The sequence below is a fragment of the Streptomyces sp. NPDC093065 genome (assembly GCF_044754585.1).
Classification (GTDB): domain Bacteria; phylum Actinomycetota; class Actinomycetes; order Streptomycetales; family Streptomycetaceae; genus Streptomyces.
Genome location: NZ_JBIVPJ010000004.1, coordinates 237,354 through 293,172, shown reverse-complemented (window position 1 = coordinate 293,172; position 55,819 = coordinate 237,354). Strand labels below are relative to the sequence as shown.

52 protein-coding genes and 1 pseudogene (2 of these 53 only partly in view) are annotated in these 55,819 nt (G+C 72.2%); 29 read left to right on the top strand and 24 right to left on the bottom strand.

The window, feature by feature from the left end; all coding sequences use genetic code 11:
• Positions 1-602, bottom strand: partial view of a class I SAM-dependent methyltransferase gene (locus tag ACIQFU_RS09810; RefSeq protein ID WP_402550538.1) — the 5' portion only. 241 nt of this gene lie to the left of the window's left edge; the window shows 602 of its 843 coding nt (coding positions 1-602); it begins with the start codon at positions 600-602; its stop codon lies off the left edge, out of view.
• 57 nt (positions 603-659) lie between these two features.
• Here ACIQFU_RS09810 and ACIQFU_RS09805 point away from each other — a divergent pair, with 57 nt between their 5' ends.
• Both ACIQFU_RS09805 and ACIQFU_RS09800 read left to right on the top strand, forming a co-directional pair.
• The gene (locus ACIQFU_RS09805; protein ID WP_402550340.1) at positions 660-785 is read left to right on the top strand and encodes a hypothetical protein; all 126 of its coding nucleotides are present in this window, start codon (positions 660-662) and stop codon (positions 783-785) included.
• 57 nt (positions 786-842) lie between these two features.
• Positions 843-1,052, top strand: a complete 210-nt coding sequence (locus ACIQFU_RS09800; protein WP_402550339.1) for a hypothetical protein — start codon at positions 843-845, stop codon at positions 1,050-1,052.
• Positions 1,053-1,113: 61 nt separating this feature from the next.
• Here the strand turns inward: ACIQFU_RS09800 and ACIQFU_RS09795 are convergent, their stop codons facing one another.
• Positions 1,114-2,127 carry a LacI family DNA-binding transcriptional regulator gene (locus ACIQFU_RS09795; RefSeq protein ID WP_402550338.1) on the bottom strand — a complete coding sequence of 338 codons (1,014 nt, stop codon included), beginning with the start codon at positions 2,125-2,127 and terminating at the stop codon, positions 1,114-1,116.
• A gap of 327 nt (positions 2,128-2,454) precedes the next feature.
• Here ACIQFU_RS09795 and ACIQFU_RS09790 point away from each other — a divergent pair, with 327 nt between their 5' ends.
• The 4 genes from ACIQFU_RS09790 to ACIQFU_RS09775 all read left to right on the top strand — a co-directional run bounded on the left by ACIQFU_RS09790 (position 2,455) and on the right by ACIQFU_RS09775 (position 7,402).
• Complete coding sequence (locus ACIQFU_RS09790) at positions 2,455-3,765, top strand: ABC transporter substrate-binding protein (RefSeq protein ID WP_402550337.1); 1,311 nt, start codon at positions 2,455-2,457, stop codon at positions 3,763-3,765.
• A 220-nt stretch (positions 3,766-3,985) separates the two neighbouring features.
• A complete protein-coding gene (locus tag ACIQFU_RS09785) occupies positions 3,986-4,981 on the top strand; it encodes a carbohydrate ABC transporter permease (protein ID WP_402550336.1) in 996 nt (331 codons plus the stop codon).
• A 12-nt stretch (positions 4,982-4,993) separates the two neighbouring features.
• Positions 4,994-5,917 carry a carbohydrate ABC transporter permease gene (locus ACIQFU_RS09780; protein WP_402550335.1) on the top strand — a complete coding sequence of 308 codons (924 nt, stop codon included), beginning with the start codon at positions 4,994-4,996 and terminating at the stop codon, positions 5,915-5,917.
• Positions 5,918-5,962: 45 nt separating this feature from the next.
• A complete protein-coding gene (locus ACIQFU_RS09775) occupies positions 5,963-7,402 on the top strand; it encodes a GH1 family beta-glucosidase (protein ID WP_402550334.1) in 1,440 nt (479 codons plus the stop codon).
• A gap of 114 nt (positions 7,403-7,516) precedes the next feature.
• Here the strand turns inward: ACIQFU_RS09775 and ACIQFU_RS09770 are convergent, their stop codons facing one another.
• The 5 genes from ACIQFU_RS09770 to ACIQFU_RS09750 all read right to left on the bottom strand — a co-directional run bounded on the left by ACIQFU_RS09770 (position 7,517) and on the right by ACIQFU_RS09750 (position 12,236).
• Positions 7,517-8,713, bottom strand: coding sequence for a glycoside hydrolase family 64 protein (locus ACIQFU_RS09770; RefSeq protein ID WP_402550333.1), 1,197 nt, complete (start codon positions 8,711-8,713; stop codon positions 7,517-7,519).
• A gap of 78 nt (positions 8,714-8,791) precedes the next feature.
• Entirely contained in the window at positions 8,792-9,676 is an 885-nt protein-coding gene (locus ACIQFU_RS09765; protein WP_402550332.1) for a hypothetical protein, read from the bottom strand.
• 127 nt (positions 9,677-9,803) lie between these two features.
• The gene (locus tag ACIQFU_RS09760) at positions 9,804-10,337 is read right to left on the bottom strand and encodes an NUDIX hydrolase (protein ID WP_402550331.1); all 534 of its coding nucleotides are present in this window, start codon (positions 10,335-10,337) and stop codon (positions 9,804-9,806) included.
• Positions 10,338-10,341: 4 nt separating this feature from the next.
• Positions 10,342-11,403, bottom strand: coding sequence for a serine hydrolase domain-containing protein (locus ACIQFU_RS09755; protein WP_402550330.1), 1,062 nt, complete (start codon positions 11,401-11,403; stop codon positions 10,342-10,344).
• Positions 11,400-12,236, bottom strand: a complete 837-nt coding sequence (locus tag ACIQFU_RS09750; protein ID WP_402550329.1) for an IclR family transcriptional regulator — start codon at positions 12,234-12,236, stop codon at positions 11,400-11,402. The genes ACIQFU_RS09755 and ACIQFU_RS09750 overlap by 4 nt, the downstream gene beginning before the upstream one ends.
• A 54-nt stretch (positions 12,237-12,290) precedes the next feature.
• On the opposite strand from ACIQFU_RS09750, the gene ACIQFU_RS09745 reads away from it, so the two are divergent.
• From ACIQFU_RS09745 to ACIQFU_RS09725, 5 genes are read left to right on the top strand one after another with little or no spacing between them, the layout of a single operon-like run.
• Positions 12,291-13,868, top strand: a complete 1,578-nt coding sequence (locus tag ACIQFU_RS09745) for an ABC transporter substrate-binding protein (protein WP_402550328.1) — start codon at positions 12,291-12,293, stop codon at positions 13,866-13,868.
• On the top strand, positions 13,865-14,857 hold the full coding sequence (locus ACIQFU_RS09740; protein WP_402550327.1) for an ABC transporter permease: 993 nt from the start codon (positions 13,865-13,867) through the stop codon (positions 14,855-14,857). Before ACIQFU_RS09745 ends, ACIQFU_RS09740 begins: the two co-directional genes overlap by 4 nt.
• Positions 14,854-15,768, top strand: a complete 915-nt coding sequence (locus ACIQFU_RS09735) for an ABC transporter permease (RefSeq protein WP_402550326.1) — start codon at positions 14,854-14,856, stop codon at positions 15,766-15,768. Before ACIQFU_RS09740 ends, ACIQFU_RS09735 begins: the two co-directional genes overlap by 4 nt.
• On the top strand, positions 15,765-16,631 hold the full coding sequence (locus ACIQFU_RS09730) for an ATP-binding cassette domain-containing protein (RefSeq protein WP_402550325.1): 867 nt from the start codon (positions 15,765-15,767) through the stop codon (positions 16,629-16,631). Before ACIQFU_RS09735 ends, ACIQFU_RS09730 begins: the two co-directional genes overlap by 4 nt.
• On the top strand, positions 16,628-17,512 hold the full coding sequence (locus ACIQFU_RS09725; RefSeq protein ID WP_402550324.1) for an ATP-binding cassette domain-containing protein: 885 nt from the start codon (positions 16,628-16,630) through the stop codon (positions 17,510-17,512). Before ACIQFU_RS09730 ends, ACIQFU_RS09725 begins: the two co-directional genes overlap by 4 nt.
• A gap of 11 nt (positions 17,513-17,523) precedes the next feature.
• On the opposite strand, the gene ACIQFU_RS09720 is transcribed toward ACIQFU_RS09725, so the two are convergent.
• Complete coding sequence (locus ACIQFU_RS09720; protein WP_402550537.1) at positions 17,524-18,462, bottom strand: ROK family protein; 939 nt, start codon at positions 18,460-18,462, stop codon at positions 17,524-17,526.
• 62 nt (positions 18,463-18,524) lie between these two features.
• Here ACIQFU_RS09720 and ACIQFU_RS09715 point away from each other — a divergent pair, with 62 nt between their 5' ends.
• The 4 genes from ACIQFU_RS09715 (at position 18,525) to ACIQFU_RS09700 (ending at position 23,877) form a co-directional block, all read left to right on the top strand.
• Positions 18,525-19,304: a creatininase family protein gene (locus ACIQFU_RS09715; protein ID WP_402550323.1), complete on the top strand. Its 780-nt coding sequence runs from the start codon at positions 18,525-18,527 to the stop codon at positions 19,302-19,304.
• 23 nt (positions 19,305-19,327) lie between these two features.
• Entirely contained in the window at positions 19,328-20,455 is a 1,128-nt protein-coding gene (locus tag ACIQFU_RS09710; RefSeq protein ID WP_402550322.1) for a mandelate racemase/muconate lactonizing enzyme family protein, read from the top strand.
• Positions 20,452-20,859, top strand: coding sequence for a RidA family protein (locus ACIQFU_RS09705; protein ID WP_402550321.1), 408 nt, complete (start codon positions 20,452-20,454; stop codon positions 20,857-20,859). Before ACIQFU_RS09710 ends, ACIQFU_RS09705 begins: the two co-directional genes overlap by 4 nt.
• A 93-nt stretch (positions 20,860-20,952) precedes the next feature.
• Positions 20,953-23,877, top strand: coding sequence for an FAD-binding and (Fe-S)-binding domain-containing protein (locus ACIQFU_RS09700; protein WP_402550320.1), 2,925 nt, complete (start codon positions 20,953-20,955; stop codon positions 23,875-23,877).
• Positions 23,878-23,883: 6 nt separating this feature from the next.
• On the opposite strand, the gene ACIQFU_RS09695 is transcribed toward ACIQFU_RS09700, so the two are convergent.
• The 3 genes and pseudogenes from ACIQFU_RS09695 to ACIQFU_RS09685 all read right to left on the bottom strand — a co-directional run bounded on the left by ACIQFU_RS09695 (position 23,884) and on the right by ACIQFU_RS09685 (position 27,477).
• Positions 23,884-24,735 carry a glycerophosphodiester phosphodiesterase gene (locus ACIQFU_RS09695; protein ID WP_402550319.1) on the bottom strand — a complete coding sequence of 284 codons (852 nt, stop codon included), beginning with the start codon at positions 24,733-24,735 and terminating at the stop codon, positions 23,884-23,886.
• A gap of 5 nt (positions 24,736-24,740) precedes the next feature.
• Positions 24,741-26,990 carry an alpha-N-acetylglucosaminidase gene (locus ACIQFU_RS09690; protein ID WP_402550318.1) on the bottom strand — a complete coding sequence of 750 codons (2,250 nt, stop codon included), beginning with the start codon at positions 26,988-26,990 and terminating at the stop codon, positions 24,741-24,743.
• A gap of 142 nt (positions 26,991-27,132) precedes the next feature.
• Positions 27,133-27,477, bottom strand: a pseudogene (locus ACIQFU_RS09685) (STAS domain-containing protein).
• 114 nt (positions 27,478-27,591) lie between these two features.
• Here ACIQFU_RS09685 and ACIQFU_RS09680 point away from each other — a divergent pair.
• Both ACIQFU_RS09680 and ACIQFU_RS09675 read left to right on the top strand, forming a co-directional pair.
• A complete protein-coding gene (locus ACIQFU_RS09680) occupies positions 27,592-28,143 on the top strand; it encodes a YciI family protein (RefSeq protein ID WP_402550536.1) in 552 nt (183 codons plus the stop codon).
• Between the two features lie 198 nt (positions 28,144-28,341).
• Positions 28,342-28,488, top strand: coding sequence for a hypothetical protein (locus ACIQFU_RS09675; RefSeq protein ID WP_402550317.1), 147 nt, complete (start codon positions 28,342-28,344; stop codon positions 28,486-28,488).
• A 60-nt stretch (positions 28,489-28,548) separates the two neighbouring features.
• Here the strand turns inward: ACIQFU_RS09675 and ACIQFU_RS09670 are convergent, their stop codons facing one another.
• Positions 28,549-29,406, bottom strand: a complete 858-nt coding sequence (locus ACIQFU_RS09670; RefSeq protein WP_402550316.1) for a family 16 glycosylhydrolase — start codon at positions 29,404-29,406, stop codon at positions 28,549-28,551.
• A gap of 100 nt (positions 29,407-29,506) precedes the next feature.
• Positions 29,507-30,700 carry a glycoside hydrolase family 64 protein gene (locus ACIQFU_RS09665; RefSeq protein WP_402550315.1) on the bottom strand — a complete coding sequence of 398 codons (1,194 nt, stop codon included), beginning with the start codon at positions 30,698-30,700 and terminating at the stop codon, positions 29,507-29,509.
• A 263-nt stretch (positions 30,701-30,963) separates the two neighbouring features.
• On the opposite strand from ACIQFU_RS09665, the gene ACIQFU_RS09660 reads away from it, so the two are divergent.
• Complete coding sequence (locus ACIQFU_RS09660; protein ID WP_402550314.1) at positions 30,964-32,073, top strand: glycoside hydrolase family 43 protein; 1,110 nt, start codon at positions 30,964-30,966, stop codon at positions 32,071-32,073.
• 30 nt (positions 32,074-32,103) lie between these two features.
• Here the strand turns inward: ACIQFU_RS09660 and ACIQFU_RS09655 are convergent, their stop codons facing one another.
• Entirely contained in the window at positions 32,104-32,577 is a 474-nt protein-coding gene (locus ACIQFU_RS09655; protein WP_402550313.1) for a hypothetical protein, read from the bottom strand.
• Positions 32,578-32,848: 271 nt separating this feature from the next.
• On the opposite strand from ACIQFU_RS09655, the gene ACIQFU_RS09650 reads away from it, so the two are divergent.
• Together ACIQFU_RS09650 and ACIQFU_RS09645 are read left to right on the top strand one after the other, a co-directional pair.
• Complete coding sequence (locus ACIQFU_RS09650; RefSeq protein ID WP_402550312.1) at positions 32,849-33,724, top strand: helix-turn-helix domain-containing protein; 876 nt, start codon at positions 32,849-32,851, stop codon at positions 33,722-33,724.
• 71 nt (positions 33,725-33,795) lie between these two features.
• Positions 33,796-34,611 carry an SAM-dependent methyltransferase gene (locus tag ACIQFU_RS09645; protein ID WP_402550311.1) on the top strand — a complete coding sequence of 272 codons (816 nt, stop codon included), beginning with the start codon at positions 33,796-33,798 and terminating at the stop codon, positions 34,609-34,611.
• 70 nt (positions 34,612-34,681) lie between these two features.
• Here ACIQFU_RS09645 and ACIQFU_RS09640 read toward each other — a convergent pair whose 3' ends face one another.
• Both ACIQFU_RS09640 and ACIQFU_RS09635 read right to left on the bottom strand, forming a co-directional pair.
• The gene (locus ACIQFU_RS09640; protein WP_402550310.1) at positions 34,682-36,328 is read right to left on the bottom strand and encodes a VWA domain-containing protein; all 1,647 of its coding nucleotides are present in this window, start codon (positions 36,326-36,328) and stop codon (positions 34,682-34,684) included.
• A gap of 20 nt (positions 36,329-36,348) precedes the next feature.
• Positions 36,349-37,572, bottom strand: a complete 1,224-nt coding sequence (locus tag ACIQFU_RS09635; protein ID WP_402550309.1) for an AAA family ATPase — start codon at positions 37,570-37,572, stop codon at positions 36,349-36,351.
• 140 nt (positions 37,573-37,712) lie between these two features.
• Here ACIQFU_RS09635 and ACIQFU_RS09630 point away from each other — a divergent pair, with 140 nt between their 5' ends.
• Complete coding sequence (locus ACIQFU_RS09630) at positions 37,713-39,617, top strand: glycoside hydrolase family 9 protein (RefSeq protein WP_402550308.1); 1,905 nt, start codon at positions 37,713-37,715, stop codon at positions 39,615-39,617.
• Between the two features lie 37 nt (positions 39,618-39,654).
• Here ACIQFU_RS09630 and ACIQFU_RS09625 read toward each other — a convergent pair whose 3' ends face one another.
• Positions 39,655-40,227, bottom strand: a complete 573-nt coding sequence (locus tag ACIQFU_RS09625; protein WP_402550307.1) for a TetR/AcrR family transcriptional regulator — start codon at positions 40,225-40,227, stop codon at positions 39,655-39,657.
• A 60-nt stretch (positions 40,228-40,287) separates the two neighbouring features.
• The gene (locus ACIQFU_RS09620; protein ID WP_402550306.1) at positions 40,288-40,653 is read right to left on the bottom strand and encodes a MerR family transcriptional regulator; all 366 of its coding nucleotides are present in this window, start codon (positions 40,651-40,653) and stop codon (positions 40,288-40,290) included.
• 116 nt (positions 40,654-40,769) lie between these two features.
• Here ACIQFU_RS09620 and ACIQFU_RS09615 point away from each other — a divergent pair, with 116 nt between their 5' ends.
• Both ACIQFU_RS09615 and ACIQFU_RS09610 read left to right on the top strand, forming a co-directional pair.
• The gene (locus ACIQFU_RS09615) at positions 40,770-41,843 is read left to right on the top strand and encodes an alkene reductase (RefSeq protein ID WP_402550305.1); all 1,074 of its coding nucleotides are present in this window, start codon (positions 40,770-40,772) and stop codon (positions 41,841-41,843) included.
• A 104-nt stretch (positions 41,844-41,947) separates the two neighbouring features.
• On the top strand, positions 41,948-43,315 hold the full coding sequence (locus ACIQFU_RS09610) for a phosphatase PAP2 family protein (protein ID WP_402550304.1): 1,368 nt from the start codon (positions 41,948-41,950) through the stop codon (positions 43,313-43,315).
• Between the two features lie 19 nt (positions 43,316-43,334).
• Here the strand turns inward: ACIQFU_RS09610 and ACIQFU_RS09605 are convergent, their stop codons facing one another.
• The 4 genes from ACIQFU_RS09605 to ACIQFU_RS09590 form a co-directional block, all read right to left on the bottom strand.
• Positions 43,335-44,255, bottom strand: coding sequence for an SDR family oxidoreductase (locus tag ACIQFU_RS09605; protein WP_402550303.1), 921 nt, complete (start codon positions 44,253-44,255; stop codon positions 43,335-43,337).
• A gap of 169 nt (positions 44,256-44,424) precedes the next feature.
• Positions 44,425-45,153, bottom strand: a complete 729-nt coding sequence (locus ACIQFU_RS09600; protein ID WP_402550302.1) for an esterase/lipase family protein — start codon at positions 45,151-45,153, stop codon at positions 44,425-44,427.
• A gap of 166 nt (positions 45,154-45,319) precedes the next feature.
• A complete protein-coding gene (locus tag ACIQFU_RS09595) occupies positions 45,320-46,840 on the bottom strand; it encodes a catalase (RefSeq protein ID WP_402550301.1) in 1,521 nt (506 codons plus the stop codon).
• 353 nt (positions 46,841-47,193) lie between these two features.
• Positions 47,194-48,147, bottom strand: coding sequence for a LysR family transcriptional regulator (locus ACIQFU_RS09590; RefSeq protein WP_402550300.1), 954 nt, complete (start codon positions 48,145-48,147; stop codon positions 47,194-47,196).
• 112 nt (positions 48,148-48,259) lie between these two features.
• Here ACIQFU_RS09590 and ACIQFU_RS09585 point away from each other — a divergent pair, with 112 nt between their 5' ends.
• Positions 48,260-49,153: an NAD(P)H-binding protein gene (locus ACIQFU_RS09585; RefSeq protein ID WP_402550299.1), complete on the top strand. Its 894-nt coding sequence runs from the start codon at positions 48,260-48,262 to the stop codon at positions 49,151-49,153.
• Between the two features lie 37 nt (positions 49,154-49,190).
• Positions 49,191-49,556 (top strand): darcynin family protein, encoded by a 366-nt coding sequence (locus ACIQFU_RS09580; RefSeq protein WP_402550298.1) that lies wholly within the window; start codon positions 49,191-49,193, stop codon positions 49,554-49,556.
• Positions 49,557-49,570: 14 nt separating this feature from the next.
• Here the strand turns inward: ACIQFU_RS09580 and ACIQFU_RS09575 are convergent, their stop codons facing one another.
• Together ACIQFU_RS09575 and otnK are read right to left on the bottom strand one after the other, a co-directional pair.
• The gene (locus ACIQFU_RS09575) at positions 49,571-50,215 is read right to left on the bottom strand and encodes a class II aldolase/adducin family protein (protein ID WP_402550297.1); all 645 of its coding nucleotides are present in this window, start codon (positions 50,213-50,215) and stop codon (positions 49,571-49,573) included.
• Positions 50,212-51,504: a 3-oxo-tetronate kinase gene (gene otnK, locus ACIQFU_RS09570; RefSeq protein WP_402550296.1), complete on the bottom strand. Its 1,293-nt coding sequence runs from the start codon at positions 51,502-51,504 to the stop codon at positions 50,212-50,214. The genes ACIQFU_RS09575 and otnK overlap by 4 nt, the downstream gene beginning before the upstream one ends.
• 217 nt (positions 51,505-51,721) lie before the next feature.
• Between otnK and ACIQFU_RS09565 the strand changes: the two genes are divergently transcribed.
• The 4 genes from ACIQFU_RS09565 to mgrA form a co-directional block, all read left to right on the top strand.
• Positions 51,722-53,134 (top strand): homoserine dehydrogenase, encoded by a 1,413-nt coding sequence (locus ACIQFU_RS09565; RefSeq protein WP_402550295.1) that lies wholly within the window; start codon positions 51,722-51,724, stop codon positions 53,132-53,134.
• A complete protein-coding gene (locus ACIQFU_RS09560) occupies positions 53,131-54,489 on the top strand; it encodes a gluconate:H+ symporter (RefSeq protein ID WP_402550294.1) in 1,359 nt (452 codons plus the stop codon). The genes ACIQFU_RS09565 and ACIQFU_RS09560 overlap by 4 nt, the downstream gene beginning before the upstream one ends.
• A 78-nt stretch (positions 54,490-54,567) precedes the next feature.
• Positions 54,568-55,362: a DeoR/GlpR family DNA-binding transcription regulator gene (locus tag ACIQFU_RS09555; RefSeq protein ID WP_402550293.1), complete on the top strand. Its 795-nt coding sequence runs from the start codon at positions 54,568-54,570 to the stop codon at positions 55,360-55,362.
• 93 nt (positions 55,363-55,455) lie between these two features.
• Positions 55,456-55,819 carry the start of an L-glyceraldehyde 3-phosphate reductase gene (gene mgrA / locus ACIQFU_RS09550; protein ID WP_402550292.1) on the top strand. Its footprint extends 683 nt past the window's final position, so the window shows 364 of its 1,047 coding nt (coding positions 1-364); it begins with the start codon at positions 55,456-55,458; its stop codon lies beyond the right edge, outside the window.

Below are 55,819 nucleotides of genomic sequence, written 5' to 3'. Positions count from 1 at the left end.
GCGCCGGTCAGTACCGCGGCCTCACCGGTGGGTGTCCCGCGCGGCAGCAGCCCCCGCCCTGCCCGGCGGACCGGCCCCAGATACCGTCTGACGAGCGCGTCTACCGCCGCGTGCGGGACCGGCGGACACGGCAGCCCGTCCGTGGGCCGTGACTCACCTTTGAGGTCCGAGATGTGCACCAGGACGCCGCCGGGCCGGAGCATGCCCCGGACGGCCGCCGCCACCCGTTCGCGGTCCATCCAGTGGAACGACTGGGCGAGGGTCGCGACATCGAAGTCGCCGAGTCCCGCGGGGAGTTCCTCGGCCCGGGCCCGCACCCACCGCACCTTGCCGGTCACCTCCAGCTCCGCGGCCCCGCGCGCCGCCTCCGCGAGCATGCCCGCGTCCGGGTCCACCCCGACGACCTCGCCGAAGTGGCCGACCAGACGCAGTGCGACCGTCCCCGGCCCGCACCCCAGGTCGATCAGCCGGCCCCGGCCGTCCAGGTGCAGCACCTCGGCGAGCACGTCCGCCAGGCCCGGGGCGTACGGGAGTCTCCCGCGCCGGTAGAAGGCGGCGGCACCGGAGAACAGCGTCTCGTCCCACTCCCAGCCGACGCCCATGACCACCCGCCACTTCCCCGGTCCCGTACGTGTCCGGCCGAGCTCCATGATCGCACCGTGCCGCCGGTGCCCCCGCCCGGCGTCATCCGCCGGGTGCGCGCCGACACGATGGGCGGCATGAGGCCCATGCTCCTCACCGACGTCGAACGCGCCGTGCGGGGCAGTCGGAGTGCCGGCACGTGAAGGCCCGAGTTCCGGTCGCGGTGGACCGAGGACACCCCTGCCCGGGACCAGCGCGGCGTGACCGCCCCGGTGCGCAACGACCTGCCGGGCGGCGGGCTGATCCGGTGGGAGGCGCACGTCGCGGGCGAGCGGTTCGGTCCGCACGAGACCGTCGTCGGCGGCATCGTCATTCCCCGGCCGCCCGGGATCCGCCGACTCCGCGAGGAGTACGAGCTGCTCCGCGGGCGTGTTCCGGAGCGGCCCGGGCAGCGGTGGGGCGCCTCGTGACCGGCCCGTCCGGGGCCTCGGCCACCGGGAGGTGCCGGCGCCGCGCGGTGGGCGCCCCGGCCTACGACGACTCGCGTACCACCAGCTCCGTCGGCAGCGTCATCTGCTGCCGGGGCGCCCCGTGCCGCGTGATGTCGGTGAGGATGCGGGCCATGGTCCGGCCCAGCTCCTCCACCGGCTGACGCACCGTCGTCAGCGGCGGGTTGGTGTGGCGGGCCAGGATGGAGTCCTCGAAGCCGACCACGGCGACATCCCCCGGCACCTGCCGCTTCCACCGGCGCAGTTCGGCCAGGGCACCGACCGCCATGAGGTCGGACGCGGCGAAGACGGCGTCCAGATCCGGGACGCGTTCAAGAAGCAAACGCATGGCGTTCGCGCCGCCCCGCTCGGTGAAGTCGCCCGCCTCGACGAGAAGTTCCCTCGCCGGTACACCAGCGTCCACGTGCGCGGCGCGCCAGCCGGCGAGCCTGCTGCGGCCGACGTCCATGTCCAGCGGGCCGGTGATCGTGGCGACCCGCCGTCGTCCGCCGCCCAGCAGATGCCGCACCGCGGCGGCTGCCCCGCCGGCGTTGTCGGAGTTGACGTAGCTCAGCCGTTCGCCCGCGTCGCGGCGGCCGGCGAGCACGGTCGGCAGGCCCATCTCCTCCAGCATGCCCGGCAGCCGGTCCTCGGCGTGCACCGAGACCAGCAGCACGCCGTCCACCCGGCGGGTGGCGACCGACTCGGTCAGTTGGTCGCGCTCGGCCTGGTCACGGACGAGCATCAGCTGCAGCTGGGTGCGGCTCTCGGCGAGTGCGCCGCTGACACCGCGGATGAGGGCGGCGAAGAACGGCTCCGAGCCGAGCCGGCTCTCCGACTCCGGGATCACCAGGGCCACGGCGTTGGTGCGGTTGGTCACCAGGCCGCGGGCGACCGAGTTGGGAACGTAGTTGAGTTCCTTGATCGCCGCAAGCACTCTCTCCCGGGCATCGGCGCTGACCAGCTCCGAGCCGTTGACGACACGGGAGACGGTGGTGCGGCCCACGCCGGCGCGGGCGGCGACCGTTTTGATCGTTGGACGGCGGTTGCCGGTCATGAACTCCCCCCTCGGCGGCCGCGGCGGCGGTGCCTGCCGCGGAGGTGACCTGCGGCAATTCTTGCAGACACCGCGGTCGGCGGAGCACCCCCCGGGCTGCGGAAGGCGGACGCGGGGTGCGGAGGGCCGCGCGAACTTGCGTTCAAGTCATTGACAGATCGGCCCGTTGCCACGAGTCTTCGTTGCGCCGGTGGGAACGTGCCCACCAAAATTGGGCACGTTCCCACTTCGTGTTCGAGCCGCTGTCTTTCATCGCTGTAGCCATCGCAGTAGTCATCGCAGAACTCGTCACTCCGATGTGTCAGCGCCGTCGCTAGGAGGAGATCCATGGGCACTCTCGGTTCGTTGCGCAGAAAGGCGGTGGCGACGGCCGCGGCCGTCGGCGCGCTGGCGCTCGTCGTCGGCTGCGGCGGCAGCGACGACTCGGCCACCGGCGGTGGCAAGAAGGACGGCAAGGTGACCATCACCATGGGCATGTACGGGGTGATGGGCATCAAGGAGACCGGGCTCCTCGAGCAGTACGAGAAGGAGAACCCCGGCGTCGACATCAAGGCCGAGATAGCCGGCGACGAGCAGACGTACTACACCGCCCTGCAGACCAGGCTCGCCGCGGGCAAGGGCCTCAAGGACATCCAGGGCATCGAGATCGGCCGGGCCAAGGAGATCACCGAGACCCAGGCGGACAAGTTCGCGGACTTCTCCGACGTCCCGGGCACGGACCACTTCCTGCCGTGGAAGGAGTCCCAGATCTCCACCAAGGACGGCAAGGTGCTGGGCCTGGGCACCGACATCGGCCCGATGGCCGTCTGCTACCGCAAGGACTACTTCGAGAAGGCGGGCCTGCCCACCGACCGCGAGGAGGTCGCCAAGCTCTGGGAGGGCGACTGGACGAAGTACGTCGAGGTCGGCCGTACCTTCAAGAAGGGCTTCAAGGGCGGGAACGTGGCCTACATGGACGCGGCCAGCGGCCTGTTCAACGCCATGGTCTACGGCTACCCCGAGCAGTACTACGACGAGAACGGCAAGCTGATCTACGGCACCAACCCGGCCGTCAAGGAGGCATGGAACCTCGCCGCCGACGCGGCCGAGGACGGTCTGACCGCCAAGCTCCGCCAGTTCCAGCCGGGCTGGGACCCGGGCCTGGCCAACGGCACCTTCGCCACCGCGGTGTGCCCGGCGTGGATGCTCAGCCACATCAGCGAGAAGGCCGGCGACGCGAACAAGGGCAAGTGGGACGTGGCCAAGGCCCCCAAGGGTGCGAACTGGGGCGGCTCCTTCCTCGGCGTGGTCGAGCAGAGCCCGGTGAAGGAGGAGGCCAAGAAGCTCGTCGCCTGGCTGACCGCGCCCGAGCAGCAGGCCCACATCTTCAAGGAGATCGGCAACATCCCCTCCTCCCGCACGGCGCTGGACAGCCCCGACGTGAAGAACGCCGAGTCCGAGTACTTCAGCGGCGCGCCGATCGGCCAGATCTTCGGTGCCGCCGCCCAGGAGATCCCGGACAAGCAGGTCCTCGGCCGCAAGGACGGCACCATCAAGGACACCTTCTCCCAGGGCCTGGCCCTGATCGAGCAGGGCGATGCCACGCGTGACGAGGCGTGGAAGACCACCGGGGAGCGCATCGAGAAGGCGGTCGGCTGACTCTCCGCTTCCGAGGCCGACCGGGCCCGCCCGCGTCCAGGAACAGGTCCTGGCCGACGGGCCCGGCGCCGAGGGGGTGTCGCCTGGAACCTGCCGGAGCGGCGGGGGTCCGGCACGCATCCGACCCCGCCCGGGCCGGCGACGTGGGACCGCCGCCCGAAGCCGGCCTGATCCAGACGGCACCCCCAGCCCACACATCCGCTCTCAGGAAGGAAGACCGGTGGCCACCTCCACCACCAAGGCCCTGGCCGGGGGCGAGCCTCCGCGTCCGTCCCCCCGGACGGGCGGCGGGGACGCACCCCGGCGGCTCGGAGCGCTCCTGCACCGGCTCGACATCAAGGGCGCCCCGTACGCGTTCGTCGCGCCCTTCTTCATCGTCTTCGCCGCGTTCAGCTTCTATCCCCTGATCTACACCTCGTGGATCTCCCTGCACGACGTGGAGCTGGCCACCCTCGATGTCATGGAGTGGGTGGCGTTCGACAACTACGTGGACCTGTGGGGCGATTCACGGTTCTGGAACGCGCTGCAGAACACCATCACCATCGGTGTCATCTCCACGGTGCCGCAGCTGATGATGGCGCTCGGCATGGCGCACCTGCTCAACTACCGGATGCGTGCCTCGCTGTTCTTCCGGGTCGCCTCCCTGGTCCCGTACGCCACCTCGGTCGCCGCGGCCGCCCTCGTCTTCACCATGATCTTCGAACGCGACTTCGGCATGATCAACTGGGCGCTGGGTTCGGTCGGGATCGACCCGGTGGACTGGGAGGCCGACAAATGGCCCTCCCAGATCGCGATCTCCACCATCGTCATCTGGCGCTGGACCGGCTACAACGCGCTGCTCTACCTGGCCGCGATGCAGGCCATCCCCGCCGACCGGTACGAGGCGGCCTCCCTCGACGGGGCCTCCCGGTGGCAGCAGTTCATCCACGTCACCGTCCCCGGCATCCGCTCCACCATCGTCTTCACCATCGTGCTCTCCACGATCGGCGCCACCCAGCTCTTCGGCGAGCCGCTGATCTTCGGCCAGGGGCCCAACGGCGTCACCGGCGGCGCGGACAACCAGTACCAGACGCTGGGCCTGCTGCTGTACGAGGAGGGCTGGAAGAACTACCAGATGGGCCGCTCCGCGACCGTCGCCTGGGCGATGTTCATGCTGCTGGTCCTCGTCTTCCTCGTGCAGCGCGTCGTCAAGCGCCTGCGCTCCCGTACGTCCTGACCTGGAGCCGCCATGACCACCCAAAGTCTCCCGGCCCGGACCGACGCCCCGGCCCGGACCCCCGCCGTGAAGGCGAGCGGCCGCGGTGGCCGCCGGCTGCTGCGTCAGCGCGCCGGCCGCCAGCACCACGCAGGCCCCCTCGCCTACGTGCTGCTCGCCATCATGGCGATCCTGTCGATCTTCCCGCTGTACTGGACGATGGTGGCCGCGTCCACCGACAACACCCGGGTCAGCCAGACGCCGCCCCCGTTCCTGCCCGGCCCCAACCTGTTCAGCAACCTCGCCCGCGCCTGGGACGAGGCGGCGATGGGCAAGGCCATGGTCAACAGCCTCATCGTGGCCGGGGTGATCGCCCTGTCCACGGTGCTGTTCGCGACGCTCGCCGGGTTCGCCTTCGCCAAGCTGCGCTTCCGGGGACGCAACGCCCTGCTCATGCTGGTGATCGGCACCATGATGGTGCCGCCGCAGCTCGCCGTCGTGCCGCTGTTCATGCTGATGGCCGACCTCGGCTGGTCGCAGCAGCTGCCCGCCGTCATCTTCCCGACGCTGGTGAGCGCGGTCGGCGTGTTCTTCATGCGGCAGTACCTGACGGAGGCGCTGCCTGACGAACTCGTCGAGGCCGGACGCGTGGACGGGGCGCACTCGCTGCGCATCTTCTGGAGCATCGTGCTGCCCATCGCGCGGCCCGCGATGGCCGTCCTGTTCATGATCACTTTCGTGCACGCGTGGAACGACTTCTTCTGGCCGTTCGTGGTCCTCGACATGACCAACCCGACCGTCCCCGTCGCGCTCACCCAGCTCAGCGCGGGCTACGTCCGCGACCAGTCGCTGATCATGGCCGGCGCGCTGCTCGGCACGCTGCCGCTGCTGGCGATGTTCGTCGTCTTCGGCCGCCAGATCGTCAGCGGCATCATGGCCGGCGCAGTCAAGGGCTGACCCGGCACCCCGCCGCCCCAAGCACCCCCACCCGAAAGGACTTACGTGGTCACCGCAGCACAGCAGACCCCGTCCGCCCCGGACGCCGCCCGCACCTTCCCCAAGGGCTTCCTCTGGGGCTCCGCGACCGCCTCCTACCAGATCGAGGGAGCCGCAGCGCAGGACGGCCGCACCCCGTCGATCTGGGACACCTACGCCCGCACCCCCGGCCGGGTCCGCAACGGCGACACCGGTGACATCGCCACCGATCACTACCACCGGCGCAGCGAGGACGTCGCCCTGATGGCCGAACTCGGCCTGGGCGCCTACCGCTTCTCCCTCGCCTGGCCCCGCATCCAGCCCACCGGCCGCGGCCCCGCCGTGCAGAAGGGGCTGGACTTCTACCGGCGCCTGGTGGACGAGCTGCTGGAGAAGGGGATCCAGCCCGTCGCCACCCTCTACCACTGGGACCTGCCCCAGGAGCTGGAGGACGCCGGCGGCTGGCCCGAGCGCGCGACCGCCGAACGGTTCGCCGAGTACGCGGCCCTCGCCGCCGACGCCCTCGGCGACCGGGTGAAGACCTGGACCACCCTCAACGAACCCTGGTGCAGCGCCTTCCTCGGCTACGGTTCGGGCGTGCACGCCCCCGGCCGCACCGACCCGGTCGCCGCCCTGCGCGCCGCCCACCACCTCAACCTGGCACACGGACTGGCCGTCCGGGCGCTGCGCGACCGGGTCCGCGCCGACGCCCAGGTGTCCGTCACCCTCAACGTCCACCACGTCCGCCCGCTCACCGGCAGCGACGGCGACGCCGACGCGGTCCGCCGCATCGACGCGCTCGCCAACCGGGTCTTCACCGGCCCCATGCTGAACGGCGCCTACCCGGAGGACCTGCTCAAGGACACCGCCGCGCTGACCGACTGGTCCTTCGTCCAGGACGGCGACCTGCGCCAAGCCCACCAGCCGCTGGACTTCCTCGGCGTCAACTACTACACCCCCACAGTCGTCTCCGAGACCGACGGCAGCGCCACCCACAGCTCCGACGGGCACGGCAACAGCGCCCACAGCCCCTGGCCGGGAGCCGACCGGGTCGCCTTCCACCAGCCGCCCGGCGACACCACCGCCATGGGCTGGGCCGTCGACCCCAGCGGTCTGTACGACCTGCTGCGCCGGCTGGCCGCCGACTTCCCGAGGCTGCCGCTGGTCATCACCGAGAACGGTGCCGCCTTCGACGACTACGCCGACCCCGAGGGCCGGGTCAACGACCCCGCCCGCATCGCCTACGTCCGCGGTCACCTGGCCGCCGTCCACCAGGCCATCCTGGACGGCGCGGACGTGCGGGGCTACTTCCTGTGGTCGCTGCTCGACAACTTCGAGTGGGCCCACGGCTACAGCAAGCGCTTCGGCGCCGTCTACGTCGACTACCCGACCGGCACCCGCATCCCCAAGGCGAGCGCCCGCTGGTACTCCGAGGTCGCCCGCACCGGCGTACTGCCCGGCGCCTGACCGCCGGGTCGGTGCGGCACGCGAAAGCCGCCCCGCGAGGCGTGCCGCGCCAAGGGCCCGCCCCCGCCCTCCGCACCGGCGGCGAGCGGGGGCGGACCCCTGTCCGCGGTCGGGTCAGTCGAGCGGCGCGAGGGTGAGCCGGGCCTCGGCCGGATTGCCGTCGTGCACCAGCGACTCGTGGTTGCCGACGTCGTCGAAGGCGAACGCGTACGCCTTCCCGTCGGCCATGCGCTCGTGGATGATCCGGGCGTAGTGGTTGGTCACGGAGTCCCGGTAGAAGTTCGCCGCCGAGGGGTCGGGCTGGTTGGGGTTGCTCAGCAGCGTCGAGCGGTTGAACCCGGCGCACAGCGTGCGGGAGATCGGGCCGCGCACCTGGTCGTTGGGCGCGTCGAGGAGCCGGTGGCAGCCGAAGACGCTGGACGCGTCAGGCTTCTGGAAGCTGGTGACGACCGCGCCGGCGGAGTTGGTGAAGTTCATGACGTTGCCCGACACGCGGCCGAAGTACTTGGTGTTCGGCTGGTCCCCGAAGGGCGTGACGGTGAGCGTGGTCGTCGCGTACTTCTGCCAGACCCGGTTGATGTAGTCGTCCATGACCGACGCGGGCAGCGCCCCGGTCTCCACCCCGTACAGCGGCGCCAGCGCCCGCAGGACGGTGCCGTCGGGCCGGGTCTGGATCAGCCCGCCCCAGCCCGACTGCGCGCGCAGGGCGTCGAACACCCCGCGGTAGCCGCCGGCCTTGAGCTGTCCGGCGCTGGTGACACCGCCGTCGGCGCGCTGCACGCCGACCGTGTAGGGCGCGGAGAACATGTCGACCTGGGTGCTGTTGAGCCACAGCCCGTCGTTGTTGAGCGTGTACTCGGACCAGTTGAAGAGGATGTTGCGGTTGGGGTCGCTCGGGTTCTGGACGGCGGGCTGCACCAGGCCGCCCGTGGTCAGCCGGAAGTCCAGCTTCTGGCCGTAGGAGAAGTAGATGCGTCCCGACAGCTTCGGGATCCGGATGGTCTTTGTCTGCCCGGCGGCCGGTCCGGGGATGGACGCGTCCGGTGCGGGGGTGGGGGGATTGCCCCCGGCGGGCCAGGCGTGGAAGGTGCCGTTCTCGTCGGCCCAGCCCTGCTGACCGGTCGTCAGCGAGGTGCCCAGGTTGTAGATGTGGACGGCGTCGCCGCGTGCGGAGTCGTTGGTGATCCTCAGGGGAATGGTGTCGGGCACCGCGGCGTCCGCGGGCGGTGCGGCGCCGAACGTGAGCAGGGCGCCGGTCAGGCCTGCGGCCGCGGCCACGGCGAGCAGACGGCGTCTGAGTCGGGAGAGCACTCTCCACCTCCGTGCGGGTGTGGGGGAATTGGTCCGTACCGATTCTGAGAGCGCTCTCAGCGTTGCGCCGGGGCGCGTTCATGTCAATGAGGGGAGCAGATGAAGCTTCGTCGCCCGCTCCGTGCTGTGCTCGGGCTCCGCGCCCGAGCCGGTCATGGGCCGGGGCCGACCAGGGGGCGAGGCAGGCGCGGGGCTGCCGCGGCCTTCGGCCGGCGGCGCGTCCGGCTCCTCGCTCCCGGTGGAGCGGTGGGGGTGGACGCCGATCATGCCGAACGCCGTCAACGCCGCGGCGACGGCGGCAGCCACCCCGCAGACCAGGAAGGCGGTGCCGAAGCCGCTGCCCAGGGCGTCCAGGGCCAGTGCGTGCGCCGCGGATCCCGGGGCACCGGGCGGCAGGCTGTTCACGGCGACGGGTCCTCCGGCCTCGGCGACCGTGCGGGCCGCCGCGGCCTGGCCGGCCGGCAGATCCGCGCCGGTCAGCTTCGCCGCGAAGTGCGACCCCGCGTTGCTCACGGCGACCGCGCCGACGACGACGGGCCCGAGGGCGAATCCCAGGTCGCGCAGCATGCCGGTGGTGGCGCCGGCCATGCCGGCCAGTTGCCGGGGCACGCTGTTCAGCGCCACGGCCGTCACCGAACTCACCGTCAGGGCGAAGCCGACGCCGATCAGCAGGGCGGGTGCGACGAAGGGGCCGAAGCGCGGGTCGGTGACGTCCAGCCGGGTGCAGAGCAGGCAGCCGACCGCCATCAGGACGAAGCCGGAGGTCAGCAGCCAGGACGCGGCGACCCGGTGCAGCAGCCGGGAGACGACGGGGATGAGCAGGAAGGCCGCCCCTGGAGGAGCAGGAAGGGGACGGCGGCGCGGATCGGGTCCTGGTGCCGCACCGGACCCGGGCCACATGCTCGTCGCGAAGCAGGCGCCGAGGAAGGCGGGCATGCCGATGACCGCCACGACCGACGACACGGGCGTTCCTGCCGGGGTACAAGCCGGTCGTTGAGCTTTCCAACGAGCCGCTCGCCGACGAGCACAACGCGCTGCTGCCGCCGGACGCCTTCCACCTGCCGGTGGGCCGCCCCGTCACCCACAAGATCTACCGCGACGCGGCGCACCCGTCCCGACTCGTGCTGCCGTTCACGACGGGCCCGGCCACCGCGTAGTGCCGCACCCCCGCGGCGCCCCGCCGCTCCGTCCCGGGCCACAGACAGTCCAGGACCGAGGCGGACGGCGGGAACAGCGCCGACGGCACGGCCTCGCGGGAGAACCACTCCCAGCGCGCGATCTTGTCGGGCTCGGTGACCCGGGGCGCACCGGCCGCCCGCTCGGTGACGGCCGCGGCGGTCACCCGGGTCAGCCCGCCCACACCGTCGACGAGCACCGCCAGCACCCGCACGTCCGCGGGGGCCGCCACGAGCCCGGTCTCCTCCGCCAGCTCCCGGACGGCGGCCGTCTCGAAGTCCTCACCCGCGTCGACCTTGCCGCCCGGCAGCTCCCAGCGGCCGTCGTGACCGAGGCCCAGCAGCACCCGCCCGGCGGAATCGAGGACGGCGAGGCCGACGCCGGTGAGGCTCTGCGCGGCGGGACGGACACGTTCGGGGCGCTCGGCACCCGGTGCGGAATCTCTCATCGGGTCATTCCACACCGTGACGGCGGCCGGAAGCCACCGAGGCGGTCCGGGCGGCGGCGTCGTGGAACCCCCGGCGCAGGGCCACGATCCCGTCGCCCGTCCTCGTCGGATGCACCCGGTTGGTGAGCAGCACGGCATAGCACCGGGTGGCCGGGTCGACCCACAGGCTGGTGCCGGTGAAGCCCGTGTGTCCGTACGAGTCCGGGCCGAACACCTCCCCGGCGGGCGAGCCGGCCGGATCGCGGCCCTGCCAGGCCAGAGCGCGCCGCAGCGCCAGACCGTCGGTGTGGGCGGCCGTCATCTCGGCGAAGGTGCCGGGCCGCAGCAGGCCCCGGCCGCCGGCGGCGAGGGCGGCGCCGAGCCTTTCCATGTCCGCGAGCGTGGAGAACAGGCCCGCGTGGCCGCCGACCCCGCCGAGCACCACCGCGTTCTCGTCGTGGACCTCGCCCACGACCCGGCGGTCGCGCCAGGGGCAGTCCTCGGTGGCCACCGCGCGCGCCCGGCGCCCGGCGTCCGGGCGGAAGACGGTGTCCCGCATGCCGAGCGGCGCGCACACCAGTTGCTCCACGAGCGCGTCCAGCGGCTGTCCGGCCGCGGCCTCGGCGAGCAGTCCGAGGACGATGAACCCCTGCGAGGAGTACTGGACGCGGGTGCCGGGCCCGGCGGTGAGCGGCAGCAGGCGTACCGCCTCCAGCAGGGCCGCACGGGTGGGGTGATCCCGGTACAGCGGCACCTGTCCGGGTATCCCCGAGGTGTGCGTAAGGAGTTGACGCACGGTCAGCTCCGCCTTGTCGCCGCCCCGGTAGTCCGGGAGGTACGTGCCCACGGTGTCGTCGAGGCCGAGCACGCCGCGCTCGACGAGTGCCATGACCGCCAGCCCGGCGATCGGCTTGGTCACCGAGGCGAGGTCCCACACGTCGTCGCCGTCCAGGGGCGGTCCGTCCCAGCTGCGGGTGCCGGTCCAGCCCCGGTCCAGCGGACCCTCCGGCCCCCCGACGGACCAGGCGGCGCCCGAGTAGACCCGTTGTTCCCGCCCCTCGGCGAGGAGTTCGGTGAGGGCGCTCACGCCTCCTCACCTCCCCGGGCCGTGTCCACCACGCCGAGGACGGGGGTGCGCGCGCCGAGCCCGGCGGACACCGTGCGCGCGGCGGCCCGCACCATCGGCCCGAACACCTCGACACTGCCGGAGTCGAGGGTGAAGGTCAGCCCGCTGACGCCGATCGCGCCCACGGCCCTCCCCTCCGCGTCCAGGACGGGAGCCGCCACCGACCGCACGTCCGGCTCGTCGTACTCGTCGTCCACGGCGTAACCGTGCAGCGCCGCCCGGGCGAGCACCGCCCGCAGCGCGGCCGGGTCGGTGAGCGTGCTCGGGGTGCGCGCCTCCAGGTCCGGTGCGTCCACGACCGCCGCGGCCTCCTCGGGGGCAAGCGCGGAGAGCACGGCGAGCCCCACGCCGCAGGCGTACAAGGGCGAACGACGGCCGGGCCGGGTGCTCATCCGGTACTCGCGGGCCGGCTCCGACTGCTCCAGGTACACGGCGTCGGACGCGTGCCGCACCGCGTAGAACGCGACATGGCCGGTGCGCCGGCGCAGGTCGGCGAGGACGGGCCTGGTCAGTTCCAGGACGCGGCTGTTGCTCAGGGCCGCCGCCGCCATGCCCAGCAGGCGGGGCCCCGGGCGGTAGCTGCCGCCCTCGGCGGGCTCGGCGAAGCCGTACTCCGCCATGGTCCGCAGATGCCGGTGGACGGTGGGTTTGGTCAGTCCTGTGCGGCGCGCGATCTCCCCCAACCGGTGGGGGCCGCCGGGCTGGACGAGCGCATCGAGCACCTCCATCGCCTTGTCGACGGGGCCCTTCACGAGTTCCTGGTCGACCGACCGGGTGTTGACCGCTTTCACCATGTCGCTTAGCTTAACCCAACCGCATTCCATCTGACGGAACGGAGGTGTTGTTCAATGGAACGAATTTTTCAGGGGCGCACGGATGACCGCAGCCGTCCCAGCCGGCGCCACGTCCTGCGGACCGGTGGTCTGCTGCTCGGAGCCCTCAGCGCCCCGGCGCTCCTGAGCGCGTGCGGCACGACGGCCGCCGCCGACCGGGCCGGCAACGTCCTTCGGGTCTCCCAGCCGGGCGACCCCAAGACGCTGGACCCGCAGAAGCAGGGCGACATGGTGTCCATGAACGTCCTGATCAACATGTTCGACACCCTCACCACCCGCGGCCGGGACAACCGGCTGCACCCCAGGCTCGCCCTGTCCTGGAAGGCCACCGACGCGCGCACCTGGCGCTTCAACCTCCGCCCCGGGGTGACCTTCCACAACGGCGAGGTGTGCGACGCGCGGGCCGTCGCCTTCAGCATCGAGCGACTGCTCGACCCCGCGACCAAGTCACCGATCGTCGAACTGCGCTTCGTCGAGGGCGTCACCGTCGTCGACCGCCTCACGGTCGACATCCGCACCAGCGTGCACGACCCCATCCTGCCCGCCAAGCTCTCCCTGTTCGGCGGTGTCGTGGTACCGCCCCGCCACCTCGCCGACGTGGGCGACGCGGCCTTCGCCGACCACCCCGTGGGCACAGGCCCCTTCACCTTCGAAAGCTGGCAGCGCGACCACGAACTGCGGATGCGCGCCTACGCCGACCACTGGAACGGACGCCCGGCCGTCGACGGCCTGGTCTTCAGCCCCGCGCCCAACGCCTCGTCCTCCCTGGCCGCCCTCCAGAGCGGCGGCGTCGACCTGGTCGCCGGACTCACCCCGGACGCCGCCCAGCAACTCGACGGCTACGGCGGCATCACCATCGACGGGCACACGGGGATCCGCACCGCCTACCTCTCCCTGAACACCCTGGAACGCGGCCCGCTCCAGGACCGCCGGGTACGCCAGGCGCTCAACCACGCGATCGACGTCCCGCTGCTCATCAAGGCCGTGCTCGGCGGCAAGGCCACCGAGACACCCGCACTCGTCCCGCGCGGCTCCTTCGGCTTCGACCCCACCGTCAAGCCCTTCACCCGCTCCGTCGACACCGCGCGCAAACTGCTCGCCGAAGCCGGGCACCCGCACGGCTTCTCCACCACGCTCACCGCCTCCAACGTCGACGCCAACGTCGCCGAGGCCCTGTCCGGACTCCTCGCCAGGGCAGGGGTGGACGCCCGCGTCAACCTCCTCGACCCCGGCACCTACTCCGCCCGCCTCACCTCCGACAACCGGGGAGCGCTCGGCCCGATCTACCTCGCGGCCAGCACCGTGTGGACGATGGACGGCGCGAGCATCGTCCAGTCCAACGTGCGCAGCGACCGCCGACAGAGCCGCTGGCACTCGGCGGAGGCAGACCGCCTCATCGACGCCGAGGAACTCTCCGAGGACCCCGCGAAGCGTGAAGCGGCCTTCTCGGACCTGCAACGGCTGATGCGCCGGGAAGCGCCCTTCGTCTTCCTCTACCAGATCGACAACATCTTCGCCCGCAACGACCGGCCCCGCTGGACGCCGGGATCCGCGGGCGTCCTCGCCATGGAGAGCGCGGAGGTGTCCCGATGAGCGCCCTCACCCTCGACAAACCACCCGCCCCGGCGGACACCCCGACGCGCCGCCCGGACCGGGCGGGACTGCTCCTCGGGGTGGCCAGGCGCCTGGTCACCGCCCTGTTCGTGCTGCTGTGCACGGCGACCGTCGCGTTCTTCCTCGTACGCCTGTCCGGCGACCCCGTGAAGATCCTGCTGCCGCCGGACGCCACGGCCGAACAGGAGCAGGTGCTGCGCCACTCCCTGGGCCTTGACCAGTCCCTGTTCGCCCAGTACCTCGACTACCTCTGGGGACTGCTCCACCTCGACTTCGGCGACTCCCTCGTCTACGGCCAGCCGGTGAGCGAGATCCTCGCCGACAGGCTGCCGGCCACCGTCGAACTGGCCGCCGCCGCCCTCGCGCTGACCCTCGTCATCGCGATCCCGGCGGGCATCGTCGCCGCCATGCGCCGCGGCCGGGGCACCGACAACACCGTGATGACCGGCGTCCTGCTCGGCCAGTCCACCCCGCCCTTCTGGGTCGGCATCCTGCTCATCCTGGTCTTCGCCGTCTGGCTGCGCGCCCTGCCCGCCTCCGGATACGGCACCTTCGCCAACCTGATCCTGCCCGCCGTCACCCTCGCCGTGTACTCCGTCGCCGTCGTCGCCCGGCTACTGCGCTCCTCACTCGTCGACGTCCTGTCCTCCGACCACATCCGCAGCGCCCGCGCCAAGGGCTTCGGACCGCTGAAGGTGGTCGTCAGGCACGGACTGCGCAACGCCTCACTGCCGGTGGTGACCGTCGTCGGCCTGGAGGTCGGCAACCTGCTCGGCGGGGCCATCCTCACCGAACGGGTCTTCTCCTGGCCGGGCGTGGGCCAGCTGACCGTCGAGGCGATCTCCAACCGCGACTTCCCGCTCGTCCAGGCCACCGTCCTGTTCTTCGCCGCCACCTTCGTCGTGGTGAACCTGCTCGTCGACCTCTCCTACAGCTTCCTCGACCCGAGGGTGAGGACGTCCCGATGACCGTCATGTCACCGGCCGCGACCGACGTGGCCCCGGAGAAGAAGCCGTCCGGCGGCTCCGGCTCCGCCGTCCTGCGCGGCCTGCTGCGCAACAAGCTCGCCGCAGTGGCCCTCGCCGTGCTCGTACTGCTGCTCGTCGCCGCCCTGTTCGCGCCGCTGATCGCCCCCTACGACCCCAACACGCAGAACCTGCTGCTGCGGCTGCGGCCCCCCGCCTGGCAGGACGGCGGCAGCGGCACCCACCTCCTCGGCACCGACCAGCTCGGCCGCGACATGCTCTCGCGCGTCATCTACGGCGCCCGGGTCTCGCTGCTCGTCGGTGCCGGAGCGGCCCTGCTCGCCGGCGTCGTCGGCACCGTCGTGGGCCTCGCCTCCGGCTACTTCGGCGGCTGGGCCGACCGCACCCTCATGCGCCTCGCCGACGTGCAGCTCGCCTTCCCCTCGCTGCTGCTGGCCCTCGCCGTCGTCGGCTTCCTCGGCTCCGGCCTGTGGGTCGTGATCGTGGTGCTCGGCTTCACCGGCTGGGTCTCCTACGCCCGGGTCGTGCGCTCCGAGGTGATGTCGCTGCGCACCCGCGACTTCGTCACCGAGGCCCGCGCGATCGGCGTCACCGACGTCACCATCATGCGCCGCCACCTGCTGCCCAACGTGATGGCACCCCTGGCCACCATCGGCACCCTGCACGTCGCCGCCGCCATCGTCGCCGAAGCCTCCCTGAGCTACCTGGGCCTCGGCGTCCCCAAGGAGACGGTCACCTGGGGCGGCATGCTCTCCGACGGCCAGCTGTACCTGGGCACCTCCTGGTGGGTCGCCGTCTTCCCCGGCATCGCGCTGATGCTGACCTCCCTCGCCATCAACATCACCGGCGACGCCCTGCGGGACGTCGCGGACCCGAAGGCCTACCGCCGATGACCAACGACCGACCCGCACCCGACGCCGACCGAACGGCCACCGACGCGTCCCGGCAACCGGCGGACCGGCGGCCGCTCCTGGAGATCGACGGACTCAGCGTCGACTTCCGCCTGGAGACCTCCGTCGTCCACGCCGTCCAGGACGTCTCCCTCCACGTCCGGGCCGGCGAGACGCTCGCCGTCGTCGGGGAGTCCGGCAGCGGCAAGAGCGCCACCGCGCTGTCCGTGCTGCGCCTCAACCCGAGCCCGCCCTGTGTCTACGCGGGCGGCGAGATCCGCTTCGACGGACGCGACCTGCTGAAACTCTCCGAGAAGGAACTCGGCAGGGTCCGGGGCCGCGACATCGCCATGGTCTTCCAGGACCCGATGACCTGCCTCGACCCGCTCCAGCGCGTCGGCGCCCAGGTGGCCGAGGTGCTCAGGCACCACACCGGTATGTCCCGGGCCGAGGCCAGGGAGGCCGCCCTGGCGGCGCTGGACGAGGTCGGCATCCCGGACCCGGCGCTGCGCTACCGCCAGTACCCGCACGAACTCTCCGGCGGCCTTCGCCAGCGCGTGATGATCGCCACGGCGCTGGTGGCCCGCCCCCGCGTCCTGATCGCCGACGAGCCGACCACCGCCCTGGACGTCACCGTGCAGCGTCAGATCCTCGACCTCCTCGTGACCCTCCAGCACAAGCACGACATGGCCGTCGTGCTGATCACCCACGACCTCGCGGTCGTCGCGGAAACCGCCGACCGCGTCGTGGTCATGAACAAGGGCAAGGTCGTCGAGACCGGCGACGTCCTCGACGTCTTCGACCGCCCGGCCGACGCCTACACCCGCAAGCTCCTGGCGGCCACCCCACGACTGGAGGCGGCATGAGCACCGACGCGACCCAGACCACCGCGCCCGCTCCCACGGCCGGGCAACCACTCCTCCAACTGGACGGCCTGCGCAAGGAGTTCGGCGGCCGGCGCACCAACGTCGCCGTCGACGACGTGTCGCTCGACGTCCACGAGGGCGAGACGCTGGCCCTGGTCGGCGAGTCCGGCTGCGGCAAGACCACCCTCACCCGGCTGCTGCTCGGGCTCCTCGAACCCACCGCCGGAAGCGTGCGCTTCGACGGCCAGGACCTCGCCACCCTTTCCGCGGCCCAACTGCGCGGTGTACGGCGGGAGATGCAGGTCGTCCTCCAGGACCCCTACTCCAGCATGAACCCGCGCATGCGCATCACCGACATCGTCGCCGAACCCCTGGTCACCCACGAACCCGAGGCACGCGGACGCCGCGCACGGGCCCGCACCAGGGAACGGGTCGGGGAACTTCTGGATGCCGTCGGCCTGGACGCCGGCATCCAGGACCGCTATCCGCACGAGTTCTCCGGAGGCCAGCGCCAACGCGTCTCGATCGCACGGGCCCTGGCACTCCACCCCCGGCTGCTGGTGCTCGACGAGCCCACCAGCGCACTGGACGTCTCCGTGCAGGCGACCGTCCTCGACCTCCTGGCGGACCTGCAACAGCGGCTGGGCCTCACCTACGTCTTCGTCTCGCACAACCTCGCCGTGGTGGCCCAGGTGGCCGACCGGGTCGCGGTGATGAGCCGGGGGAGCCTGGTCGAGGTGGGCGAGGCGTCGGCGGTGCTGCGCGCCCCGCGGCACCCCTACACCCGGCAGCTGCTCGACGCCGTACCCGTCCTCGACCCGCGCCGGGGCAGGCGGGCGGCGGCGCGCGCGTCCGCCAGGACAGGCGAAACGAGCCGATGACCCGCCCCACGCTAGAGGTGCGACAGCACCAGACCCGCCCCGCCGAGCAGCGCCACGTCGTCGACCGCGGCGGTACCGACCAGCACCCGCGGCTGCTCGGCGCCCGCGAAGGCCACCGCGTCCCGCAGCCGCTCCTCCACCACGGTGCGGAACCGCTCGCCGCCGTCACGGGCCTCGCCGTGCAGGATGAACAGCCCCGGCGCGAAGAGCTGCTGGACGTTCACCAGCCCCAGGGCCAGGTTGTGCGCGTACTCGTCCACCACCCGGGCGGCGAGCGCGTCCCCGCTGCCGACCAGCGCGGACAGCGACACCGCCTCCCCGAGCCCCGCGGCGCGTGCCCTGGTCCGCAGCCAGGCGGTCGTGGCCAGGGTCTTCCAGCAGCCCCGGTTCCCGCACGTGCAGCGCTCACCGCTGGCCGACACCGTCATGTGCGCGCCGCTGCGTCCGCCGGGCGGCGCCATCACCTCACCGTCGTACAGGACACCCACCCCGAGCACCTCGCCGGTCGAGACCGAGGCGAAGGTGCGCCGCCCGCGGCCCGCGCCGAACCAGCGGTCGCCGAGCACCTGCAGCCGCGCCCGGTGCTCCAGGCGCACCCCGGCCCCGGTGAGGGCGGCGAGCCGCTCCGTCACCGGATAGCCGTGCAGCGCCGGCACGTCGTTGACCTCCCGGATCAGTCCGGCCAGAGGGTCCACCAGCCCCGCGGCGGCCACGCCGATGCCCTGGACCTCGTGGGCGGCGAAGACACCGGCCGCCCCGGCCAGCGCCCGGTCGATGTCCGCCGGGGTCGCGGTGGCCGCGTCGTACGACGACTCGGTGCGGTCCAGCACCTGGCCGGCCATGGACAGCACGGCCGCCGAGACCCGGCCGGGCACCAGCTCGACGGCCCCCAGCCGCCGGGGCGCCGGGGGAGCGGCCGGTTGCTCCGCGACATCCGGGACCAGTCGCAACGGAGAACTTTTGTGGACCATGCGCCGACTCTGCCATGGCCGCGTTTGGGAGAGGTAGCACTGTGAGCCAATCGAAACTGACCGAACTCACCTGGCGGGAGGTCCGCCGGGCCGGCGAGCAGGGCATCGCCCTGCTGCCCATCGGTTCGCAGGAGCAGCACGCCGGGCACCTGCCCATGGGGACCGACACGCTCCTGGTCGAGGAGGTCGTGGACCGGGCGCTGGCCGCCCTCGACCGGGAGACCGCGGCGACCGGCGCGCCCCGGGTGGTGCGGCTGCCCGCCCTGCCGTACGGGCACAGCCCGCACCACCTGTTCGCGGCGGCCCTCTCGCTCTCCGCCGCGACCCTGGGCGCCGTACTGGACGACGTCCTCGACTCGCTCGTGACCAGCGGCTACCGCCGGATCATGGTCGTCAACGGCCACGGCGGCAACGACGAGATCATGCGGCTCGCCGTGAAGCGGTTCGCACTGCGCGCCCGGGTCACGGTCGCCGCCTGCTCGTACTGGACCGTCACCGCCGGCGAAGGCGAGGACGAGGCGGGACGCCCGGACGTCACCCCGGGGCACGCCGGATGGTTCGAGACGTCGCTCATGCTGGCGGCCCACCCCGGTCTGGTCCGCACCCCCGTGCCCGCACGCACCCCCGTCGAACCGCCCCCGCTGTTCGACCACCCGCCCCACCCGGGCCTGACCGTCGAGCGGCACGGCGAATGGGAGCGGGTCGACGGTTCCACCGATGACGCCTCCGGTGCCGACGCCGGCCGGGGCGGCCGGCTCCTGGACGACCGGGCGCGGGGACTGGCCCGGGCGATCCGGGCCTTCGACGCGGCGAGCCGGTGAACCCGATGATGCGAGGAGTAGAAATGAAGATCACCGATGTCGACGTGTGGGTCGTGAACCTCCCACTCGTCAACCCCTTCACCAGTTCCTTCGAGACCAAGACCGGCGAGACCCGCACCGTCGTGCGCGTGCGCACCGACGCGGGCGTCGAGGGCTGGGGCGAGACGATGTGGGGCGCGCCGGTCGCCGCGATCGTCCGCCAGATGGTCCCGGACCTGATCGGTACCAGCCCGTTCGCACTGGAGGGCTTCCACCGCAAGCAGCACATGGTGCCCTTCTTCTACGGCTACCTCGGTTACGCGGCGATCGCCGCCGTCGACGTCGCCTGCTGGGACGCGATGGGCAAGGCCACCGGCCAGTCCGTCACCGACCTGCTGGGCGGCGCCGTCCGCGACGAGGTACCGATCACCGCCCTGATCACCCGCGCCGACGCCCCGGGCGCGACGCCCGCCGACCTGCCCAAGGCCATCGCGGAGCACGCGGCGCGCGTCGTCGACGAGGGCGGGTTCGAGGCGGTCAAGCTCAAGGGCACCAAGGACTGCGCGGGCGACGTCGCCATCCTGCGCGCCGTCCGCGAGGCGCTGCCCGGGGTCAACCTGCGGGTCGACCCGAACGCGGCCTGGTCCGTCCCCGACTCGGTCCGCGCCGGCATCGCCCTGGAGGAGCTGGACCTGGAGTACCTGGAGGACCCCTGCGTCGGCATCGAGGGCATGGCCCAGGTGAAGGCGAAGGTGCGCATTCCGCTGTGCACCAACATGTGCGTCGTCCGCTTCGAGGACTTCGCCCCCGCGATGCGGCTGAACGCGGTCGACGTCATCCACGGCGACGTCTACAAGTGGGGCGGCATCGCCGCGACCAAGGCGCTCGCCGCGCACTGCGAGACCTTCGGCCTGGGCATGAACCTGCACAGCGGCGGCGAACTCGGCATCGCCACGGCCGCGCACCTGGCCGTCGTGTCCAGCACGCCCGTCCTGTCCCGGGCCATCGACAGCATGTACTACCTGCACGCGGACGACATCATCGAGCCGCTGCACCTGGACGACGGCAGGCTGCGGGTGCCGTCGGGACCGGGCCTGGGCGTGAGCGTGGACGAGGACAAGCTCCGCCACTACGCGGGTGTCAACGAGCGGGAAGGCGACCTGACCGGATGAGCGAGCCGACCGGCAGGCGAGCCGTGCACACGCCCCGAGCTCCCCGTCCCGCGGGCGCCTACTCGCAAGGGGTGGTGGCCGGCGGATTCCTGTTCACGGCCGGATTCGGCCCGCAGGACCCCGCCACCGGCGCCGTACCGGAGGGCGTCGGGGCACAGACCGCGCAGGTGCTCCGCAACATCGGCGCGGTCCTCGCCGAGCGGGGCCTGACCCTGCGGGACGTCGTGAAGGTGACGGCGCACCTGCAACACCTCAGGCGGGACTTCGCCGCGTACGACGAGGCCTACGGCGAGTTCTTCGCGGAACCCTGCCCGGTGCGCACCACGGTCGGCTCCGACCTGATGGACATCCTCGTGGAGATCGACGTGGTGGCCCTCCTGCCCGAGCCTTACCCGCCCGGGTGATCCCTCCGAGCTCGCCGGTCCCGTCGGGGCCGGCGAGCACCGCAGCCGTACGCTGATCAGCACCGACCGAGACCGTGTGGGAGTGGGAACGTCATGCCTCTGCTGGAGCCCAAGCCGGACACCCTGCGCCCCGGAACGGCCCGCTTCGCGTCCGCCGACCGGGTACCCGACGGCGGAGCCACGGGCAGCCCCGAGCCGCTGCGGGCCGGCCTGACCGCGCTGCTGGGCCCCGACAAGGTGCTCTGGAAGATCTCCGACCTGGTGAAGTACGCCTCCGACGCCAGCCCCTACCGCTTCGTCCCGCAGGCCGTCGTACTCCCCGAGAACACCGACGACGTCTCCGCGGTCATGGCGTACGCGCGCGAGCACGGCCGCCAGATCGTCTTCCGTGCCGCCGGCACCAGCCTCAACGGCCAGGCCCAGGGCGAGGACATCCTCGTCGACGTGCGACGCCACTTCACCGGCATCGAGGTCCTGGACGACGGCGCCCGGGCCCGCGTCCGCCCCGGCACCACCGTCATGCGGGCCAACGCGACCCTCGCCCGGTACGGCAGGATCCTCGGGCCCGACCCGGCCAGCGCCATCGCCTGCACCGTCGGCGGGGTCGTCGCCAACAACGCCTCCGGCATGACCGCCGGCACCACCCGCAACTCGTACCGCACCCTCGCCTCACTCACCTTCGTGCTGCCCGGCGGCACCGTCGTCGACACCGCCGCCCCGGACGCCGACGAGATGCTCGCCCGCACCGAGCCCGAGCTGTGCGCGGGGCTGCTCGCGCTCAAGGCGGAGATCGAGGCGGACGCGGAGCTCGCCGCCCGCATCCGTGCCAAGTACGAGATCAAGAACACCAACGGCTACCGACTGGACGCCTTCCTGGACGGCGCCACGCCCGTCCAGATCCTGCGCGGGCTCATGGTCGGCTCCGAGGGGACCTTCGGGTTCATCTCCGACGTCGTCTTCGACACCCTGCCGCTGGACCGCAAGGTCACCAGCGGACTGCTCTTCTTCCCCTCGCTGACCGCCGCGGCGGCGGCCGTACCCCTGTTCAACGAGGCCGGGGCCATCGCCGTCGAGCTGATGGACGGCAACACGCTGCGTGCCTCCGTCAGCGTGCAGGGGGTGCCGGCCGACTGGGCCGGTCTGCCGCGGGAGACGGCGGCGCTGCTGGTGGAGTTCCGCGCGCCGGACGAAGCCGGGCAGGAGGCCTTCGAGCGGGCGGCGGCCGGGGTCGTGGAGCGGCTGGACCTGGTCGCGCCGGTCGCCTCGGTGACCAACGCCTTCACCCGCGACGCCAAGGTCGTCTCCGGTTACTGGAAGGCCCGCAAGGCCTTCGTCACCGCGGTCGGCGGCTCCCGCCCGGCGGGAACCACGCTGATCACGGAGGACTTCGCGGTCCCGCCGTCCCGGCTGGCCGACGCCTGCGAGGCGCTGCTCGGGCTCCAGGCGGAGCACGGCTTCGACGCCGCAGTCGCCGGTCACGCCGCCCACGGCAACCTGCACTTCCTGCTCGCCTTCGACGCGTCCAGGACCGCCGACGTCGACCGGTACGCCGCTTTCATGGACGACTTCTGCCGGATGACCGTGGAGCGTTTCGACGGATCGCTGAAGGCGGAACACGCCACCGGACGCAACATCGCCCCGTTCCTGGAGCTGGAATGGGGCTCCAGGGCGACCGAGTTGATGTGGCGCATCAAGCAACTGATCGACCCCACAGGCGTACTGGCACCCAGGATCGTCCTCGACCGCGACCCCAGGGCCCATCTGCGCGGACTGAAGACCATCCCCGGCATCGAGCCGGTCGCCGACCCCTGCATCGAGTGCGGCTTCTGCGAACCCACCTGCCCCAGCCACGACCTGACGACCACCCCGCGCCAACGCATCGTGCTGCGCAGGGAGATGCTGCGACAGCCGGAGGGCTCGCCCGTGGAGGAGGAACTCCTCGCCTCCTACGGCTACGACGCCGTCGACACCTGCGCCGGCGACTCCACCTGCGCGATCGCCTGCCCGGTCGGCATCGACACCGGCGCCATGATGAAGGACTTCCGCCACCGGAGGCACTCCCCGCGCGAGGAACGCGTCGCCGCGCTCACCGCCAAACACTTCAAGGCCGTGGAGGCGTCCGCACGGCTCGCGGTCGGCGCGGCGGACAGGATCGGCGACCGGCTGCTGGAGGCCGCGACCGGCCTCGCCCGCAAGGCCGTACGCCCCGATCTGATGCCGGAGTGGCTGCCGGAGATCCCGGGCGCCGCCGCCCGAACCGCGCCGCCCACCACCCGGGCGGGAGCGAGCGCCGTCTACTACCCGGCCTGCGTCAACCGGATCTTCGCCGGCCCCGGGGGCGACGGCACCCCGTCGCTCCAGCAGGCCGTGGTCGACGTCTCGGCCCGGGCCGGCCGGCCCGTCTGGATCCCCGACGACGTCGCCGGCACCTGCTGCTCGACGATCTGGCACTCCAAGGGCTACGAGGACGCCAACACCGTGATGGCCAACCGCGTCGTCGAGGCCGCCTGGGCCTGGACCGACGGCGGACGGATCCCGCTGGTCGTCGACGCCTCCTCCTGCACACTGGGCATCCAGCACGAGGTCGTCCCCTACCTCACCCACGCCAACCGGGAACTGCACGGACGCCTCAAGGTGATCGACTCCGTCGTCTGGGCCGCCGAGGAACTCCTGCCCCGGCTGACGATCCGCCGTACGACCGGTTCGGCCGTGCTGCACCCGACGTGCTCGATGCAGCACCTGGGCGATGTGGACCAGTTGCGGGAGGTCGCCGGGGCGATCGCCGACGAGGTCGTCGTCCCGGACGACGCCGGATGCTGCGCCTTCGCCGGCGACCGGGGCATGCTCCACAAGGAGCTGACGGCCTCGGCGACGGCGAAGGAGGCCGCGGAGGTGACCTCACGCAGCTACGACGCCCACCTGTCCGCCAACCGCATGTGCGAGATCGGCATGGACCGGGCGACCGGCCGCGAGTACTACTCGGTCCTGATCGAACTGGACCGGGCCACCCGTCCCTGAAGCAGGTCACTCCCGCTGGGTGAGGGTTTGGGGGTAGTCGGTGATGATGCCGTCGACGCCAAGGTTGGTCATGGTGCGGATGGCGCCGGGTTCGTCGACGGTCCAGACGTTGACGGTCATGCCGAGTTGGTGGATGCGGTCGACGAGGGTTTGGTCGGTGACGGTGTGCTGGGGGTTGATCTGGTCGGCCCATTGGCTGAGTTGGACGAGTTCGGTGTCGGTGGGGCGGTCGGCGTCGAGGATGCCGATGGGGATGTCGGGCAGGGCGGTGTGGAAGGTGTGGGCGTCGTCGGTCTGGAAGGACTGGACGGCGAGTTTGTGGTGGGCGAGGGCGGTGTGGAGGTAGTGGGGTTTGCTGCGGAGGTGGGTGGCGAGGTCGGTGGCGATGGTGGTGCCGTATTGGTTGCAGGGGCTGATTTCGGCGAGGAGTCCGGTGTGGGTGTGCTGGAGGTGGTGGATGACGTCGTCGAGGGTGATGAGGGGTTCGCCGGTGTAGTTGTCGTGGTACCAGGTTCCGGCGTCGAGGTGGCGGAGTTCGTTCCAGGTGAAGTCGGAGACGCGGTAGGTGGGGCGGTCGGGGTAGAGGGTTTCGATGTTGGTGGTGCGTTGCATGGTGCAGTCGTGGAAGTTGACGAGTTTGCCGTCCTTGGTGCGTTGGACGTCGATTTCGACGTGGTCGGCGTGTTGGTGGACGGCGAGGTCGATGGCGGCGGCGGTGTTCTCGGGTGCCATGCCGGAGGAGCCGCGGTGGGCGATGACGTCGGGGCCGTCGGTGGTGGCCTGCGCGGTCGTCGACGTCATCGCCAACGCCAGACCACTCAGCACGGTCACGACCAGCCCGGCGGTTCTGCCGCCCACGCGCCTCACCGCGCTGTCCCGGACACGGCCGGCGCCGAAGTCACCGGTGCGGGCAGGGCGTCGAGCACCTCGACGGCCGTGGCCACGGGGTCGCCCGAGGGTTCGACGGGGTAGTGGTCGTGCCGCCGGTTCCAGGCGTTCTCGAGCGCGAACCAGTCGACGGCGGCCGGTGGCCGGCCGGTGACCAGCGCGGTGTCGAGGGAGTCGAGGTACGTCGTCCAGCGCATCGCGTAGAAGTCCGGGACCAGCCCGGACCACTCCCGGTTGGCGTAGTCCCGCAGGCCGCCCGAGTCGCTGCCCGAACGGTGGCCCCAGGTGGTGAGGACCGAGCGGGCGTCGAACTCGGCGGCGTCCCTCTCCGTCGCGGTGCGCCCCCAGGACCTGGCGTCCGCCAGCCAGGGACCGAGCAGGAAGCGGGAGTCGGTGGCGAGCAGCCGGTCGAGCAGGTCCATGTCGTCCTTCCACTCCGCGGCCCCCGCACGGAACCGGGACAGCGCCCCGGCGTCGTAGGCGGCCTTGATCTCGGGCAGCAGGGAGCGGCTGCGGTTGGCCAGTGCCTGGCGGGCGACGTCGACCAGGTCGAAGCGGTAGGCGTCGGTCGTACGCAGCGCCGGGGCGACCTTCAGCAGCTCGGCCAGCGCCTCGCGCACCGTGTCCGGGTCGTAGCGCATCGCGCCGGGGCTCCAGCTGGCCGCCGAGGTGGCCGTCAGCCGGGGACGGGCGGTGAAGAGGCTGTCCTGCGACTCGCTCCAGGTGCCGGACGGCGTGCTGTACGGGCCCGTGCGCAGCAGTTCCCAGGCCCGGGCCGCGTGCGGGTCCGGCCGGCCGTAGCGGCGTTCCGCGTACGCGGCGAACCAGGCGGAGTGGTCCACCGGGTCCGTGCGCCAGGCCAGTTCGGTGAACAGCTCGTAGGCGACCGGGTTGCCGCCCGTGCCCTCCGGGAGGTACGCGATGCCCGCGAGCGCGCTGTCGGGCTTGGTGCGCCACCGGTCGAAACGCTCGGCCCACACGGCGGTGTTGGCGCCGATCGTGGTGTGACCGCCGAAGTTGGGGATCGTGCCGAACGCGTAGGGCGCGCCGTGCCAGGTGGTCTCGCGGTCGAGTCCGTCGTAGCGGTCGGACAGACCGTCGACGATGAGCAGCCTGCTCCTGTCGACGGCGTCGATGATCTGCGTCGAGGGGTTGTTCTGCCAGCCGAGCAGGGTCCAGACGGCCCCGGGACGCGCGGTCTGCAGTGCCCTCATCACGGCCTCGGCGGCGTCGCCGATGGGGACGTCGCCCGGCCGTCCGCCCTCGTGCAGCAGGTCCATCTTGTACATCGTGGAGTCGCCGAACAGCTCACGCTGGTGGCGGTAGAACGAGGCGGCGACCCTGGAGAACACCTCGGTGCGCGGGTCCAGCCAGTCGGGCCGCTCGAAGCCGACCCACCCACCCTGCGGGACCACCGTTCCTCCGGGGTTCCGTTCCGTGAAACCCGGGGGCACGGTGCCGTAGTAGCCCGGCAGCACGGGCGTCATGCCGAGCTCCCGCAGCCGGTTCGCGATCCTGCGGCCGAGCGCCGCCCGGTCCTCGACCAGCCGCTCGGAGACCGGGCCGGCGAAGCCGGACATGTTCTGCATCAGCCACCACGGCTGGTGCGCCGGACCGGGGATCCAGGACCGGAGCTCCTGCTTCGAGTAGCCGAACTCCTGGAGCGTCGCGTAGTAGACGGCGTCGGCGCCCATCTGGACGAAGACCTCGTTCACGCCGTGCAGGGCGAGGAGATCGATCTGCTTCTCGTAGGAGGCCCAGTCGCGGTAGGCGCCCGAGTAGCCGTCGTCGGTGTCGTTGAGCGCGAAGCGGTGCGGCACGGAGGCGTGCCGGCGAACGGTGCCGTCGGGTGCGGGCAGGGTGCGCGGCAGCTTCGCCGTACTGCGTCCGGGCCATCCGACGTCCACCTTGGCCGTGTACTTGAGGTACCAGTTGACCCCGCTGAGAATCGCGGCGGGGCTGGTCCCCCTCACCCGGACATGGCCGGCGCGGCCGGAGACGCCGAACCAGTCGCCGGAGGCGGGGCGGCGCTCCGGAACCAGCGTGAACTGCGAGACGTGCCGCGGCAGCAGCCGGGCCAGCGCCGCCCTGGCGGAGTGTGTCGCGAAGGCCGGTCCGTCCGGCGCGGACGCCGCCGCGGGCGCGGAGGCGGGGGTGAGCGTGGTGGTGAGAAGGGCGAGGGCGACGGCCGCGCAGACGGCAGCCCGGGGTCTGAGGCTTCTCACGGTCACCTCTGGGGAGTTGTCGACGGGGTGTTGGTGAATATGGGGGCGGCCGGGCAGCCAGTCAAGGGAGCCTCGCCGTGCGCAGGTGGGTCTTCGGCCATCACCGGTCGTCCGGCGGACCTGGCCGAAACGGCACTCGCGCCTACGACGTTCGTCGCGCCTGGTACACCGAGTCGTAGATGGGGAAGACGTGCCGCAGCCCGGTCAGGGCGAAGAGCTGCTTGGTGTTGGCGTCGGTGATGACCAGTTTCAGCTCGCCGTGCACGGACTGGACCCGTTTGAGCGCGCCGACCAGCACACCCAGGCCCATGGAGTCGATGAACGTCACCCCGCGCAGATCGACGACGAACCGACGGTGACCGTCCGCGAGCCGCTCGATCATCTACTGCTTGATCGTCGGAACGGTGTACACGTCCACCTCTCCGCGGATCTCCACGATGGTCCGGTCTCCGACGTCGCTGTGGCTGATCTCGATGGGAGGTTCCATACGTACCCAACGGCATGCCCTGGGCAGAGGTGGTGCCGCACATTCGTTCTGCATATGCGTGAACGACTGGCCAAAGGATCACATGAGGTACCGCCCGTGCCCCAGACTGAGCGCATGGAGTTCTTCTGCCACCACCGCGACCGCACCGGTTCCCTGGCTCTGCGAGAGGAGCTGGTCGAAGCGCACTGGTCCTACATGGACGGGTACGCGGCGGAGATGATCGCGCGCGGCCCGACCCTCACCGGTGACCGCGAGGTGCCCACGGGCAGCGTGCACATACTCGATCTGCCCGATCCGGCGGCCGCCCGGGCGTTCGCCTTCGACGAACCCGGTTACCAGGCCGGGGTGTACCGCGACGTGACGCTGCGCCGGTGGCGCAACACGCTGGGGCGCACCATGTGGGACTTCGCCGGTGGCCGGACCGGCGGGGAGAGGTTCCTGGTGCTCGGCCTGGGCGCGGGGGAGGCCGCCGACCTGGAGGCGCCGGCCGACCGGGACGAGTTGATCGCGTACGGCCCCCTGCTGTCCGACGACGGGGACGCCTGGCTGGGTACGGCGGCGCTGGTGCGGGCGCCGGACCCGGACGCGGCGCGCGATCTGCTGACCGTGGACCGCTATGCAGAGGTGGAGGTCCACCCCTGGCAGTTCGGCGGGCGCCCGTCCTGAACGACCGGTACGGACCGGCGCTGATTCGAATATCGTTCGAAAGGGCTGGTCGGGCGGTGCGGCGCGTCGCCGCCCGCATCGGGAGGCCGTCGGCCGTCCCCGCGGGCCCCGGACCTTCCCGCCGTGCGAGTTCCGCCATTCGGGTCCATCCTTGAAGCCGGGCCACGAAGCCCACAGACCGACCCACCGGGAGGTCCTGTGATTCTGCTCGCGCTGCTCCTACCAGTCGTGATGATGGCCTTCCTCTTCGGCGCGGACGCGCTGGAAGACCTGATCTTTCCGCCTCCGGCGGCCCCGGACGAGGATGCCGCCGGCGCCGACGTCGCCCCTACGACGCGACTCTGAGGCGGGACACGGCCCCCCTTCGAGGCGCGGGAGGGGGGGCCGTGCCGGCGGCGGGGTACGTCAGCCGTCGCTCGTGGTGACCTTCACCTCGTCGACCACCAGTTGCTGCGGGAAGGCGGTCGAGCCGTCGGGGTCGCCCGGCCAGTAGCCGCCCACCGCGAGGTTCATGATGAGGAAGAACGGCTTGTCGAAGACCCACGCGTTGCCGCCCAGATCGGCCGGCGTGCGGGTCTGGTAGGCGTTCCCGTCGACCGACCAGGTGATGCTGTCCGGCGCCCAGTCCACCGCGAAGGTGTGGAAGTCGTCGGCGAACGCCTCACCGCCCGGCAGGGTGTAGGCCGCGCCGATGCCGCCGGAGCCGGAGTAGCCGGGACCGTGGATGGTGCCGTGGACCGTCGAAGGCTCGAAGCCGACGTTCTCCATGACGTCGATCTCGCCCGAATTGGGCCAGCCGACCTCGCCTATGTCCTGGCCCAGCATCCAGAACGCGGGCCAGATGCCCTGCCCGCGCGGGATCTTCATCCGGGCCTCGACGTGGCCGTACGTCGCGGTGAACTTGCCGGAGGTGTTCAGGCGTGCGGAGGTGTACTCGCACGTCCCGTACCAGCACTGGTAGTTGCCGGGGTTCTCGCGCCGGGCCTCGATCACCAGGTGGCCCTGGCCGTCGAGCTTCGCGTTGTCGGTGCCGGACGTGTAGTACTGCCGCTCGTGGTTGTCGACGTTGTCGCCGGTCTCGAGCTGCCACTTGGCCGAGTCGACGCCGGATCCGGCGGGTCCGTCGAAGGTGTCGGAGAACGTCACCGCCTGCGCGGACTCCGGCCGGTGCTCCGCCTGGGCGGGGGTCATCGCGGCGGCCGCGACGAGGGTGGCGGACAAGGTGGCTAGCAGGCAACTGCGCAGCAGTCGTGGGGAGGCCATGTCTCTCCGTTTCGTGGGCCCGCTCCCACGAGAGGGGAGCGGGCGCCGGGGTGGGGGGAAGGCGGTGCGGTCCGGGCCGGGTGGGGCCGGCCGGGACCGGTCAGCCGAAGGACTCGAGCGTGATCGCCGCGTCCTTGGGGTCGCCGTCGTGCACCAGCGACTCGTGGTTGCCGACGTCGTCGAAGGCGAAGGCGTACGCCTGGCCGTCCTGCATCTGAGCGTGGATCAGGCGGGCGTAGTGGTTGGTGACGTCGTCCTGGTAGAAACCGGAGTCGTCGGCGTCCGGCTGCTCGGATTCGGTCAGCAGCGTGGAGCGGTTGTACGCGGCGCACAGGGTCCGCGAGATGGGGCCGCGCACCTGGTCGTTGGGGGCGTCGAGCTTGTTGTAGCAGCCGAAGACCGAGTCGGAGTCCGGCTTCTCGAAGGAGGTCACCACCGCGCCGCTGCCGTCGGTGAAGTCCATCTTGTCGCCGTTGACCTTGCCGTAGAACTTCGTGTCCGGCTGCTCCTTGAACGGCGTCACCGTCAGCGTGTCGGTGGCGTACTTGCTCCAGACACGGTTGACGTAGTCGTCCATCACGTCGGCGGGTATGTCGCCCGAGCCGATGCCGTGCCCGGGGGCCAGGACGCGCAGGGGCGAGCCGTCGCTCCGGGTCTGGACCAGTCCCTCCCAGCCGCCGCCCTGCTGGGTGAGACCGTCGGCGACCGCCTTGTACCCGCCGGGCTTCAGCGACCCCGTCTGCTTCGTGGAGCCGTCGCCCGCGGTCAGGCCGACGGAGTAGGGGGCCGAGAACATGTCCACCTGGGTGGAGTTGATCCAAAGGCCGGAGTCGTTGAGCGTGTACTCCGTCCAGTTGAACAGCGTGTCGTGGTTGGGGTCGTCGGCGTTCTGGACGGCGGGCTGCACGAGACCGCCGTCGGCCAGCCGGAAGTCGAGCTTCTTGCCGTACGAGAAGTAGACCCGGCCCGAGAACTTCGGAAGCTGAACGGTCTTTGACCCGCCGTTTGCAGGCCCCTCGAACGAGGCGTCGGGGGCGGGGACCGGCGGAGCGCCACCGGCCGGCCAGGCGTGGAACGCGCCGCTCTCGTCGGCGTATCCCTGCGTTCCCGAAGCGAGTTCGGTGCCGATCACGTAGACGTAGACCTGCTCGGCGTTGCCCGAGTCGTTCTTCAGGGTGAGCGGGATGGTGTCCGGCACGGCGGAAGCGTTCTCGGCCGGGCCGCCGACGACGGCGATGGCGCCGATCGACGCCGCGACGGCCAGGGATGCCGTCAGCTTGCGTGGGGAAAGCACACGGTCCTCCTTGGTGTGGGGGGACTTGCAGGGTTGTCGGCATTCCCTGGACATGTCAACTAGTTGAACGAGATCAATCGGAAGAAGCTCCTCCAGGTTCGGAAGGTGAAGCGGAAGGGTGCCTCGTGTTTCCGGGTGCCGTGCGTGCACGGGGCGTCGCGATGTGCTCATTGACATGTCCGCTGTCACTTACGATCCTGGGAACCTGCCTACTTCCAACGATGTACATCACGGCCCATCAAGCCCCGTGGAAGCGGAGGGACATGCCGCCCCTGCCTGGAAGCGCACCGAACGGGACCGGGAAGAGCTCCCGCCGTCTTCGCGGCGCCGTCGCCGTCCTGCTGTCCGGCGCCCTGACCGCCCTGCTGCTCCTGGTGTCCTCCGCCGGTCCCGCGCAGGCGGACCAGACCGGCATGCGGGCCGCCGACCCGAGCGTGATCCGGGTCGGCGGCACCTACGTCTCGGTGCAGTCCACCGGGGACGGCATCGCCGTGCGCCAGGCCGCGTCCACGGCCGAGCTGGCGGCGGCGTCCGCCCGGCAGGTCTGGTCGGACACCCGCGGCCTCGGTGAGGTGTGGGCCCCCGAGATCGTGCGGGACGGCGGCCGTTACCACATCTACTTCTCGGCCGGCCGCGGGGCGGCCCACCGGATGTACGCGATCAGCTCCGCCGCCGCGGACAGCGGGTACACGTCCGAGACGAAGCTGGCGCTGCCCGACGACAAGTGGGCCATCGACGGCACCCTGTTCACCTTCGAGGGGCAGCGGTGGTTCGTCTGGTCCGGCTGGGCCGGTGACACCAACGTCGAACAGAACCTCTACATCGCGCGGATGAGCAGCCCGACCACGCCGACCGGCGCCCGGTACGTCATCTCGCAGCCCCGCGAGAGCTGGGAACGGGTGGTCGGCAACCCGTACATCAACGAGGGCCCCGAGCCGGTCAAGGACCCGAACGGGCAACTGCACATCGCCTACTCCGCCAACGGCAGCTGGAGCGACCAGTACTGCCTGGCCGACCTGAGGCTGCGGGCCGGGGGCGATCCGACGTACGTGTGGGACTGGTACAAGTCCAACGGCTGCCTGTTCGGCTCGCACCGCGCCACGATGATGGCCGGCTGGGACCCCACCCTGTACGCCGACGGGCCCGGCCACCACAGCTTCGTCCTGCTGGACGGCGACATCGCCACGAGCCCGCCCGCCGGCCCCCGGTTCCCCCTGATGTTCCACGCGGTCGCGAAGGGGACGCCGTACTCGTGGGAGAACCGGTACTGGTACACCGGGACCTTCTGCTGGTGGGGCGGGACCACCTACAGTCGCGCCAACGTCCCCGGCCCCACCAGTGACACCGGCTGGAGCCTGAAGTTCTTCGAGTAGGACCGACGCGTCTGCCCGGCAGGTGTCGCGTCAGGGAGCCAGGGACCAGCGCGGTGGCACACCGGCGAGCCCGCAGACGAGGAAGTACAGCGGGATGGGCGCGGTGTAGGGGGAGTCGCCGTCGGGGCCGTGGATCAGGCGCGCGCCGGCCGGCCGGTCGGCCGGACGCGGCCGTGTCCAGGAGGGGTCGCCGACGACATAGTGGGTGCCGAACGGCCACGCGACGCCGATGTCGGAGCCGGACGGGACGATCCACCACCAGCGGGCCCCGTCGGCGAACACGCAGCCGGCGCGGGGCAGGCGGTCCAGGATGCGCTCCCCGTGGGACGCGGAGGTGCCCACGGCGTCGTGCCCCAGCCCGGCGCGCAGTCCGGGGGGAAGGCGGAGCGAGACGGGGCCGGGACTGCGCCGGCGGGGCGGGCGGGCGGTGGTGCCGGACGGGCAGGAGCGGTCGCGGACGGCGGCCGCGGACGGACGTGGATCACGGGAGTGCTGCAGGTCCATGGGGGGTGTGTCCTTTGGCCGCGACGGACGGCAGGAGAACGTTGTCATGCCCGAGGGGCCCGTGAGGCGGGGAGGTGTCCGCAACGGGGCGGTCCTGGTCATCGGTTGAGAAGTGCAGGGAGCGGTGAAGCCACTGTGTCACCCGTCAACAACCATGCGCAACCGCCAAGTTGAAAATTGCAGGTGCCGGCATGCATGCTCCTGCGGCGGGGTGATGCCCGTGACAGACTGGTGCCCGGTCCCGGGCGCGGGACGGTGAAAGGGAGACGGTGTGACCACGGAGACCGACTGGGGCGGCGCCCCCTCCGTGCTGCGGATGATCCTCGGCAAGCAGCTGGAGGAGTTGCGCACCCGCGCCGGTCTCACGTTCGAACAGGCCGGTGAGGCGATCGGGGTGAGCCACTCCACGATCCGCCGGCTCGAGGCGGCGAAGGTGGCCCGGCTGCGCCTTCCGGACGTGGAGAAGCTGCTCCAGATCTACGGCGTCCGCGACCAGCAGGAGATCGACACCTTCCTGAAGTCGGCCCGGGAGGCGAACAAGCGGGGCTGGTGGCACACCTACCGCGACGTCATGCCGGACTGGTTCGCGGCGTACCTGAGCCTGGAGCAGGCGGCCCTGCACATCCGCGCCTACGAGTCGGGGTTCGTGCACGGCCTGCTGCAGACCCCGGCCTACGCGCGGGCCCTGATCGGTGCGGGCAACCCGCACGCCTCCTCCGTGGCCACCGAGCGGCGGGTGGCCCTGCGCATGCGGCGCCAGGAGATCCTCACCCGCCCGTCCCCGCCCCGCCTGTGGGTCGTCATGGACGAAACGGTCCTGCGCTGGCCGGTCGGCGGCGCCGAGGTGATGCGGGAGCAGGTGGATCACCTCGTCGAGGTGGGCAGGATGCCCAATGTGACGCTCCAGATCATGCCCTTCGCGGGCGGCCCGCACCCGGCCATGCGCGCGGGTGCGTTCGACCTGTTCCGGTTCCGGGCCCCCGAACTCCCCGACATCGTCTACCTCGGAGGGCTCGTGGGCGCCGTCTACCTGGACAAGCGCGACGACGTGGTGGTCTACCGCGAGGCCCTGGACCGCCTCGGCGCGCAGGCAGTCCCGGCCCGGAGCACCGAGGAACTCCTCGGCAGGCTGCGCAAGGAGCTGTGACCGCAGGGACACGACGGGGGCACGACCGAGAGTCCACTCGTACCGAACGACCCGACGGAGAGGGGCGAACGTTGTCCGACAGCGGATGGCCGGCCGACCGAATCGACACCGAGCACGCGCACTCGGCCCGGATCTACGACTACATCCTGGGAGGGAAGGACTACTACCCCGCCGACCGCGAGGCGGGGGACGCGATGGCCCGGGAATGGCCCGCCCTGCCCGTGCACATGCGCGCCAACCGGGACTGGATGAACCGCGCGGTGCGATGGCTGGCCGAAGAGGCGGGGATCCGCCAGTTCCTCGACATCGGCACCGGCATCCCCACCTCGCCCAACCTGCACGAGATAGCGCAGTCGGTGGCCCCCGAGTCGCGGGTGGTCTACGTGGACAACGACCCGATCGTCCTGACCCTGTCCCAGGGCCTGCTGTCCAGCACCCCCGAGGGCCGCACGACGTACATCGAGGCGGACTTCCAGCACCCGGAGGCCGTCCTCGGGTCCGACGAGTTCCGCAGGACGCTGGACCTGACCGAGCCCGTCGCGCTCACCGTGATCGCGATCGTCCACTTCGTGCTGGACGAGGACGACGCGGTCGGCATCGTCCGCCGCCTCCTGGAGCCGCTGCCCTCGGGCAGTCACCTGGCCATGACCATCGGCACCGCCGAGTTCGCCCCCGAGGAGGTGGGCCGGGTCGCACGCGAGTACGCGGCCCGCGACATGCCCATGCGGCTGCGGACCATCGACGAGGCCCACGAGTTCTTCGAGGGGCTGGAGTTGGCCGAACCCGGCATCGTCCAGGTGCACAAGTGGCATCCGGACGGCACGGGGGAGCAGGGCATCCGGGACGAGGACATCGCGATGTACGGGGCGGTGGCCCGCAAGCCCTGACGCTCGCGGGCCGAAACGCGCTCACGGGCCGTAACGCTCGCGGGCCGTGCAGGTCGCCGGCCGCGGGGCGTCAGATCACGCGGAACAGGTCGGCCGCGGCGTGGACGTCGGTGAAGTCCTCGACGGAACGGAGGTTGTCGCACAGGGCCTCGAGGACCGAACCGGCCGCCGCGACGCGCGGCGCGCCGATGCCCACGCCGAAGACCCGGAAGCCCAGCCGGCGCTTGGCCTCGTTCCAGCCCCGCATCCACTCCTCGGTGACACCGCAGTCGTCGTCGGTGAGCATCACGATGTCCCCGCGCGTGCGGGCGGTGTCGTTGAACTCCTCCTCGAGCAGTTCGCCCGCCGCCGTCAGGGGCCGCTGGTAGCTGGTGCCGCCGCCGAGGAACGTCTCGGTGAAGTCGAGGGTGTGGGCGAGAGCGGCGGGTCGGCCGGCGGGGAAGCGGAAGACCCGGAGCTTGTCGGCGGCGGAGAACACGATGCCGACGAAGTCGCGCCCCGCGTGGCGGGCCTGGTCGAGCAGCGCCAGCGCGCACGCCTTCGCCCAGGCCTCCCGGGTGATGCCGCCGGGCCCCGCCTCGTACATCGAGTGCGAGGTGTCCACGCACGCGATGACGGCGCCCCGGCCGGTGGCCTGCTCGCCCTGGCTGTCGTAGAGCATCAGCTCCCCGGCGGCGTAGCGCGCGGCGAACACCGCCCGCAGCGCCGGGAGTCCGAGATTGGCCAGTTCGGACGGGATGACCCGGGAGAGGTCGTCGCCGAGCGTGACCCCGATCAGCTCTCCGGTGGCGTTCTCCACCTTGCGGGCCCGCTCACCGTCGGCCATCTGCCTGAAGCGGCCGATCAGTTCGGCCCACTCGGCGAGCCGGCCGGTGCGCAGCCGCTCGGCCAGCCGGGCGCGCTCGTCGAAGGACATCCGCTCCAGCTCGCCGGAACCGACGCCCCAGGCCCGCATCAGCGCGGCCTCCTTCCGCGCGGCGGCCGACGACTTCGCCACCGCGTCCCGCGCGGCGGCACGGACGCCGGGGACCGCCACCGCGAGGGCCTGGCCGGCGTCCGCGGCGGCCCGTCCCGCGGCGGCCTCCGCGTTGCGGACCGCCTGCCGTACGGCGTCGGCGGCCGGTCCCGGCACGGTGCCGTCCTCGCCGGCCTCGTCGGCGGCCCGCCGCAGCGCCTCGGCCACGGCGGTCGCCGCGTCCCCGGCGTCCCGCCGCGCCCGGCCCGCCCGCTCGTCGCGGTCCCGGGTGGCCCGGGTATCGTCGAGCATCCGCCGCAGCGCGGTGCCCTGGGCCAGCACGGCCATCGCGGCGGCGTACGGGTCGCCGGCCGTCTCCCGGTGCAGCTCGGCGAAGTCGGGCGACTCCAGCAGCGCGGCGACGACCCGGTGGTTGACCAGCCGGGAGTGCTCCATCTCGGCCCCCTCGCGCAGCCGCGGCGCGGCCTTGTAGGCGGCCATGAAGGTGTCGGTGAGGAGGTCGGCGGCGTGCGCGTGGCGCTCGCCCAGTTCGTCGGCCAGCTCCCGCAGCGCGGCGGACTGGGCGTAGGTGTCGTGCCAGGCGATGCGGTCGAAACGGTCGGCGACCACGGCCCCGGTGTGCCTCGCCCCGGTGGCGGCCGACAGGGCCAGCCACTGTCCGGCCAGGTCCGCCAGCTCGCCGAGCCGGCTCGCCTCGCCCCGCGCCGTCGTGTCCGAGTGCGCCCCCGCGTCGTCGTCCATGGTGCCGTCGGCTCCCGTGCTCAGAGCTGCCCCTGGGCCTGCACCGTGCTCGCGTCCACGCCGAGCGCCTCGGTGAGCACACGGGCGCGCACGGCCCGCCGGCGGCCGGAGACCCGGTCGATGGCGGTGGTGGAGCGGCCGGCCTCCACCGCCTCCTCGCGCAGCCGCTCCAGTCTCTTGCCCGCCGTGGCCAGCTGGTTGTGGGCCTTCTTGATGACCCACTCGCTCAGTGCCTCGCGGGACTGCCCGGCCATCGCGTCGAGCTGGGTCTCCAGCTCCTCGATGGCGTCGGCGAGGTCGAGGGCCTCCTTGGCGTCCGGGTTGACCAGGTGCAGCACCTCGCGCTCGACCGTCGGACGTTCGGCGGGGGAGTCCCACAGCACATGGGTCAGCACCGACAGATCGCTCTCGGCGACCGAGGGGCGCCCGTCCAGGAAGGCGGACGCCTGGAGCAGACCCACCGCCTGCCGCCAGCGGCGGTCGGAGGCGATCAGCTCCTTGCGGCGCAGGGCGGCCCGCAGCGTGCACACCGCGTCCACGATCCCGTCGGGCACCTCCACGGCGGGGACGGCCTCGGCCACGGCATGCCGCAGCGCGCCGAGTTCCACGGTGGTGCGCCTCGGTGCCGCCGGGCGGCTGACCGCGGAGCGCACCAGGGCGGCGAAGTTCGAGGGGTCTTCCAGGTACTTGACCTCGATCCGGACCAGCAGCCGGTCGTAGATCGCGGCCGAGTCCTCCCCCTCGGGCAGCTCGTTGCTCGCGGTGATGGCCGCGATGAGGGGGCAGCGGACGGGCTCGCCGCCGCTCTCGGGGTGGTAGATCCGCTCGTTGAGGTAGCCGAGTGTCTCGTTCAGTGCGGCCGTGGAGCACTTGAAGATCTCGTCGATGAACGCCACGTGCGCGGTGGTGGCGCGCCCTTCGTAGACCTGGCGGTACTCCCCGCGCGCCAGCGCGGCGACGTCGACGGGACCGAACATCCGCGTCGGCGCGGTGAACTTGGACAGCAGGATCTCCCAGTAGGACGCCCCCACGATCCGGCCCGTGAGCTCCCGGGCCAGCTCGGACTTCGCCGTTCCCGGCGGGCCGAGCACCAGCGAGTGCTGACCGGCCAGCAGGGCCACGAGCAGGGTGCGCACCACGTCGGCCCGTTCGTAGAAGCGGTCCGACAACTCGTCGCCGATCGCCCGGAGCCGCTCGGCCGTGTCCTGCGCGGCCGGCACTTCCTGCGGGTCCTGTGGGCCCATGGCCGACTCCTCCTGTGACGGTCCGGGTGGGCTGGCAGGTCAGAGCCTATCCCGCACGAACGTCAGTTCCCGTCGCCCCGGGGTCACCGAACGGCACCTCGGCCCCCACCGCGGTGGTGTCATCGACCAGACTGTCCACCATGAACCATTTCTTCTCGCCGTCGGCCCGCACCGTGCCGGCCGTGGCCGCCTCCGTACTGGCGGCCTGCTGCCTCACCGCCTGCTCCGAGGGCGGCAGCGACGCGCCGGTGTCCGTCCGTGTGAACCAGGCCGGGTACGTGGCCGGCGAGAAGAAGTTCGCCTACGTCATGGGGGACCGGGACACCCTGGCGGACGCCGAGTTCGAGGTCCTGGACGAGCACGGCGACACGGCCGGGCACGGCACTCTCGGCCCCTCCCTCGGCGGCTGGAACGACACGTACACCGCCGTGCGCAGCATCGACCTCTCCTCGCTGCACCGCACCGGCACCTACCGGCTGCGCCTGGTCGGCGCGGGCGACGACCCCGAGGTCCGCTTCCGCGTGGCACCGGCCGGGCAGCTGCTGGATCCGCTGCGCGCGGACACCGTGCACTTCTTCAGCACCCAGCGGGACGGCGAGGACGTACTGACCGAGGCGACCGGGCGGGAGCCCTCGCACCTGAGCGACGAGGAGGCCCGTGTGTACGAGCTGCCGGACACCGGCGCGGCGGGCGACGGGACGACGGACGGCCCGGAACCGACCGAGGCCGACGATCCCGTGGACGTCTCGGGCGGCTGGTTCGACGCCGGGGACTTCCTCAAGTTCACGCACACGACGTCCTACGTGGTCGCGCAGATGCTGAGCACCGTCCGCGACACACCCGCGGTGCCCGGCCTGCGGGAGGAGGCACGGCACGGCCTGCGGTGGCTGGACCGGATGTGGGACGGGGGGACGGGCACGCTCTACGCTCAGGTCGGGCTCGGGTCCGGCGGCAAGGAGGCCCGTGGCGATCACGACGTGTGGCGGCTGCCGGAGCAGGACGACCGGCTCACCGTGCGCCCGGGGGACCCCGACTACCTGATCAAGTACCGGCCCGTCTTCCGCGCCAACGACCCGGGGGAGCCCATCAGTCCCAACCTCGCGGGCCGGGTGGCCGCGGCCTTCGCCCTCGCCGCGCAGACCGAGGCCGCCGACCGTCCGGCGCAGGCCCGGGCCTGGCTGGACAAGGCGGCGGCCGTCTACGCGCGGGCGGACACCGAGCGGGACGCGGACGACCTGGTCACCACCACGCCCGCGGACTACTACCAGGAGCACTCCTGGCGCGACGACATGGAGTGGGCGGCCGTGGAACTCTCCCGCGGAGCCGACGCCCTGGGTGACGCCCGCGCCTCGCGATGGAGCGGCGAGGCGCGCACGTGGGCCCGCGCGGCCCTGCGGGAGGAGCGCGGCGGCACCCTGGGCCCCGCCGACGTCAGCGCCCTCGCCCACGCCGACGTGCTCACCTCGGCGGACCCCGACGCGGACCTCGAGAGCGCCCTGGAGGCGGAACTGAGGCGGCAGGTGGAGACGGGACGCAGGCGCGCGGCCGAGGACCCCTTCCGGTCGGGCGTCATACCCAGCGACTTCGACGCGGTGCCGAGCACCTTCGGACTGCTCGCCACCGCCGAGCTGTACGCCCGCGTCACCGGCGACCACCGGTTCGACGACTTCGCCGCGCAGCAGCGGGCCTGGGTCTTCGGCGCCAACGCCTGGGGCACCAGCTTCGTCGTGGGCGCGGGCGACCTCTTCCCGCACTGCCTCCAGCACCAGGTCGCCAACCTGGCCATGAGCCGCACCGGCCGCGGCGACATCCTGCGCGGCGCCGTCGTCAACGGGCCCAACGACGCGGACCTGCTCAAGGAACCGGAGACCTTCGACGGGGGCCGCCCCTGCTCCTACGCACCGGAAGCCGGGCCGTGGTCGAAGTTCGACGGTCACGGCGCCGGTTACGTCGACGACGTACGGGCCTGGCAGACGGTGGAACCGGCGGACGACTTCGCCTCGACGGCCCTGTACGCCCTCTCCCTGACCACCGCGCGGTCCTGAGACGAAGGGGAGCCGCCGCGGCGCCCCCGGGCGCGGTTCAGGACGTGGTCGGCCAGGTCCGCAGCAGGACGTCCAGCGCGTCGAGGATCGCCGTCCAGCTCTCCTGGGAGCCGGGGGCGCTGTGGCTGAAGCCCCCCGTGCGTTCCAGGCCGACGTAACCGCTGAAGACGCTGCCCAACAGCCGCACGGCATGGGTCTGGTGCGGTTCCGCCAGGTGGTATCCGCGCAGGATCGCCCGCGACATCCGGGAGTGCCGCACCCCGGCGCTGGAGGCCGCCGTCTCCGCGTCGAGCGGGAACTGCGTGGCGGCGAAGCGGCCCGGGTGCTCGATGGCGTAGTCGCGGTAGACGTTCGCGAAGGCCACCAGCGCGTCCTTGCCGGCCCGGCCGGCCACCGCCTCGGAGGCCAGGTCGGCCAGCTCCTCCAGGGCGAACAGCGCGATCCCGGTCTTGAGGTCGTGGGCGTTTCGCACATGCGAGTACAGGCTCGCCGTCTTCACGCCGAACCGCCTGGCCAGCTCCGTCGGAGTGGTGCGCTCGAAGCCGATCTCGTCGGCCGTCTCGGCCCCGGCCCTGATCAGACCCTCGGTCGTCAGTCCTACCCGAGCCACAACCGTCCTCCGCATCGCTCACCCGGCAGCCGGGGAAGATTATGAGCTTGCCTAACATCGTTAGGCAAACTGGGCATCCCGGTACGCGCGGGCCGCCGTCATCAGGTCGTTGAGCGCGTCCCTGGTGCGGATGAGGTCGTCGATGTGCCCGGACAGTCTGTCGCGCTCCTGCGCCATGCGCTCCAGCGCGGCGTCGGAATGGTCCTCGCTGGGCGAGTCGACGCACGGCAGCAGTTCCGCGATGGTGCGGCTGGACAGACCCGCGGCGTACAGCCGCTGGAGGAACTCGACCCGCTCGACCTCGTGCTCCGTGTACTGGCGCTGGCCGCCGGCGCTGCGCGTGCTGACCAGCAGCCCCTGCTCCTCGTAGTAGCGCACCGACCGGACGCTCACTCCGGCCCGCGACGCCAGTTCACCGATGCGCATGCCCTGCTCCCGACTGTGATCCGCGGCACAATTCCTTGCCTCTGACGTCAGTGTCAGGTTCTAGCGTAGCCGTCGTGCCCGGGGTCCGGGCCCGCGGACGACGAAGGAGACCTGACATGACGTCCCTGTTCGACAGTTACCTGCTCGGCGGCCTGACGCTCCCCAACCGTATGGTGATGGCCCCGATGACCCGTGTGCGTGCCGCCGAGGGCGGCCTCGCCACGCCGTCGATGGCCACGTACTACGCCCAGCGGGCCGGCGCCGGGCTGATCGTCTCCGAGGGGGTGCAGCCGAGCCTGATCGGGCAGTCCAACCCGGGGACGCCCGGGCTGCACACCGACGAGCAGGTGGCCGCGTGGCGCCCCGTGACCGCCGCCGTGCACGCCAACGGCGGACGGATCTTCGCCCAGATCATGCACGGCGGCCGCGTCTCCCACCCCGACACCACGGGCACGGTGCCGGTCGGTCCCTCGGCCGTCCCGGCCGTCGGGGAGGTGTTCACCCCGACCGGGCCGCAGCCCGCGCCGACGCCGCGCGCCCTGGAGACCGCGGAAGTGCCCGAGCACGCGCGGTCCTACGCCCGGGCCGCCCGCCGCGCCGTCGACGCCGGCTTCGACGGCGTCGAACTGCACGGCGCGAACGGCTACCTCATCTCGCAGTTCCTCTCCTCCAACGCGAACCTGCGCACCGACCGGTACGGCGGCCCGGTGGCCAACCGGATCCGCTTCGCCGTCGAGGCCGTGTCCGCGACCGTCGAGGCCGTCGGCGCCGACCGGACCGGCATCCGCCTCTCCCCGGCGGGGACCTTCTGGGGCGTCGAGGAGAACGGGGTTCTCGACCTCTACACCGGGCTGCTGACCGAGCTGTCGCGCCTCGGGATCGCCTACGTCCACGTCGAGGCCACCGCCGACGAGGACCTGCTGGTCGCTCTGCGCCGCGTCTGGCCGGGCACCCTCGTCATGAACCCGGTGCTGCCGATGGGTCCCAAGCAGACCGGGCGCGAGGAGGCCGACCACTGGCTCGGGCTCGGAGCGGAGCTCATCAGCTTCGGCCGCGGCTTCATCGCCAACCCCGACCTGGTCGAGCGGCTGCGCTCGGGCCTGCCCGTGGCGCCGGTGGACGAGGCCACGTACTACCAGGGCGGTGACGCGGGCTACCTGACCTACCCGGCGTACCAGCACACGGCCTGACGCGGGCCCGGGGGCGGCGGAGCGGTGCCGTTAGCATGTTCGAGCTCGTGACGATCCGCACGAGCCGCCGATTTGTCCGACTCCCTAGCAAACGGGCCAAACAAGTGAAGACCACACCGACACGAATATCCTCGCGAAGAGACCTCAGCACCCTGTTCGCCGCGTGGCGCCGGCCGCGGGTCGTGCTGTGGACCGCGGCCGGTGTGGTGACCCTCGGTTTCCTCGTCGCGCTGGAAATCGCCGCGCGCCACTACGGCGTGCGCGGCCCGATCACCAACCAGGCGCGGGAGGTGGTCTTCTCCCCGCGCTCGGGGCCCCTGCTGTACGCCGGCCTCGCCCTGACCATGGTGGTGCTCACCTGGCGGCAGCGCCTGGTCGCCGTCGGCGCGGCGGTCGGCATCGACGTCGTCTTCCTGCTGGCGCGCTGGGCGGTCGGCGCCGACCCGAACTTCGGCAACGGCGCGCTGTGGGTGGTCCTGGGCTGCGCGGTCGTCGCCGTGACGCGCCGCAGGGGCAGCGAACGGGCGCTGCTGCTCAAGGGCGCGGGGCTGGGCCTGCTGCTGGTGGCCGGCCACAAGACGGGCGACACCTGGCTGCTCATCACGTCGGAGACCCGTAAGGCGGTCCTCGACCCGTACGTGGCCACCGCCGACCAGGCGCTCGGCAACCCCTCGTGGCTGGTCGGCCGGCTCGTCGAGGCCACCGAGCCGGTCGGCGGCCACGTACTCCACCTCGTCTACGGCCAGCTGCCCCTGGCCGCCGCCCTCGTCGGTCTCTACCAGCTGCGTCACGTGGCGGCCGAGCGACGGTTCCCGAGCCACCACCTCGTGCGCACCTTCCTCGCCATCGGTCTGCTCGGGCCCGCCGTCTACATGATCTTCCCGGTGGTCGGACCGGTCTTCGCCTACGGCGCCGAAGGCGGCCAGTGGGCGGTGGCCAACCTGTGGCCGGACACCCTGCCGCCGACCGGCGCGCCGCACGCGGTCCCGTTCGACGACATCACCCCGCGCAACTGCATGCCCAGCCTGCACACGGCATGGGCCATGACGCTGTTCCTCCACTCCCGCAAGGGGTCGCGGGCCGTGCGGTTCGCCGGCACGTTCTGGCTGGTCGCCACCCTCACCGCGACACTCGGCTTCGGCTACCACTACGGCGCCGACCTCGTCGCCGGCGTGGTCTTCGCGCTCACGGTCGAGACCGCGATGCGCGCGTTCGCGCGGGGCTGGGACGGCGCGGCCGTCCGGCTGGTCGCCCACGGCGCGACGGTGTTCGCCGTGCTGCTGGTCGCGTACCGGTACCTGCCGGCCGAGATGGCCGCTCACCCGTGGGCCGCCGGGCCGCTGCTCGTCCTCGCGATGGGCTCCGTCGTCCACGGGTATGTGCGGACCACCAGGCTGTGGGAGTCCGAGTCGCTGCCGGCGCGGCAGCCGGAACCGCCGCGCCCCGCGGAACCCCAGCCCGAACTGGTGTGAAGCCGGGACCGGTGCAGGGCTACTCGAAGTAGTGGCCCTGCTCCAGGTCCTCGACGAGCCCGGGCTGGACGGGCTCCCACCCCAGCAGCTCGCGGGTCAGGACGCCGGAGGCCGCGCGGTTGGCCGCTAGGGGGCCCGCCAGCCAGCCGAAGTGCGCGCCCGCGTCCGAGGCGGGGACCGACACCACCGGCAGGTCCAGCTGCCGGCCGATGACCGCGGCGAGGTCGCGCACGGGCAGGCCCTCCTCCGCGACCGCGTGCAGCGTCGACCCCGCGGGCGCCTTCTCCAGCGCCAGGCGGAACAGGCGCGCGGAGTCGAGACGGTGCGCCGCCGACCAGCGGTTGGTGCCGTCCGCGAGGTAGCCGGAGACGCCCTTCTCACGGGCGATCCCGATGAGGGCCGGGACGAACCCGTTGTCTCCCTCGCCGTGATTGGTCGGGGCCAGCCGCACCACGCAGGAGCGCACGCCGCGGGCCGCGAGGGAGAGCGCCAGCTCGGCCGTGGCGGCCCGCACGTGCTGGGCGTCGCCCCGTGCCGCCGCGGCCGGGTCCGGGTCGTGGCCGTCGCGTTCGGTGGCCACGTGGCCGGGAATCGAGGGGGTCCCGGACGCGATCGTGAACGGCCGGCCCGACCCCGCGAGCGCCTCGCCGATCACCTCGACGGCTCGCCGGTCGGCCTCGCCCGCGCCCTTGAAGTCCCCCGAGAACGCGATGTCGTGCTTGAAGGCCAGGTGCACGACCCCGTCCGAGGCGGCGGCCGCGTCCCGCAGGACGTCGAGGTCGTCCAAGGTGCCCCGGACCACTTCGGCCCCGGCCGCGGCCAGCGCTTCGGCCGAGGCGTCGGAACGGGCGAGCCCCACGACCTGATGACCCGCCCCGATGAGCTCGGGAACGACGGCTGAGCCGATCCAGCCGGAGGCGCCGGTGACGAAGACACGCATGAGAACCCTCCAGATATGTCCGTACATGGCGACTGCCGGTCCCGCGAATGCGGGCACGGGCGGCAGGCGCGAGGCGCCGGAACCGTCGATGACAGCCGCTGTCATCACCCTTGTCACGGAGCACGTCCCGATGCCGCGGGGTGCATCAGCGCAAGGCCGGCCGGACGGGTCAGGACGCCACGAAGCGGGCCGTCTGCCCCAGCACCACCGTGTCCGCCAGGTAGCCGATGTGCGTCTGGCAGACCACGTTGTTGTTGGTCGCGCCGGTCAGCCGCGTGCTGGTGTAGGGGAGGATGATGCCGTCGCACGCCGAGTACCAGGTGGCGTACTTGGTGCTGCCCGGTGTCTCGTCGCCCGACGTGATCTGGGCGATGAACGACGAGCCCGGGTACATCTGCCGGCAGGTCGTGTAGATCAGGCACGCGCCCGCGTACGTCGTCCCGTGGTTCGCTCCGGCGATCGACGCGAGGTGGCTGACACTGGAGTGCCCGCCCAGCACCTTCAGGTAGTACTGGCTGACGAGCCCGCCCATCGAGTGGTTGACGATCGCCACCTTGCTCGCGCCGGTCCGCGCCTTCACGCCCTCGACGAAGGAGGCCAGGCCCCGGGCGTTGGTGACGTTGTCGCCGTAGGAGTCGTACTCGTAGGCGAAGAGGTCGGAGCCGGACCAGCCGTTCAGCCGGAAGACGCTCATCGCGGTGGTCCAGTTGGACGCGCTGCCGGTGTAGCCGTGGACGAAGACGACCGGCGTGCTCGTGGCCAGTGGCTGGGCGGCCGCGGCCTCCGCGGCGCCCGTGGGGGTGACCGCACCGGCCGCCGGCGCGGAGGAGAAGAGGCCGAACGCGACCGCGGCGGCCGCGAGAACACCGAGAAGCCGGCGTGGGGAACGACGACGCATGGAGCCCTCCAGGAGAGGATTCGGGTACCTGACCCGATCAGAGTCCTGGTGCGGGGCTCCGGCGCCATCGGCAGAATCACCAGCCACGGAGAACTCGCCGACGACGGAGAACGGGGCGCGCGCCGACCGGCGCACGCCCCGCGGGAGCGGATGACCGCGAGAGGGCTCAGGCCTTGTCCTGCATGGACTGCCTGGCCGGATTGCGCTGCTCGTCGGCCTTGAAGTCCTTCTCGCCCGCCTTCGCCCGCACCCCCCGCTCGATGCGCTCGCCGATCGTCCTGTCGATGTTCGACCAGTACTCGAAGGCCCGCTTCAGCACGGGTTCGGTCACCTCGTTGAGCAGGTGGTCGACCACGTTGTCGACGAGCCGGTCCCGGGCGGCGTCGTCCATGACCTCGCGCACCAGGGTGCCCGGCTGCCCCCAGTCGTCGTCCTCGGCGTGACTGACGTAGGCCGTGCGGGTGATGGCCCCGTCCGTCTCCCAGCTGGGCGGCGTACCGAAGTGCTCGGTGTCGGCGGCCGGACCCCCCTTGGAGTTCGGCGCATAGACCGGATCGGTGGTCTTGCGGTAGGCCATCGCACCGTCCTTGGAGTAGGTGTGGACGTCGACGACCGGGGCGTTCACGGGAAGCTGCTGGTAGTTCGCGCCGATCCGGTAGCGGTGGGCGTCGGCGTACGAGAAGAGCCGCGCCAGCAGCATCCGGTCCGGGCTGGGTCCGATGCCGGGGACGAGGTTGTTCGGCTGGAACGCCGCCTGCTCGATCTCGGCGTGGTTGTCCGTCGGGTTGCGGTCGAGCGTCATGCGGCCGACCGGGATGAGGGGGTAGTCGCCGTGCGGCCACACCTTCGTCAGGTCGAACGGGTTGAACCGGTAGCCCGCGGCTTCCTCGTACGGCATGACCTGCACGTGCAGCGTCCAGCTCGGGTGGTCGCCGTCACGGATGTGCTCGAAGAGGTCCCGCATGTGGTAGTCGGTGTCGGCCGCCGCCATCTGGTCGCCCTCGTCCTGGGTGAAGAACTCGATGCCCTGGTCGGTCTTGAAGTGGTACTTCACCCAGAACCGTTCGCCCGCCGCGTTGATCCACATGTACGTGTGGGACGTGTAGCCGTTCATGTGGCGCCAGCTGCGCGGGATGCCGCGGTCCCCCATGAGCCAGGTGACCTGGTGCGCGGACTCCGGCGAGAGGGTCCAGAAGTCCCACTGCATGTCGTGGTCGCGCAGGTTGCTGTCCGCCCGGCGCTTCTGCGACCGGATGAAGTGCTGGAACTTCATCGGGTCCTTGACGAAGAACACCGGCGTGTTGTTGCCGACCATGTCGTAGTTGCCCTGGCTGGTGTAGAACTTCACCGCGAAACCGCGCGGGTCGCGCCAGGTGTCCGGGCTGCCGCGCTCGCCCGCGACGGTCGAGAAGCGGGTGACCAGCTCGGTGCGGGTGCCCGGCTGGAAGACGGCCGCCTTGGTGTAGGCGCTCACGTCGTGCGTCACCTCGAAGTGGCCGAAGGCGCCGCTGCCCTTCGCGTGCGGCTGGCGCTCTGGGATGCGCTCCCGGTTGAACTGCGCCATCTGTTCGATGAGGTAGGCGTCCTGCAGGAGCACCGGACCCGCCGGACCCGCGGTGAGCGAATGCTCGTCGCTTTCCGCCGGTGCGCCGGAGTCCGTGGTGGTGGCAGGCGTGGTGTCCGTCATGAGGCTGCCTTTCGTCGTGGAGTGGCTGACGCCCGGGGGCCGCGCGACTCGGACCCGGGACACGGAGCGGCCCTCTCCGCCTCGCCCGGCACAGCGGTCCAGCCGAGGCCCGAGCCGGGTCCGGGGCCCCGGTTCACACGGTCTCCGCAGGGCGCGTGCCCAGGAGCGGCCATGCCAATCCGGTCCGGGCGCGGCGCCGTGCCGGGCAGGGCCGCCCCGGGCCGGAGCCCGCCGGCCCGCCGCGTCCCGGGGTGGGGACGCACCGCGTACTCGCCCATCCGCCCGGGACCTTCCGGAGTGCCGTCGTCCGTATCAGTCTCCGCCGCCGTCCGGCCCTCGCAAGCGGAGCGGCGCTAGGCGGAGGCCCGGCCGCCCAGTACCCGGCGGACGGCCGCGCGCAGCCAGTGGTGGGCGCCGTCGGCGGTGTGCCGGGGGTGCCAGGCCATGCCGATGGACACGGGCGGCAGGGCCAGCGGGATGTCGAGGAGGCGCAGTCCGAGGACCGAGGCCTGCTCGGTGAGGGGGCACGGTGCCCGGTCGGCGCCGTCCGGCACCGCGGGCACCAGCGCGACGACGTCGGTGCGGGCGGCGAGGGACAGCGCGGCGAGATGTCCCGGGAGGACGACGGCGACCCGGCGGCTCAGCCCGTGCTCGGCGAGGGCGGTGTCGACGGGACCGTCGAAGCGGCCGCGGCGGCTCACCGCGACGTGCTCGGCGGCGGCGAACCGGGCCGGGGTCACGCGCCCCTCGGCGAGCGGGTGGCCGGGCCGGACGGCCGCCGTCATCCGCAGGGTGACCAGCTCCTCCACCCGGGTCTCCGGGTCCACGTGCTCGATCGCCCCGACCTCCAGGTCGACCCGGCCGTCGCGAAGGCCCGGCCCGGCCTCCAACTCCTCGGCCCGGAACCGCAGCGAGATGCCCGGCGCCTCCCGCCCGGCCAGCGTCAGCAGACCGGGGGCGAGGGCCGCACCGACCAGATCGGCGGCCTGGAGCCCGAAGGTGCGGTGCAGCACGGCGGGGTCGACGCCGGTGGCCGGCGTCAGGAGGACACCGAGCCGGCGCACCACGGCGGCGGTCTCCTCCCGCAGGGCCAGCGCCCTCGGCGTCGGCACCATGCTCTGCCCGGCCCGGACCAGGAGAGGGTCCTGGAGGATGCGGCGGAGGCGGCCGAGGGTACGGCTCATCGCCGCGGGGGACGTGCGCATGCGAGCGGCGGCGCGGGTGACGCTCTGCTCGCTGAGCAGGGCGTCGAGGGCGACCGCGAGGTTGGCGTCGACGACCGGCGCGACCGGATCCGTGCTGTTCACCAGTGTTGTTCCGTTCCGGGCAACAATCCCTTGCCGATGTTCCCATTGTGGCAACACCTCGTGGCTCCCCAGTATGAGGCCGTACCCGAACGGCACGAGCCACGAGGTTTTCATGATCGTTATCACTGCTCCGACCGGGAACATCGGGCGGCGGCTGCTGCCCCTGCTCCTGGACTCCGCACCCGCACGCGGCGAGGAACTGCGCGTGATCGTGCGCGACCCCGCACGACTGCCCGACGCCGTGCGCGACCGCGTCGAGGTGGTCACCGGCTCGCACGGGGACCCCGCGGTCGTCGACCGGGCCTTCGACGGCGCCGACGCCGTCTTCTGGCTAGTCCCGCCGGACCCCTCCCGCACCCCCGACGACGCCTACCGGGGCTTCTCCCTCCCCGCCGCGAACGCCCTCGCCGTGCACGGCGTCGGCCATGTCGTCGGCGTGTCCGCCCTCGGCCGCGGCACCCCGGTCGCCGGCCGCGCCGGACTCGTCACCGCGTCCCTCGCGGTGGACGACCTCATGGAGGAGACCGGCGTCGCCTACCGGGCCCTGGCCAACCCCTCCTTCTTCGAGAACCTCCTGGAGGAGGCCGGCTCGATCCGGGAGAAAGGCTGCTTCACCGACGTCGTCGACGCCGACCGCAAGGCCCCTCTCGTGGCCGTCGCCGACATCGCGGCCGTGGCGGCCGGTCTGCTGCTCGACCGGTCCTGGACCGGCACCGGCAGCGTCCCGGTGCTCGGGCCGCGGGACCTGTCGCCCAACGACCTGGCCCGCATCATGACCGAGCGGCTCGGCCGCCCCGTCCGCTACGAACGCCAGGCGCTCGACGACCTGCGCACGACGCTCGTCTCCCACGGCCTCGACAAGGCGTTCGTCGAGGCCGTGGTCGACATGAAGCGGGCCAAGGACGACGGCCTCGACGCGGGCGTCACCCGCACCCCGGACACGGCCACCCCGACCACCTTCGAGCACTGGGTCGCCCAGACCCTCGAGCCCGCGGTCCGCTCCTGACCCCTCGTCCCATCACCCTCCCGAAAAGGAATCAACCATGCCCGCACAGACCACCGAACCCCCGGTCACCGCGTTCATGCTCGTCAAGACCACGCCCGAATGGCTCGCCCTGACCGTCGAGGAGCGGGTGCACGCCTTCGCCACGGAGGTCGTCCCGGCGGTCAGGGCCAGGACCACCGGTGTCCGGTCACGTTTCTACGACACGGAGTTCTACTCCGCCCGCGTCACCGACGTCTGGGTCTGGGAGGCCGACGACCACCACGCCTACCAGCTCCTCGTCGACGCCCTGCGCGAGACGCCCTTCTGGGACCGGTACTTCGAGGTGGTCGACCTCCTGGTCGGCACGGAGAACGGCTACGCGCGCACCTACGGGGTCGAGGCGGTCACCAGCATCTCCACCTGACCTCCGGCGGTGGCTCAGTGCACCGGCTCCCAGTAGGTGCCGTACTTCCGGGCCAGCGCGGTCGCCTCGCCCGGAGTCAGATGGCGCACCGGCCGGTCCCCCAGGAGCAGTTGGAGCGCGGAGGCCTCCTCCACCTCGACGGCGGCCTCCGTCGCCGCGCGCAGCGACGTGCCCGCCACGACCGGGCCGTGGTTCTGCAGCAGCGCGGCCCGGCAGGGGAAGGCGAGCCGTTCCAGGCCCGCGGCCTGGGCGGGGTCGCCGGGCGGGGCGTAGGGGAGCAGCGGTATCTGTCCGACCCGCATGACGAAGTACGGCGTCAGCGGCGGCAGCGCACTGCGTTCGGACCAGGGCGCGCGGCATGAGGCCGCCGCCGCGTGCCGGGAGTGCAGGTGGACGACGGCCCGGGTGGCCCGCTCGCGTCGGTAGAAGGCGAGGTGGAGCGGGTACTCCTTGGACGGCGCCGGTCCGCCGAGGTGGGTGCCGTCGAGGGCGAGCACCGACAGCTTCCCGGGGTCGAGCGCGGCGAGGTCCGTGCCGGTCGGGCTGACCAGGACACGGTCGCCGTCCCGGACGCTGACGTTGCCCGAGGAGCCGGGGCTCAGACCGAGCCCGGCCAAGTGGGCCGCCGCCGCGACGAGTTCCTGTGCGAGGGCGGTCATACGAGCTGCTCCCATGCCTGCGTGAAGATGTCGGTGCCGCCGAAGTTCCCCGATTTCAGGGCGAGGTCGACGGTGTGGGCGGTGCCGGAGGGGCTCACCTCGGTGCGCGCCCAGGCGACACCGGGGGCGATGGGCGCCCCGACGGCGAGGGTGCGGGCGCGCAGCGCGGTGACGACGGCCCCCGACGTCTCGCCGCCCGCCACCAGCAGCCGTCGCGCCCCGGCGTCCACAAGGGTCTTCGCGCAGGCCGCGAGGGCCCTCTCCACCAGGGACGACGGTGGTTCCGCGCCGGCCGGCGTGTCGGTCTCGACGTCCTCGGGCGCCGCGACCGCGTAGATCAGTGGCGGCCGGGCGGGGTCGTCCGCCCACCGGTCGCGCACGAAGGCGGTCAGGTCGGCCACGGCGCCGTCGAAGTCGGCGCGCAGCCGGGTCAGGTCGAGCCGCCGGTGCGGCAGCAGGTCCAGGGCGTGGGCGACCTGCGCCCGGGTCGCGGCGGAGGCGCTGCCCGCGAGGACGACCCCGGGGTCGTCCTCGCGGGACGCGGGCCGTGCGCGCGCCTGCTCCGGATGCGGGCCGGTGAGTCCCACGGCGAGCCCGGCGGCGCCGGTCACCAGCCCGAAGCCCTCGGTGGCGGCGGCGATGGTCCGCAGGTCCTCGTCGTCCACGGCGTCCACGACGGTCAGCGCGTCGGCGTGGGCCTCCTCGTCCAGGACCGCACGGAGGCGGGCCGCACCGGCCCGGACCGTGTCCAGGCCGATCCGGGTGACCGGGTGGTCCGTCTGCGGCTCCAGCAGCCGGTCGACGCGGGAGTCCAGCATCGGAGTGAGCGGATGGTGGCGCATGGGGCTCTCGTCGAGCAGGTCGTCGTGGACGAAGAGCCGCCCCCGGTACACGGTCCGCCCGGTCGCCGGGAAGGAGGGGACCACCACCGTGCGCCGCTCGCCGGTCTCCGCCAGCAGCGCGTCGGCCACCGGCCCGATGTTGCCGCGGGGTGTGGAGTCGAACGTCGAGCAGTACTTGAAGTAGAAGCGCCGGCAGCCGATCGCCCGCAGTGCGCGCAGCGCCCGGCGCGACTGCTCCACCGCCTCCGGGACGGGAGCCGTTCTGGACTTCAGTGCCACCACGACGGCGTCCGCGTCGGCCCACCGGTCCGGCGCCTGCGGCTGCGCGGGGGAGACGACGGCCTCGGCGCCGACGGCGATCACGGTCCGGAAACCGCGGGCGACCAGCATCGTCGCAAGGTCGGTCGCGCCGGTGAAATCGTCTGCGATGGCCCCGAGGGTCGGCATCAAGTGCTCCTGCGTTGCTGTCCGGGTTCGTGGTGCGGCCGACGGCCACCCGTGATGATCTGTGAAATTATGTTACCAGACTTTACCCAGATGGGATCTGGTGATACACGTTGTTCATTCGCTGCTTCTGGCACGCGCGTCCCACGGCACACCGTCGCCCCGTCGACCGCGCGAGAAGCCCCTGCCACCACCTTGCGCGCTCATTCAGGAGGGCCTCATGAACCTGCATCACCTGTTCGCCGACACCGGCGACCGGACGGTGCGCTACGCACTGTCCGGCGCCGGCGGCGGATTCGCGCGCACCCTCCTGGCCCAGAGCCGCCGTCTGCCCGGCCTCGTCCCGGCCGTCCTGTGCGACCGCGACCTGCCCAGGCTGCGCGCGATGCTGGACGACCTGGGATACGACACCACGCGGCCGGCCGAGTGCCACGACGCGGCGGCCGTGGCGGACACGGTCGCGCGCGGCGGCATCGCCCTGGTCGCCGACGCCGCGCTCCTGACCTCGGCCCCCTGGGACATCCTCGTGGAGGCGACCGGCAGCCCCGCGGACGGCCTCGCCATGGCCGAAGCCGCCCTCGCCGCCGACCGCCACGTCGCGATGGTCAGCAAGGAGGTCGACTCCGTCGCCGGACTCCACCTCGCCGACCTCGCCGCCGCCCGGGGCCTCGTCTACACCACCGCCGACGGCGACCAGCCGGCCAACCTCATCGGCCTGGTCACCTGGGCCGAGCTGCTCGGTCTCGACATCGTGGCGATCGGCAAGTCCACCGAGTACGACCTCGTGCACGACCCCGAGGCCGGCACCGTCACCCAGCTCGACACCACGGTGCCCGCACCGGCGCTCTCCGGGCTCCTCGACCTCGGCGACGACGTGCGTGCCACCCTCGACGCCCGCGCCGCGGCCGTGGCCGGCCTCCCCACCGGCGCCACCGCGGACTACTGCGAGATGGCCGTCGTCGCCAACAACACGGGCTTCCGCCCGGACACGGAACGCCTGCACTACCCCGTCGCGCGCATCGCCGAACTCGCCGACGTCTACCGTCCCCGCGAGGACGGCGGCGTGCTGGCCCGCGACGGCGCCGTGGACGTCTTCAGCGCCCTGCGCCTGCCCGGCGAGGCATCCTTCGCGGGCGGCGTCTTCGTCGTCGTCCGCACCGACGACCCGGTGACCTGGGAGACGCTGCGTGAGAAGGGCCACGTCCTCAGCAAGGACGGCCGGTACGCCGCGATCTACCTCCCGTACCACCTGATGGGCGTCGAGACCCCGGTGAGCCTGCTCTCGGCGGTGCTCCACCACCGCCCGTCCGGCGGCACCGATCCCCGCTCGTACGCCGTGCTCGCCGGCCGCGCCCGCACGGACCTGCCCGCCGGGACCGCGCTCGCGATGGGCGGCCACCACCACGACGTCACCGGCGTCCGGGCGGTGCTGCTGCGCGGCGAGGACGCACCCGACGACGTCGCCCCCCTCTATCTCGCCGCCCACGCCACCCTCGCCCGGCCGGTGGCCGCCGGTGAACTGCTCCGCGTGGCCGACCTGGCCGACCCGGACCCGGGCCTGCTGAGCGCCTGGCGCGCCGGACGCGCCTCGCGCGGCTGCCCGCACGGCACGGAAGGAACACCCGCCGCATGAGCACCGACCTCCAGCACCTCCTCCTCGGTGCCGCCGCCGTCGTCGTCCTGGTCCTGCTGATCACCAAGACCAAGCTGCACCCGTTCCTCGCACTCGCCCTGTCCGCCCTCGGGCTCGGCATCGCGTCCGGCATCGCCCCGGTGCGTGCCGTCGAGGCCTTCCAGGACGGCTTCGGCGACACCCTGGGCGGCAGCGGTCCCACCATCGGCCTCGGCACCCTGCTGGGCGGCATCCTGCTCGGCTCCGGCGGCGCCGACCGCATCGCCACCGTGTTCATCGGCTCCCGGCCCGTCAAGTGGATCCCGGCGTCCATCACCGCCGCCGCGCTGCTGATCGGCATGCCGCACCTGTTCGACGTCAGCTTCGTGATGCTGGTGCCGCTCGTGTACACCGTCGCCAAGCGCAGCAACACCCACCTGCTGTGGGTCGGACTGCCGATGGCCGCGGGACTGTACGTGTCGCACGGACTGCTGCCGCCGCACCCCTCGCCGACCCTGGCCGTCTCCGCCTACGGCGCGAACACCGGCCTCACCATCCTGTGGGGCCTGGTCATCGGCATCCCGATGGCCGTGCTCACCGGACCGGTGCTGACCAAGGTCGTCAGCCGCTGGTTCGGCCCCGCGCCGGACCTCGACCGCGGCCCGGTCCAGTCCGTCAGCACCGAGCCCGAGCACCGCCGCAAGCCGGCCTCCTTCACCCTCGCGCTCATCACCGTGCTGCTCCCGCCGGGCCTCATGCTCATCGGCACCCTGGGCACCGCCAACACGGCCGAGGGCACGCTGCCGTACCAGTTCTTCGACGCCTGCAACTCCTCCGTGCTGTCCCTGCTGGCGGCCGTGATCTTCGCCTTCTTCGCCCTCGGCGTCCGGTCCGGGTTCGGCCTCGGCCAGCTGCAGAAGATGGCGTCCAAGGGGCTCGCCCCGGTCGGCGCGATCATCCTCATCCTGGGCGCGGGCGGCGGCTTCAAGGCGATGCTGACGGAGACCGGGATCGACCAGCTCATCTCGGACTACGCCGTGGACTGGGCGATACCCCCGCTGCTGCTGGGCTGGCTGGTCGCCGCCCTGCTGCGGATCTGCCTCGGCTCGGCGACCGTCGCCACCGCCGCGGCGACCGCCATCGTCGCGCCGCTGCTCAGCGCCTCGCCCGGCACCTCGCCGGAACTGATGGTGCTGGCCACCGCCTCGGGAGCGGTGATGCTCTCCCACGTCAACGACTCCGGGTTCTGGCTGTTCAAGGAGTACTTCCAGCTGTCGGTCGCGCAGACCTTCCGCACCTGGACCCTGATGCTGTCCCTCCAGTCGCTGCTCAGCCTCGGCGGCGTGATGCTGCTCAGCACCGTGGTGCACGGCTGAGACCCCGCCGGTGACGGTCCCGCCCGTCACCGGCATGATCATCGGCTAACGTCAGCACGGTCGAAGGGAGACCAGACCATGACCTCGGACGGCGGGCAGCCTCCGCTCATCCCCGACCAGCGGCGCGAGCAACTGCTGAAGCACCTCAGGCGCGACGGGGTGCTCAGCGTGCAGCAGATCACCCGGCTGCTCGGCGTCTCCCACATGACCGTGCGCCGCGACATCGCCGAACTGGAGCGCGGCGGCCTGGTCTTCTCCGTCCCCGGCGGAGTGCGCATCGCCAGCACCATCAGCACCGAACCCGGCTTCCTCGACAAGTCCGAGGTCGAGCAGCCCCAGAAGCGGGCGATGGCCGCAGAGGCCGCCCGCCTGGTCCAGGACGGCATGACCGTCTACCTCGACGCGGGCACCACCCTGCTCGCCATGGCCCCCGCCCTCGCCAGGCTGTCCGGCCTCACCGTGGTCACCAACGACTTCACCACCATCGGACGGCTGATGGACGCCGAGAACCTGGAACTGGTCCACGTCGGCGGTCGTGTCGACGTCTCCAACCGCTCCAGCGTGGGCCGTCTCGCGGCGGACACGTTGCGGCAACTCGCCCTGGACATCGCCTTCGTCAGCACCAGCTCCTGGGACCTGCTCCGCGGCACCACCACCCCGTCGGAACCCAAGGTGGACGTCAAACAGGCGGCCATGGCCTCGGCCGCGCACTCCGTCCTGGTGGCGGGCTCGTCGAAGTACGGCACCTTCGGCCGCTACCGGGTGGCACCGCTGACGGCATTCGACACCATCGTCACGGACACCGACCTGACCGACGCCGCCGCCGAGGGCATCCGGGCCGGCGGCTCGTCCCTGGTCCTGGCCCGCCCCTGACCCGGGCGGATGAGAAACTGACGGTGCCCGCGATGCCGCCGCGGCCGGGCGGTCACGGGCCGCCCGGCCCCGCTTCCCCACCGGAGAACCCCCATGAACCACGTCGCCGACCCCGGCCGCTACGACGGCACCATGCACTACCGCCGTACCGGACGCTCCGGGCTGGACCTGCCCGCGCTGTCCCTGGGCTACTGGCACAACTTCGGTGACGACACGCCCTTCGAGACCCAGCGGCGGATCGCCCTGCGCGCCTTCGACCTCGGCATCACCCACCACGACCTCGCCAACAACTACGGCCCGCCCTACGGCTCCGCCGAGATCAACTTCGGCCGGATCATGCGGCAGGACCTGGCGCCGTACCGCGACGAACTGGTGATCTCCACCAAGGCCGGCTGGGACATGTGGCCCGGCCCCTACGGCCAGGGCGGCGGCTCCCGCAAGTACGTGCTCGCCTCCC

Excerpts from the sequence above, each read along its gene's own strand:
- ACIQFU_RS09780 (WP_402550335.1), top strand. The coding sequence starts at position 4,994 with ATGACCACCCAAAGTCTCCCGGCCCGGACCGACGCCCCGGCCCGGACC.
- ACIQFU_RS09745 (WP_402550328.1), top strand. The coding sequence starts at position 12,291 with ATGGAACGAATTTTTCAGGGGCGCACGGATGACCGCAGCCGTCCCAGC.
- ACIQFU_RS09660 (WP_402550314.1), top strand. The coding sequence starts at position 30,964 with ATGCCGCCCCTGCCTGGAAGCGCACCGAACGGGACCGGGAAGAGCTCC.
- ACIQFU_RS09605 (WP_402550303.1), bottom strand. The coding sequence starts at position 44,255 with ATGCGTGTCTTCGTCACCGGCGCCTCCGGCTGGATCGGCTCAGCCGTC.
- ACIQFU_RS09600 (WP_402550302.1), bottom strand. The coding sequence starts at position 45,153 with ATGCGTCGTCGTTCCCCACGCCGGCTTCTCGGTGTTCTCGCGGCCGCC.
- ACIQFU_RS09760 (WP_402550331.1), bottom strand. The coding sequence starts at position 10,337 with ATGAGAGATTCCGCACCGGGTGCCGAGCGCCCCGAACGTGTCCGTCCC.
- ACIQFU_RS09630 (WP_402550308.1), top strand. The coding sequence starts at position 37,713 with ATGAACCATTTCTTCTCGCCGTCGGCCCGCACCGTGCCGGCCGTGGCC.
- otnK (WP_402550296.1), bottom strand. The coding sequence starts at position 51,504 with ATGCCGACCCTCGGGGCCATCGCAGACGATTTCACCGGCGCGACCGAC.
- ACIQFU_RS09700 (WP_402550320.1), top strand. The coding sequence starts at position 20,953 with ATGCCTCTGCTGGAGCCCAAGCCGGACACCCTGCGCCCCGGAACGGCC.
- ACIQFU_RS09735 (WP_402550326.1), top strand. The coding sequence starts at position 14,854 with ATGACCGTCATGTCACCGGCCGCGACCGACGTGGCCCCGGAGAAGAAG.
- ACIQFU_RS09795 (WP_402550338.1), bottom strand. The coding sequence starts at position 2,127 with ATGACCGGCAACCGCCGTCCAACGATCAAAACGGTCGCCGCCCGCGCC.
- ACIQFU_RS09740 (WP_402550327.1), top strand. The coding sequence starts at position 13,865 with ATGAGCGCCCTCACCCTCGACAAACCACCCGCCCCGGCGGACACCCCG.
- ACIQFU_RS09670 (WP_402550316.1), bottom strand. The coding sequence starts at position 29,406 with ATGGCCTCCCCACGACTGCTGCGCAGTTGCCTGCTAGCCACCTTGTCC.
- ACIQFU_RS09680 (WP_402550536.1), top strand. The coding sequence starts at position 27,592 with ATGGAGTTCTTCTGCCACCACCGCGACCGCACCGGTTCCCTGGCTCTG.
- ACIQFU_RS09635 (WP_402550309.1), bottom strand. The coding sequence starts at position 37,572 with ATGGGCCCACAGGACCCGCAGGAAGTGCCGGCCGCGCAGGACACGGCC.
- ACIQFU_RS09615 (WP_402550305.1), top strand. The coding sequence starts at position 40,770 with ATGACGTCCCTGTTCGACAGTTACCTGCTCGGCGGCCTGACGCTCCCC.
- ACIQFU_RS09790 (WP_402550337.1), top strand. The coding sequence starts at position 2,455 with ATGGGCACTCTCGGTTCGTTGCGCAGAAAGGCGGTGGCGACGGCCGCG.
- ACIQFU_RS09620 (WP_402550306.1), bottom strand. The coding sequence starts at position 40,653 with ATGCGCATCGGTGAACTGGCGTCGCGGGCCGGAGTGAGCGTCCGGTCG.
- ACIQFU_RS09655 (WP_402550313.1), bottom strand. The coding sequence starts at position 32,577 with ATGGACCTGCAGCACTCCCGTGATCCACGTCCGTCCGCGGCCGCCGTC.
- ACIQFU_RS09710 (WP_402550322.1), top strand. The coding sequence starts at position 19,328 with ATGAAGATCACCGATGTCGACGTGTGGGTCGTGAACCTCCCACTCGTC.
- ACIQFU_RS09640 (WP_402550310.1), bottom strand. The coding sequence starts at position 36,328 with ATGGACGACGACGCGGGGGCGCACTCGGACACGACGGCGCGGGGCGAG.
- ACIQFU_RS09730 (WP_402550325.1), top strand. The coding sequence starts at position 15,765 with ATGACCAACGACCGACCCGCACCCGACGCCGACCGAACGGCCACCGAC.
- ACIQFU_RS09575 (WP_402550297.1), bottom strand. The coding sequence starts at position 50,215 with ATGACCGCCCTCGCACAGGAACTCGTCGCGGCGGCGGCCCACTTGGCC.
- ACIQFU_RS09705 (WP_402550321.1), top strand. The coding sequence starts at position 20,452 with ATGAGCGAGCCGACCGGCAGGCGAGCCGTGCACACGCCCCGAGCTCCC.
- ACIQFU_RS09565 (WP_402550295.1), top strand. The coding sequence starts at position 51,722 with ATGAACCTGCATCACCTGTTCGCCGACACCGGCGACCGGACGGTGCGC.
- ACIQFU_RS09580 (WP_402550298.1), top strand. The coding sequence starts at position 49,191 with ATGCCCGCACAGACCACCGAACCCCCGGTCACCGCGTTCATGCTCGTC.
- ACIQFU_RS09560 (WP_402550294.1), top strand. The coding sequence starts at position 53,131 with ATGAGCACCGACCTCCAGCACCTCCTCCTCGGTGCCGCCGCCGTCGTC.
- ACIQFU_RS09585 (WP_402550299.1), top strand. The coding sequence starts at position 48,260 with ATGATCGTTATCACTGCTCCGACCGGGAACATCGGGCGGCGGCTGCTG.
- ACIQFU_RS09725 (WP_402550324.1), top strand. The coding sequence starts at position 16,628 with ATGAGCACCGACGCGACCCAGACCACCGCGCCCGCTCCCACGGCCGGG.
- ACIQFU_RS09555 (WP_402550293.1), top strand. The coding sequence starts at position 54,568 with ATGACCTCGGACGGCGGGCAGCCTCCGCTCATCCCCGACCAGCGGCGC.
- ACIQFU_RS09750 (WP_402550329.1), bottom strand. The coding sequence starts at position 12,236 with ATGGTGAAAGCGGTCAACACCCGGTCGGTCGACCAGGAACTCGTGAAG.
- ACIQFU_RS09595 (WP_402550301.1), bottom strand. The coding sequence starts at position 46,840 with ATGACGGACACCACGCCTGCCACCACCACGGACTCCGGCGCACCGGCG.